Raw genomic sequence first — 55200 nt, 5'->3', positions numbered from 1 at the left:
GCGACGAGCGCCCAGATGTAGTTGTCGCTGAAGGCGGGAAGGGCCAGTAACGACATCGCGTGACCCTCCTGGGGCTTTCCCTCAGAATCGGGGGGCCCGGGCGACCCGGGCTTTCAGGAAACGCCGCGACGATGCCCGCCTTTGCCCACGGCCGTCAACCCGCCCCCGCCCTGACCTGGTTCGGCAGCGAGGCCGGGCAGGGCGTGCTTGCGGTCGAGGTCGCCGCCATGGCCCGGGTGATCGAGACGGGCCCGCCGCTGCCCTGGGCGTGGTTCGGGTTGCCGGCGGCGGCGCCGCCGGAGCCCGGTCGTCGTGGGCTGTTGTTGCGGCGCCAGGGCACTTCGTTCGAGGGCACGCTGCGCTGCCAGTTGCCACTGCCGCTGGCCAGCGAGTCACTGGGAGCGGTGCTGCTGCAGCACGTACTCGACGACGGCATCCAGGCCCAGCCCCTGCTCGACGAGTGCGAACGCGTTCTGGCTCCGGGCGGGCTGCTTTGGCTGGCCGCGCTGAACCCCTGGAGTCCCTACCGCGCGCGCTGGGCGCGTTCGGGATTGCGCGCGCATGATCCGGGGCGGTGGCAGGCCGCACTGCGCACCGCGGGCTTCGCCAGCGAAGCGGTCAGCCTGCAGTGGCTGGGGCCGCATTGGCGAGTCGCGCACGGCGAGGCCGGGGTCGGCGCGGCGGACCGGCTGCGGGCGGGCGTGGCCCTGGCGGTGTGCAAGCGTGTGCGCTCGCTGATCCCGCCGACGCCCCTGAAACAACTGCGCTGGCAGGCCGGTCGCGTCCCGCTGGCGACGTCGTCCGAACAGATGCGACGTCCTGCCGCCATAATGCGCGAATGACGAAATCCGAAATGAAAGCCGTCGACATCCACACCGACGGCGCCTGCCTGGGCAATCCCGGCCCCGGCGGCTGGGCGGCACTGCTGCGTTACAAGGGGCGCGAACGCGAACTCTCCGGCGGCGAGCCCGACACGACCAACAATCGCATGGAGCTGATGGGCGCGATCATGGCCCTGGAGACGCTCAGCGAGCCGTGCGTGATCGTCTTGCATACCGACTCTCAATACGTCCGCCAGGGGATCACCGAGTGGATCGGCAACTGGGTGCGGCGCGGCTGGAAGACGGCAGGCGGGGACCCGGTCAAGAACCGCGATCTGTGGGAACGGCTGCATGCCGCCTCCCAGCGTCACCGCATCGACTGGAAGTGGGTGAAGGGACATTCCGGCGACCCCGACAACGAGCGCGTCGACGTGCTCGCGCGCATCCAGGCCCAGCGCCTGCGTGATACCGCCACCGTTGCCCGCTGATAATCCTGCCGAGTCCTGGAACCCGATGCGTCAAATCATCCTTGATACCGAAACCACCGGCCTGAGCTGGGAGCGCGGCAACCGAGTGGTCGAAATCGGCTGCGTGGAGTACGTCGAGCGCCGTCCCAGCGGGCGCACCTTCCACGTCTACCTCAAGCCCGACTGCCAGTTCGAGCAGGGCGCGCAGGAAGTCACCGGCCTGACCCTGGAATTCCTCGCCGACAAGCCGGCCTTCGCCGACGTCGCCGAGGAGTTCATCGCCTTCATCGAAGGCGCCGAGCTGATCATTCACAACGCCGCGTTCGACGTCGGCTTCCTCGACAACGAGCTGCGCCTGCTGGGCCCGCAATACGGACGCCTGGCCGATCGCTGTACCGTCGAGGACACCTTGCTGCTGGCGCGCCAGCGTTATCCGGGACAGCGCAACTCCCTCGACGCGCTCTGCAAGCGCCTGGGCGTGGACAACTCGCACCGCCAGTTGCACGGCGCGCTGCTCGACGCCCAGTTGCTGGCGGACGTGTACATCGCGCTGACCTCGGGCCAGGAAGAAATCGGCTTCGGCGCAGAGGGGCAGGACGCCCAGGTCGAGGTCATGCAGTTCAGCAGCATCCCGTCGGCCGCGCGACCGCGCGTGCAGGTGACGATGGATGAGCTGGCAGCACACGAGGCGCGACTGGAGAAATTGCGCAAGAAGGCCGGCAAGTGCGTGTGGGACCAGTACGCTCCGGCGGAAGAGCCCGACGAGATGGCACTCGCCTGATCGACAACGAACGGGCCGTTGATCCCGTTCCCAGCAACTCAGTGGCTGCGCACCAGGATCACGGTGACGTTGTCGGAGCCGCCGCCGTCGAGCGCGGCCGCGACCAGCGTGTCCACGCATTCCTGCGCGCTGCAGTCGCTGTGCGCCAGCACGCGGGCGATGCTGCGGTCGTCGACTTCCTCGGTCAGGCCGTCGCTGCACAGCAGCAACTGCATCCCCGGCTTGAGTTCCCCGGTCATGGTTTCGACGTTGAGGTTGCGCGGGTCGGTGACGCCCAGCGCCTGGGTGACGACATTGCGGTGCGGATGGCTGCGTGCCTGCTCGTGCGTGATTGCGCCGTTGGCGATCAGCTCCTGCACGTAGCTGTGGTCCTGGGACAGCTGGGCCAGGTGGCCGTCGCGCCACAGATAGACGCGGCTGTCGCCGACCCATGCGACCTCGAAGCGGTTGCCGGGCGCGATGCGCGCGGCCACGACCGTGGTGCCCATCGGCAGGGCGTCGTTGCGCCGCTTGGAGGTGCGGATGATTTCCTCGTCGGCGATACGGATCGCCTGGGCAAGCGGCGTGCCGTCGCGGATCTCGCGCACGATTGTCTCGCGCGCCAGCGCGCTTGCGACCTCGCCGTACTCGTGGCCGCCCATGCCATCGGCGACCAGCCACAGACCCAACTCGCTGTCACCGTAATAGGTGTCTTCGTTGAGTTCGCGGCGCAGGCCGACGTGCGTCAGATGTCCGAATTCGATCATGTGTCGAGCAGGCCGGTCGCGTCGTCGGGGCTATTCATGGCGGATAACGGAATCATCGCGGCCGGGCGGCCGCCAGGCAAGGCGGTACTCGCGAGGCTGTCACAGAACGAGCGAAGCATTCCCCATCCCGATGGCCATTGGCCAGGGCGCAGGCAAGAAAAAAGGGCCCATCGGGCCCTTTTCATGTAACTGGCGGAGAGGGAGGGATTCGAACCCTCGGTACGCTATAAACGTACGCCTGATTTCGAGTCAGGTACATTCAACCACTCTGCCACCTCTCCGGGTGCAGCAAGCCGACAATGATACGGGTAGCCGGCCGTCACGACAAGGCATGGTCCGTGCCGGCTACACTGTCGCCCCCTGAACAAACGGCCGTTCCCATGTCCGAAATCCTGGTCCCGGTGTCCTTTGGCGAGCTGCTGGACAAGATCGCGATCCTGCAGATCAAGTCCGAGCGCATGAGCGATCCGGACAAGCTGGCCAATGTCCGCAACGAACTGTCCGCGCTGGAGAAAACCTGGATGGCGCACCCGGCCGCCGGCAAGGACATCGCCCGGCTGCGCGCCGAGCTCAAGGCCGTCAACGAGCGGCTGTGGGTGATCGAGGACGACATCCGCATCAAGGAGAAGGCGCAGGAGTTCGACGCCGAGTTCGTGCGCCTGGCGCGCAGCGTCTATTTCGAGAACGACGAGCGCGCCCGCATCAAGAAGGACATCAACCTCGCCCTGGGCTCGGCCTACGTCGAAGAGAAGTCCTACCAGGACTATCGGACCGGCGCCGCTCCCTGAGGCGCGACTATCGAGCGACTAACGCGCCAGTGCGTAGGCGGCGACGGCGAACGCCAGAGCCGCCATCGTGACGGCCACGGTCGACACGGCCTGCGTCCGCTGCAGCCGCTTTGCCAGCGCATCGTGCGACTGCCGCAGGCCGACGATCGTGCGCTCGGCTTCCATCGACGCCTGCTTGAGCGCTGCCAGCGTCTGTTCCAACTCGCCGGCCAGGGCTTTGATGGCCTGGTCGTTGTGATCCACGGCGTCCTGCAGTTCGCGGATCTGCTGCGGGATCTGCGAAGGCTCGCGACTGCGGGTGAACATCGGCCGCGCGGCCCGGATCAGCTCCGGCAGCAGCGGCGCCACGACGGTGAACCAGCCGGCCATCACGAACTCCTGTGTTTCGAGGGCGGGTGGTCCGCCACATAACGCTCAAACGCGGCGACGGCGTCATCGACCGTGACCAGGTCCATCACGCCTTCGTGTTCGATCTTGGTGCCCCAGCGCAGCTCGGAGGCCGGGCGTTTGAGGTACCGGCGCGAGGCATCGTCGTAACGGTCGACGCAGTAGCGCAGGTCGCTGTAGGGTCCGCTGCGTGCCGGGTTGCTCGCGGCATGCAGGCCCAGCACCTTCGTGCCCATCGCATTGGCGATGTGCATCGGCCCGGAATCCGGTGTCATCAGCAGTTGGCCGCGCTCGAGCAGGGCCGGCAGTTGCTTGAGCGTGTCCTTGCCTACCAGGTCCAGGGCCGGGCGCTGCATCGCCGCGAGGATCGCGTCGGTGGTCTGGCGCTCCAGTTCGCTGCGGCCGCCGCACAGCACGACCCGCCAGCCGCGCGACGCGGCGTGGTCGGCCACCGCGGCATAGCGGTCGGCGCGCCAGTTGCGCAGCACATGGCTGGAGCAGGGCGAGATCAGCAGGGTCGGGGTGCCGTCGTCCGGCCATTGCGCGCGGGCCCATCCACGCGCGTCGAGCGGGACCGGCAGGTTCCAGCGCACTTCGGTCTGGCGCAGTCCCAGCGGCTCGCAGAAGCTGCCGATCGCATCGAGGACGTGGATGCCGGGGCGGTCCGGGATGCGCTCGTTGACGAACAGCCCATGGCCATCCTTCGAACGGCTGCGGTCGTAACCGATCCGTCGCGTGGCCGGGATGAAGGCCGACAGCAGGTTGGCGCGCGCTGCGACCTGCATCTGCAGCAGGGCGTCGAAGCGCTGCGCCGCGCCCAGGCGTTGCCGGAGTTCGCCACGCAGTGCGCGCATGCCGGCCAGTCCGGACTTCTTGTCGTATTCGACGAAGTCCACGCCGGGCAGGCCTTCGAGCAACCGATGCTCGCCGCGACCGATGACCCAGCTCAGGCGCAGGTGCGGCCAGGCCGCCTGCAAGGTGCGCACCAGCGGGACGACATGGGTTACATCGCCCAGCGCGGACAACCGCAACAGGCAGGCGGATAGAGGTGCGTTGGGCACGTGAATTGCTAGACTCCGGGCGATGACGGGGTATGACGCCACTGAAGGACTGACGCCGTTCCGTGATGAAAGCGGATACGGCGCGATTCTGTTCGACCTTGGCCGCGTGCGGCAAGCGAGCCCGGAATGGTTCGCGCCGTCGTTCTGGGGCGAACGCGCGCGGCCGGTCGAAAGCGGCGGGCGCGGAGGCGCGTGGTTCATCGACGCCCCGTTCGGCCCGACGTTGCTGCGCCGGTACCTGCGCGGCGGCATGGTCGCACGCTTCAACCGGGACCGTTACTGGTGGCATGGTGCGGCCGAAACCCGCAGCTTCGCCGAGTTCCGCCTGACCCGCGCCGTCGCCGAGAAGGGCGTGCCGGTGCCGCGCCCAATCGCCGCCTACTACCGGCGCGACGGCATGCACTATTACGCCGCGATCCTGCTCGAACGCCTCAACGATGTGCGCTCGCTGGCCGACCGCGCCGCCGTGGCGGGCGATGGCGCGCCCTGGGAAGAGGCCGGGCGCCTGATCGCCAGGACGCACCGCGCCGGTCTCGACCACGCCGACCTCAACGCCCACAACCTGCTGTTCGACACCACCGGACGAGGCTGGGTCATCGATCTCGATAGGGGCCGGCTCCGCATTCCGGCCACCGGCTGGCGCGAGCGCAACCTCGCGCGGCTCAAGCGTTCGCTGCTGAAGCTGCGAGGTGAACGTCCTGTGGACGTCATCGAACGCGATTTCGCCAGACTGCGCGAGGCGTACGATCGCGCCTGGCAGCGAGGATTCTGAAATGGGCTGGCAACTGCGTCTGCACGGCGTCGGCAACGCGTCGGCGGTCGAGCTCGGTTCGGCGATGGCGACGATCGAGCGCGACGGCGCACCGTGGCTGACCATCGACTGCGGCGGCGAGGGCCTGACCGCGTATCTCGCCCATTACGGACAGGCCCCCCAGGCGCTATTCATCACCCATACCCACCTGGACCATGTGGCGGGTTTCGAGCGGCTGTTCGTCTCCAGTTATTTCGATGACTCGCGTCGCGGCAAGGTGCGCGTGTACGTGCCGGCGACCGTGGTGCCTCTGCTGCATCAGCGCGTGGGCGATTACCCCAACACGCTGGCCGAAGGCGGAGCGAATTTCTGGGATGCCTTCCAGGTGATTCCGGTCGGTGCCGCGTTCTGGCACGGGGGGGTGAGGCTGGAGGTGTTTCCGACACGTCATCACTGGCCGGAAACCGCTTTCGGCCTGCGCCTGCGTGGCAGCGTGGTGTGGACCGGCGATACGAGGCCGATTCCGGAAGTGCTCGGGAGGTTCGCCGACGATGGAGAGCTGGTGGCGCACGACTGCGCATTGCACGGCAATCCCTCGCACAGCGGTATCGACGATCTGGAACGCGAATACCCGCGCGAACTGCTCGACCGTTGCCTGCTCTATCACTACGCGCGACGCGAGGACGGCGAGCGGCTGGCCGCGCGCGGTTACCGGGTGGCACATCCGGGCGAGATCGTGGCGCTGAACGAACCCACCGCGCAGCGGTCGGAACAGGTATGAGCGCCGTGACCCCACTGCCGGCCCTGCCCCTCGACCTGCGCGAGCGGCCGTTGCGCGATCTGCGCCTGTCGGTGATCGAAGCGTGCAACTTCCGTTGCCCGTATTGCATGCCGGCCGATCGCGTGCCGGATGACTATGGTTTCGATGCGGCGTCGCGCCTGTCGTTCGACGAGATCGAGACGCTCGTGCGCGGATTCGTGCGCGTTGGCGTGCGCAAGCTTCGCCTGACCGGCGGCGAGCCGCTGCTGCGCAAGCATCTGCCCGATCTGGTCCGTCGCCTTGCCGCCATCGACGGTCTCGACGACATCGCCCTGACCACCAATGGTTCGCTGCTGGCCGCGCAGGCGCGCGCGCTGCGCGAAGCCGGGCTGGGGCGCATCACGGTCAGCCTGGATGCGCTGGACCCGCAGCGGTTCCGCGAGATGTCTGGCGGCCGCGGCGAGGTGGCCGATGTGCTGGCCGGCATCGAAGCGGCGCAGGCGGCCGGCTTCGAATCGATCAAGCTCAACTGCGTGGTCGAACGCGGCATCAACGAGGACCAGGTGTTGCCGCTGGTCGAGCGCTTTCGCGGTACGGGGCACATCGTGCGTTTCATCGAGTACATGGACGTGGGCACCTGCAATGGCTGGGTTCGCGAACGCGTGGTGCCTTCGCGCGAGTTGCGCGACCGCATCGCCGCGCGCTGGCCGTTGCGTCCGCTGGAGGCTCAGTACCGGGGCGAGGTTGCCTCGCGTTATGCCTTCGCCGACGGACGTGGCGAGATCGGTTTCGTCAGCTCCGTCAGCGAGCCCTTCTGCGGCGATTGCCACCGTGCGCGCGTGTCGGCCGACGGTCGGCTCTACACCTGCCTGTTCGCGGCGGCCGGCCACGACCTACGGCCGGCATTGGCGCAGGGCGAGGCGGCGCTGGGAGAGCGCGTGTCCGAGGTCTGGTCACGCCGCGGCGACCGTTACAGCGAGCTGCGAGGCCGCGCGTCGGCGCCACGCAAGCACGTCGAGATGTATCTCATTGGCGGTTGAATGAAGCGCAAGGCGAAGAAACTGACCCATCTCGATCCGGCCGGTCGACCGGCCATGGTCGACGTATCGGCCAAGGCCGTGACCGCGCGTGAAGCGGTCGCGCAGTGCCGCGTCCGCTTTCCCGCACAGGTCGCCGCGCAACTGCGCGCCAGTGGGCTCAAGAGTGCCAAGGGCGGCATCGTCGAGACGGCGATCATCGCCGCGACCATGGCGGTCAAGCGCACTCACGAACTGATTCCGTTCTGCCATCCGCTGCCGATCGATGCATGCCGGGTCGCGATCGACTGGGATGGCGACAACACATTGAATATCGAGTGCGCGGTCAAGACGACGCATCGCACCGGAGTCGAGATGGAAGCGCTGACCGGCGCCACCGTCGCGGCGCTGACCGTATACGACATGTGCAAGGCGCTGTCGCATCGGATCGTGATCGGCCCGGCGAAGCTGCTGGGCAAGCGCGGCGGGCGCCACGACTTTGGCGAACCCATTGCCAGGCCCGCATCGAGGGCACGGTGATGGGCCAGGTCACCGTGTTGTACTTCGCCAGCCTGCGCGATGCGGCAGGCGTCGCCAGCGAAACCGTCGAGGCCGGAACCGATCTGCGTGCCCTCTACGAGATGCTGCGCGCCCGCCATGGCTTTGCATTGCCGCAGGAGCGGTTGCGGGTGGCGGTCGACGGCGAGTTCGCGCGCTGGGACGCCGCCGTGCGCAGCGGCAGCGAGGTCGCCTTCATCCCGCCGGTAAGCGGAGGCTGACATGGGCGAGCCGCAGAAAAAACATTTCGTCCTGGCCGATACGCCTTTCGACACCGGCACGCTGCGCGCGGGCCTGCTCGATGACCGGGTGGGTGGTTACGCCAGCTTCGAAGGCTGGGTCCGCGACCACAACGAGGGACGCACTGTTCGCGGACTTCGCTACGAAGCTTATGTTGCGCTGGCGGAAGCCGAGGGCGAGCGCGTCCTGGGCGAAGCACTCGCAAAGTTCGACATCCTCGATGCGCACTGCGTGCACCGCATCGGCGACCTGGCGATTGGCGAACTGGCGGTGTGGGTCGGCGTCAGCGCCGCGCATCGCGACGCCGCTTTCGCTGCGTGCCGCTTCATCATCGATGAGGTCAAGCGGCGGGTGCCGATCTGGAAGCACGAGCAGTACGCCGATGGCGACGCTGGCTGGCTGCATCCAGATCGACCCGAAAATCCCTGAGTCACAAGGAGTCGATGCCATGATCCGCCCGGTCGTGTTGTTGCTGTCGCTCGCACTGATCGCGCCGCGTGCGTCGGCGGCGGAATTGCTGGTCGGCAACAAGTCGGCCGACACCGTATGGCGCCTGTCGACCGAGGACGGGCGCAAGGTCGGCGAATTCGCCACGGGCGCGGGACCTCACGAGATCGTGGTGAGCACCAATGGACATACCGCGCTGGTCAGCAACTATGGCGCCGGTTCGCCCGGGAACAGCTTGAGCGTTCTGGACCTGTCCACGGGCAAGGCCGTGCGGACGATCGATCTGGGAGTGCATGGCCGCCCGCATGGCATGCGTTTCCTGCCGGGCGACAAGCGCGCGGTGGTGACCACCGAGGGGTCGCGCAGTCTTGTGCTGGTGGATATCGAGGGCGGGCGCGTCGAGTCGGCCATCGATCTGGAGGAAGGGCGCGGACACATGGTCGCCGTGTCCGCCGATGGCCGCTTCGCCTACGTCACCAAGATCGATGCCGGCACGGTGAGCCGGATCGATCTGAAGGCGCTGCGCAAGACACACGAGGTCGCTGCCGGAGCGGGAGCCGAGGGCATTGCCGTGCGGCCGGGCCGCGACGAGGTCTGGGTCAGCAACCGCGAGGCGGGGACGATCACCGTGCACGACCCGACGACACTGGAGGTCCGCCATACGTTGCAAAGCCCGGGATTCCCGATCCGCGTGGTATTCACGGCGGACGGGCGCACCGCACTGGTGACCAACGCGCGCGCCGCGATGCTGTCGGTGATCGATGCCGAGCGCAAACGCGTCGAGCGCACGGTGCCGCTGTCCCGGAAGGGAGTCGACTATCGCGATACCTTGCTCGGCCGTGCAGCCCTGCCGATCGGAGTGATTGCCGATCCGCGCAAATCGCGCGTTTACGTAGCCATCAGCGGTGGCGACGAGATTGCGGTGATCGATACCCAGCGTTGGCGGGTCATCGAGCACTGGCCGACCGGCCGCGAGCCCGACGCACTCGCCATCGCCGAGTGAGTTGAATCGAATCGACTCTCGGTTCGCCTAAGGAACTCTGGAGGAAAGCCCCCTTCGTAAGGGGTGCCCGGAGGGCGGGGATCGGAAGCACATAGACGGGACCCGCGATCGGCGTAGCGGATCGTGGTTCGTTTTGGGCGTCGCCCAAAACGGGCGGTGGCCCCGCCGGCTGGCCTCGGCACCCGCGTCAGTCGATACCGTTGCTGCCTTCCGGCCCTGGCGGGGTTTTCGACCTAGCGTCGCGAGGGGCCGACGGGGCCACCATGGACAGTTTCAACAGAAGCCCCGCTGTCGCGGCGGGGCTTTTCGATCATTTGAAGCTGGCGGAGAGAGGGGGATTCGAACCCCCGAAGCGCGGTTTAGACGCTTACACACTTTCCAGGCGTGCTCCTTCAACCACTCGGACACCTCTCCGCACCTGGGACTTCGTTGCCCTGAACGCGGCTTCCGGCCGTTTCCAGGGCCGAAGATTCTAACCGGCGACGGCGGCCACCACAACAAAGCCCATGGGCACAGTTCCGGCGCGCTGCGGCGCGTTCGTGGTCAGGTGAGCAAATTTGATCGCGGCGCGGCAGAATGGCGGCATGTCCTACCTCGTCCTCGCCCGCAAGTGGCGTCCGAAGCGCTTCGCCGAACTGGTGGGGCAGGAGCACGTGGTCCGCGCGCTGACCAATGCGCTCGACTCCGGCCGCGTTCATCACGCTTTCCTGTTCACCGGCACGCGCGGCGTCGGAAAGACCACGATCGCGCGCATCTTCGCCAAATCGTTGAACTGCGAGCGCGGCACCTCCGCCGAGCCGTGCGGCGAGTGCGGCGCCTGCCGCGACATCGATTCGGGACGCTTCATCGACCTGCTCGAGATCGACGCCGCCAGCAACACCGGTGTCGACGATGTGCGCGAGGTCATCGACAACGCCCAGTACATGCCCAGCCGCGGTCGGGTGAAGGTCTACCTGATCGACGAAGTGCACATGCTGTCGAAGTCGGCCTTCAACGCGCTGCTCAAGACGCTGGAGGAGCCGCCGGGCCACGTGAAGTTCCTGCTGGCGACCACCGACCCGCAAAAGCTGCCGGTGACGGTGCTGTCGCGCTGCCTGCAGTTCAACCTGAAGCGGCTGGACGAGCAGCAGATCCAGGGGCAGATCACGCGCATTCTCGAAGCAGAAGGCATCGCCTCCGAGCCCGGCGCGATCCGCCAGCTCGCCAAGGCCGCCGACGGCAGCCTGCGCGATGGGCTGTCGCTGCTCGACCAGGCCATCGCCTACACCGGCGCCAACAACACCGGCGGCCAGCTCGGTGATGTCGCCGTGGCGGCCATGCTGGGCACAGTGGATCGCACCCGCGTCGGCGCTTTGCTGGCTGCCCTGGCCGACGGGGACGGCGAACGGATGCTGGCCGAAGTGGCGACGCTGGCCGAGTTCTCTCCGGACTGGGGCGGCGTCCTGGATGCCGTGGCCGACGCGTTGCATCGCATCCAGGTGCGGCAACTCGTACCGGGTGCGACGGTCGAAGCCGATGGCGTGGATATCGACTCGCTGGCCGCGCGCCTGCGCGCGGAAGTCGTGCAGCTCTGGTACCAGATGGCCTTGAATGGCCGCCGCGATCTGCCGCTGGCGCCGAGCCCCCGGGCAGGTTTCGAAATGTCGCTGCTGCGCATGCTGGCGTTCCGGCCCACCGAAGGCGAGGGCGCTCGCGTGCCGGTGGGCGAAAGCGGTGCCACCGCGCGTGATCCCGCACAACGTGCCGCGCCTGCCGTGGCGACGCCGGTTGCGCCCGCACCCGCACCGCGCGAGCGCGTGCCACCTCCGAATCCTTTTGCCCAGGAATCAGCCCGGTCCGAGGCAAGGCCCGAGTCAACCAGGCCGGAAGCGGCCAGCCCGATCTCCGAGCCGATGCCGCGCGAAGAAGCGCAAGTGCCAGCGCGCGTCGCCGAACCGGTACGCAGTCCGGATCCGCTTCCGGCACGCCATGATCCCGTAGTCGCGCCAGCCGTCGTGCAGGGTGCCGGCATCGCCGACGAGGATGCGTGGCATGCGCTGGTGGCGGCGAGCAGCCTGCGGGGCCCGGCGCGCCTGCTCGCCGAGCATGCCGGCTTCGTCGGCTTCGCCCATGGCGTGTTGAGCCTGTCGCTGTCGCCTACCGACGAACACCTGCGCGGCGATACGATGGTCAGGATGGTCGCCGACGCGCTGGCGTCCACGCTTGGCGCGACACCGCAGATCAAATTCGTGGACGCTGCCCAACCGGCGCAATCGCTGCATCAGCGCAACGAGCGCGCCCGCGACGAGCGTCAGGCCGCCGCCGAATCGCTCTTCATGAGCGACCCGGACGTGCAGCGGCTGATCTCGCACGGCGCCAAGGTCGTGCCGGATTCGATCCGGCCGTTCGACGAGAACTGATCAACCCATCCGCCGCGTCGCCCATGCGACGCGGCCATCCCCTCGGACGAGGGGCTTTTCCTTAGACGAGTAGAACGACATGCGTGGAAATATCGCCCAATTGATGCAGCAGGCGCAGAAGATGCAGGAAAACGTGCAGCGCGCCCAGGAAGAGCTGGCCAAGCTCGAAGTCACCGGCAACGCCGGCGGCGGTATGGTCAGCGTCACCATTTCCGGGCGCATGGAATGCCGCAAGGTGCGCATCGATCCGAGCGTGCTGGCCGATCCCGAGATGGCCGAAGACCTGATCGCCGCCGCCTTCAACGATGCGGTCAACAAGGTCAATGTCGAGTCGCAGGCGAAGATGTCGGCCGCGACCGCCGGCATGCCGGTTCCTCCCGGCATGAAGATGCCGTTCTGATACCAGCCGGTCGCTCCTTCCCGGCGTCATGTCCGCGGATGCGGGACTCCAGAGCCTTGCTGCAACTTGGGGCGGCAAGGTTGAAGTCGCTGGATTCCCGCTGCAGCGGGAATGATGGGTCGGAAAAACAGCCGCAATGACCTCATCACTCCTCGAACAACTGATCGAAGCCTTTCGCGTACTGCCCGGCGTCGGCCAGAAGTCGGCGCAGCGCATGGCCTACCACGTGCTCGAGCGCGATCGCGCCGGCGGGCAGCGCCTGGCGGATGCGCTGGCCGTCGCCGTCGAAAAGATCGGCCAGTGCGCGCGCTGTCGCGATTTCAGCGAGACCGAAGTCTGCGCGACCTGCGCCAGCGCCTCGCGCGATGCGCACTTGCTGTGCATTGTCGAGTCGCCGGCCGATCGCCTCGCCATCGAGCAGGCGACGGGCTATCGCGGGCTGTATTTCGTGTTGCAGGGCCGGCTGTCGCCGCTGGATGGCATCGGCCCGCGCGAACTCGGGTTGGATGTGCTGGCAGCACGTTTGGCCGAGGGCGAAGTGCAGGAGTTGATCATCGCCACCAATCCGACCGTCGAAGGCGAAGCGACCGCGCATTACCTGGCCCAGTTGGCGCGCCAGCACAAAGTGCGCCCCAGCCGCCTCGCACACGGCGTGCCATTGGGTGGAGAGCTCGAATATGTCGATCGCGGCACGCTGTCGCACGCCTTCGGCAGCCGCAGCGAGATGACGGAATAGACCCCGCGCGCCTCAGGTGTTGCGCACCTTCGTTCCCTGTTCCGATCCGCCCTTCACGCGCTTGCGGCATCATGTTGGCAACCGCCGAGGGGCCGACACATGTCCGACACCATCTTCCACAAGATCATCCGCCGCGAGATTCCGGCCGACATCGTCTACGAGGACGAGCACCTCATCGCGTTCCGCGACATTGCCCCACAGGCGCCGGTGCATGTGTTGTTCGTGCCCAAGACCGACGTCGCCACGCTCAACGACCTCAAGCCTTCGCAGGCCGACGTGATCGGACGCCTGACGCTGGCCGCCGCGGAATATGCGCGTCAGCAGGGCTTCGCCGAAGACGGCTACCGCGTGGTGATGAACTGCAACGGTCACGGTGGCCAGACCGTGTTCCAGGTCCACCTGCACCTGGTGGCCGGCGCTCCGCTCGGGCGCTTCGGCACGCCCAGGTAAGCCGGATACGACGACGCCCGGCGGGCCGGGCGTCGATCGCAACCTTCATCAGCGGGCGCTTACCACCAACCCCACCACGGCCACGGCGCCGGATAGGGGTAGATCAAATTGGCCGTTTCGTACTGTGGCCACAGGTACACAACGTCGGCCTCGACACGTGGGAAGCGGTAGTCGTATTGGCCGATGCGGCGGTTCTCGTAGCCGTCGAGACGTCCGATGAAGGTCACCTCGCGGTTCCTCTCGAACACCGCCGGGTCGTAGAAGCCGGTGCGGCAGGCGAGGAATCGGCCGCCGGTATCGTCGCTGCCCCAGTAAGGCCGGCCGGAACTGCCGAGGTGGGTGGAGACCATCTCGAAGCAGGTGCGGTTGCTCATCGGCTCGACGCTGACGATGCGCCCGCCCCAGCGCACGGTCGCGCCGGTGCTGTCAGTCGCAGCGGCGTCGCGCGGCGTGATGGGATTGAAATCGCCCTGCAACGGCTCCGGGCCCGTGGCGCAGGCGGCGAGCAACGTCATGCTGAGAGCGAGTACGGCGAAGCGGAACATCATCGGCGTTCTCCAGTGGACCGTTGCTTTGTCGCGGCCTGCGGGTCCGTGCGCGGGCGTTCGGAAGTGGGGCGGTGCGTGCGTAGTGCCCTGGTCAGACTGCGCTGTCGATCGGCATCCGCTGCGCGCCCCCCGGTCTGGCCGTCAGCGTACCGCCAATCAACGAAACGGTTGCTGAGTATTTCCAAGGCCAAGGCCAGGTCCGGACGCGCCAGGCCGACCCGGCGGATCCAGTCCGAGGCGGTCTCGTGGGGTTCGCGCCCAAGTCCCAGGCGACGGTAGCGGCGATCGAGCACGTGCCAGGCCCGGAGGACCGGGTCCGCTTCGCGCTGGCCCTGCGCGCTGAGCCACAGCATCCACAGCAGGGCAAGCGAAGCGGTCAGCGCGAACAGCAGCGACAGGTGCGACCCTTCCAGCCGGTCGATGCCCAGAGGCCTGAGCAGTTCCGCCTGGCGGCTGGCATTGAAGCCGACGACCAGGTCGTTCCAGCCGCGCCGCAGCCAGTCGCCGGTATTGAGCAACGAGGTCATGCCACCCCCGAGCAAGTCGCCGCCGGGCGCGCGGTCGGCCAGGGTGTCGTAGATGCGCTCCGGCGCCACCGCCGCGGTCGGGTCCACCCGCACCCAGCCGCGATCGGGAAGCCAGACCTCGGCCCAGGCGTGCGCATCGGAGCGGCGCACCAGCCAATAGTTGCCGATGGAGTTGCGGTAGCCGCCGGTATAGCCGGTCACCACCCGGGCGGGAATCCCCGCGCCGCGCATCAGCACCACGAAGGCCGAGCTGAAGTGCTCGCAGAAGCCGGCTTTGTAGTCGAACAGGAATTCGTCGACGGAATGACGACCCAGCAGCGGCGTTTCGAGCGTGTAGGCGAAATCGCGCTGCACCCAGGCCAATGCGCGGCGCACGATGGCCTCGTCGTCGCCGCCGGCTTCACGCCGCCATTGCCGGGCCAGCGCGAGGGTGCGCGGGTTGTAGCCGTCGGGGAGCGCCAGTGCCATGCCACGAAGCACTCGCCCGATTTTGGCCTCGTACTGCCTTGGCTCGGCCGAACGCAGCCGTATGCGAGTCAGCGAACTGACCGGCTTCGACGCATACAACCCGTGGTCCAGAGACAGCCGCATGTCTTCGGGCGCCGACATGGGAAGGTCGAGCGCGACCAGTTGCCTGCGATCGGTGGGTTCGATCTCCAGTTCGTAGTCCCAGCGAACCGGTGAAGGCTCGCTGATGGCGGGCGGAAGGCCGCGCAGCCATTGCGGCTGGGTCCAGCTGCGGCCATCGAAATTCCACAGCACCGGCCCGCGCCAATACATCTGCGATGTATCCGGCGCGGGGCCAAAGAAACGCACGCGCAGTGCCGGCGTGTCGTCGGTCATCACGTCGACCCACTCACCCGGCGTCATCCGGTCGGACAACCCCGGGCGCGCAAGCGAGCGTTCGGGCACGCCCCACAACGGCGTGCCCAGTCGTGGGAACAGCCAGAAGACCGACAGCGCCAACGGCAGGCCGATGGCGAGCAGGCGGCCGATGCCGAGCAGGCGCCGCCCTGTCGTGCGTACCAGGCGGTCGCCGACCTCCAGGTCGGCCAGTGTCTGAAGGGCGGTCAGGGCCAGCACCGTCGCAACCAGGCCCATGAGCAGGGACAGCGGTCCCTGGTCGAGCAGGAAGGTCGCGAACGGCGCAAACAAGGCGAACCCGATCATGCTGCGGGCATCACGCAGGCCTGCGGTTTCGGATGGCTTTACCGCGAGCATGGCGGCGAGCAGGGCGCAGCCGGTGTCTCGGCCGAACGAGAATCCGCCGACGCCGAGCACGGTTCCCACCAACGCAAGCGTCAGCACCAGGCGCAGCCATCCCGGCAGCGGCTGGCGCCAGGCCAGCAGGCCGACGACAACTGCGGTCACCCCGATCAGGCCGCCGAGTTGAGCCGGCAACTGCAACAGCAGCGGCAGCAGGCAGGCGGCCGAGGCGATCAGCGTCCAGTGCCGGCAACTACTGTCCAGTGGCATCGATGGCTTAGACATGCGGCATCAGCGCAAGCGCACGCAGGCAGGCGTGGCGATGGAGCGTGCCGCGGGCCGGACCGATCTCAGGCTGTCCCGGGAGCAGCAAACGATAACGGCGGCCGTCTCGTTCGGCTTCGTCGACCCAGCGCGCGAGCCGCGCGATCCGCGCTTCGTAGGTGATGCCCGGCATCTGGCGCCAGTCCAGCACCACGTCCGCACCGACGGGGCGCTCGTACTCGCGCACGATCAGCATGTCGCGACGCGCCGAGGGCTTCCATGCGATGGCCCGCTTCGAATCGCCGGGGCGATACGCGCGCAGGTGGTGGACGTCATCGCCGCTGGCATGCAGGCGACGCTGCACCTGTTCGCCGATACCTGCCGGCAGCGGCGGCCCGTGGGTTTCCGGGGCCGGATACACCAGCAACGGCGTCTCCGACCAGACATAGGCCCATGCCCGCGCCAGACCCAGGGGGCGCGTCGTCGACAGGCGCAGGCGCGGCAGGTCGAACCAGCCGCGTTGTTCGGTGGCAAACACGACGTCGACTTCGCCTCGGCCCTGGTCCAGGTCGAGCACGCCCGCCCTGACGTCCAGTGCACCGTCGTCGTCGACGCGCAGTCCGCGTCGCAGGCGTTTGGGCGGGGCGCTGACATGCACGCGGACCGTCATCGGTGCGCCGGCGGCCACCGGTTCCGCATCGATGGCGTTGACCTCCATGCCGGTGAGTTGCAGTTGTGCCGCGACCAGGCTCGCCAGCCCCGCGCCCGCCAGCAGCAGGGCCAGAAGCAGCGCGGGATTGTTGTTGTAGTTCAACGAGCCGGCCGTCATGGTGAACAGCAACGTCGAATAGAACAGGCCGAAACGCGTGGGCAGCACGTAGACGCGCCGGCGATTAATGCGGGCGGGCAGGGATTCGGGATCGCGCGGACGTGTCAGACCCGTGCGCAGCGCGGTCCGAAGGCGCGACCAACGCTTCATGCTCAGTCCACCGGCACCGCGTGCAGGATCGACTTGGCCAACGTGGCGTCGTCGCCGGCATTGGCGTCGGCCACGAGCCGATGTGCCGCCACGGGCGCGAACAGCGCCTGCACGTCCTCGGGCAGCACATGCGTGCGCCCCAGCAGCAATGCGTACGCGCGAGCGGCATGCAGCAGCGACAGGCCGGCGCGCGGAGACAGGCCCACGCGAACGCCGGGATGGCGACGGCTGCGCGCGAGCAGGGATTGGACGTATGCGATCAGCGCGTCGCTGGCATGCACCGCGTTCACGGCCCGGCGCGCCGCGATCACGTCGTCGCTGCCCAGCAAGGGCAGTGTCTGGGCGATGAGGTCGCGACGGTCGCCGCCGGCCAGGAGGTCGCGCTCGGCGGCATCACCCGGGTAGCCCAGGGTGAGCCGAAGCTGGAAACGGTCCAGTTGCGAATCCGGCAGTGGGTAGGTCCCGGACAGGTCCACAGGATTCTGCGTGGCGATCACGAAGAACGGCTCGGGCAGGGCGTGCGTGGTGCCGTCGACGGTGACCTGGTGCTCGGCCATCGATTCCAGCAGCGCGCTCTGCGTCCGCGGCGGGGCGCGATTGATCTCATCTGCCAGCAGCACCTGCGTGAACACCGGTCCGGGATGGAACTCGAAGCGCCGCGTCTGCGGGTCGAACACCGACACGCCGACGACATCGGCCGGCAGCAGGTCGGACGTGAACTGCACGCGCTGGAACTCCAGTCCGAGCGTGGCGGCCAATGCGTGCGCGAGGGTAGTCTTGCCCAGGCCGGGCAGGTCCTCGATCAGCAGATGCCCGCCCGACAGCAGCGCGACGAAGGCCAGGCGCACTTCGTGCGCTTTTCCCAGCACCAGGGAGTTGACCTGCTTCTGTGCCCGGTCGAGGGCAGCGCGCAGGTCATCGGTTAGCATGGCCGGCGCAGACGGGGATGCTGCCATCGAGTCTCTCCTGTGATGACCAGAGTGTAGCGAGGAAGCGAACGGATGCGTGGTGAAGATCGGGTGCGACGCGGGTTCTGGACGCTTTGGGGCGCCGTGTTGCTGCTCAAGCTCGCCATCGCCTGGCGGCTGCCTCTTTTTGTCGACGAGGCCTTCTATTGGCTCGAAGGACAGCACCTCGCTGCCGCGTATTCCGACCTGCCTGGCCTCACCGCCTGGTTGACACGACTGGGTACGTGGCTGGGGGGAAGCGATAGCACGCTGGCATTGCGTTCCCCGTTCCTGCTGATCGGCGCGCTGGTGCCGCTGCTGACGGTGCGCATCACCGCACGCGAATTCGGCGCGTTGGCCGGCTGGCAGGCCGGTTGCTTCGCGCTGTTGTTGCCGCTGTCCGGCACGCTGGGGCTGATGGCATTGCCCGACGCCGCGATGGCGCTGGCGACCCTGCTGTGCATCGATGCCGGCGCGCGCCTGCTGCGCGAAGTGCGCGCGTCCTCGTCGCTGGAGCTCGCCGCCGGCCTCGCACTCGGTGCGCTGAGCCACTACCGCTTCATCGCCGTGATCGGTGTCGGATTCCTCGCGCTGCTCGCCATGCCCGAAGGCAGGCGCATGCTGCGCGACGTGCGGGTCTGGATCGCGATCGCCATCGGCGCCTCGGCGTGGGTGCCGCTGGTCGCGTGGAACTTCGACAACGCCGATGCCGGCCTGCGTTTCCAGCTCGTCGATCGGCATCCCTGGGCATTCCACGTCGACGGCCTGTGGTTCGTCGTGATCCAGGCCTTGCTGGTGACGCCACCGTTGTTCGTGGCGCTGATGGTCGCCGGATGGCGCGATCGCGATGGTGTCATTCCCGCCGCACGCTATTTCGCGATGCTGGGTGGCGGAGTGGTGCTGGGATTCTTCGCGCTCGGCTTCTTCGCCGATACCGAGCGGGTCAGCTTCCATTGGCCGATGCCAGGTTATCTGGCCCTGCTGCCCCTGCTGCCGGCGATGCTGGCCACGTGGCCTCGCACCCTGCGTCGCGTGACGTGGTGGACGGCGGCAGCGGGATTGGTCGTGTTCCTTGGCTACTACGTTGCGGTGTCCCGGCCGGACGTGCGAGCACGCAGTGCGGCGCAAAAGTGGTATCCGGCCAACTTTGCCGGTTGGAACCCGTTGGCCGACGCGGTGCGCAAGCAGCTTGCGTCGATGCCGACGGGAACCCGCGTGGTGGCCGACAATTTCAAGATCGCCGCCGAACTCGGTTTCGCGCTGGGCGATGCCAACATTCCGGTGCTCGACCATCCGCTCAACCACAAGCACGGGCGCGCCCCGCAGTTGAAGTTGTGGGGCTTGCAGACACGCGGCCGCGAAGACTGGGCTGCAGCGCCGGTATTGCTGGTCGTCGGCGCCAGCGAAGTGGAGTACAAGAACCTGCTTGCGCGCTACCACGCCTTATGCGCGATGGTCGGTCCGCTGCCGCCGCCGAATGTGCTCAACATCGACCATGGGCGGCAGCGGTTCCTGCTGTTCGCGCTGGACCAGTCGCGTTCGACGACATCGGGTGATTGCACGGCGCCGGCAATGGCGTGGATCGACACGCCGATCAGCGGCGAGAAGGTGGCGCGCCGCTTCGAGCTGAGCGGCTGGGCCTTCAAGGATGGCATCGGCCTGGATCGCGTGGAGGTGATGCTCGACGGCAAAGTGCTCGCGCCTGTCGCCTATGGGCGCGAATCTCCCGGCGTGCAGGCTTACTGGAAGATCAGCAACGATCCGCAGCATCCGCGCGTCGGATTCGCAGGGCAGGTCGAGTTGCCCGAGCGGGTTTCTGGACGTCATTGGCTGGGCCTGCGCCTGCACTCACGCGATGGCAGCGTCGAGGACTGGTCCGAGCAACCCATAGACGTCGTGGACCGATGAGGTCACTGACCTGGAAGGTCCCGGCTAGGGAAGGATGAAGCCCGCTTCGCGCAGCAGTCGCGCTGTCGCGATCAGTGGCAGGCCGATCAGGGCCGTCGGGTCCTGCGAATCGATCGCCTCGAACAGCGTGATGCCAAGGCCCTCCGACTTGAAGCTGCCGGCGCAGTCGAAAGGTTGTTCGGCATCGACATAACGGGCGATTTCGTCCGCGGTCAGCGCGCGGAAGCGTACGGTCGTCGTATCCAGGGCCTGCAGCGGTGTCCTTCCGGCGCGCGCCAGGCAAACGCCGGTGCTGAATCGCACGCTGCGCCCGGCCATCGCACGCAGTTGTGCGATGGCAGCCTCGCGGCCGCCAGGTTTGCCCAGCGTGCCTCCGTCGAATTCGGCCACCTGGTCCGAGCCGATGACCCAGGCCTGCGGATTCAGCAAGGCGACCGCTTCGGCCTTGGCCGACGACAGCCGTGCGGCCAGGGATTGAGGCGTTTCGCCCGACAACGGGGTCTCATCGGTGTCCGGACGCGCCGTGTCGAAAGGCAGGCCGAGCCGGTTCAGCAACTCGCGGCGATAGCGCGAGGTCGAGGCCAGGATCAGAAGCGACATGAATGAGCGGTCAGGCCATCGGAGCGCGGGCGCGCTCGATACGGATGAGCTGCTGCTCGATCCTGCCGCGGGCGGCGTCGATCGAGGTTCGCACCTCGGCCAGTTGCGCCAGCGAGGCATCGCGGCCGTGATCGCGCAGCCACAGGCGCTGGCGCAGCATCTCGCGCATGGCCTCTCCGACCGGATCCTCGCCCCGATCGCCGGCAATGGCCTCGATTTCGGCCCTGGCGGTGCGCAGCCGCGCCTCCAGGGCGTCCGCCGCGTCCAGTACCTCGCGGACGGCGCGCTCATGCGGGTTCGGCCGCCGCCGCCGCAGGGCCAGGGCGGCGGCCACAGCCGCGATGGCGAGAAGCAGGAGGAGCAGGGAGTCAGGCACGGCGCATCGGTACAGGGCAGGAAAGGCTCCAGTCTGAACGCTTCCGGTAGCCACCGCCAAATCCCCACGCAGACAGAGGCTTAGGTTTGACAGCGCCGGCCACGGCCCGTAGCATTCTCCGGCTTATGTCAGCGAACCTGCCCGAGATGCTCGATGCTTGGCGCATGGTCACGGCCCGGCGCGGCGTGGAAGGCCGTTTGCCGTTGTCCGCGCTGACGCGGCTGCGGGACAGTCTGCTCGATACTGAAGGTGAGGTGCGCTTCGCGCTCGATTTCGATCGCGATGAACTGCAAGTCCCCTACGTCGAGTTGCGCATCGAAGCCGGACTGCCGCTGGTGTGCCAGCGCAGCCTGGAACGGTTCCTGTTGCCGGTGAACATCGTGCAGCGGCTCGGTCTCATACGCGATGAAGCGGACGAGGCTGCGCTGCCGCCGGGTTACGAACCGCTGCTGGTGCCGGAAGACGGCATGCTGCGGCCTTCCGAGCTGGTCGAGGACGAACTGATCCTCGCCATCCCGGTCGTGCCGATGGCGCCTGGCACGGATGCGATGGAGCGCGATTGGCCGGCTGAAGAGGCCGAGCAGGAGCGCGCCAACCCGTTCGCCGCCCTGGCGGCGCTGAAGCACAAAAAATAGTTGTCGCGGTTTAATTTTCGCGCTTTCACGAATTCGTTTTCAGTTTTCCTTGGAGCAAGACCATGGCTGTTCAGAAGTCCCGCGTTTCCCCGTCCAAGCGCGGCATGCGCCGTTCGCACGATGCGCTGAGCGCCAAGCAGCTGGCGACCGACCCGACCACGGGCGAGACCCATCTGCGTCACCACGTCACCGCCGACGGTTACTACCGTGGCAAGAAGGTGATCGACACCCAGTCCAAGGTCGTCGACGAAGAGTAATCTTCGCGTCCTGCCGCGCCGCGCGCTGCCTTCGTGCGGTGCGCGGGCTGCCGCCGATCTGACAATCCGGATCCACGGCCGCTGTGCGGCGAGGTATCCCGTCCACTTCACGAGGCGGGCCTTGGCAACGGTTTCGCAGCGGAGTGGAGATGACTGAGCAGGCAGCTTCAAAGCAGGCGGTTTCGCAGATTTATGCCCGTATCGCGGGCACTGGCAGCTACCTGCCGGAAAAAGTGCTGACCAACGATGATCTGGCCAAGATCGTCGATACCAATGACGAATGGATCGCGGCCCGTACCGGCATTCGCGAGCGTCACATTGCCGCCGAAGGCGAAACCACCAGCGACCTCGCATTCCATGCGGCGACGCGCGCGCTGGAAGCGGCCGGCGTCACGGCCCAAGAGATCGACCTGATCGTGGTCGGTACCACCACGCCGGACCTCATCTTCCCCTCGACCGCCTGCCTGTTGCAGCACCGCCTCGGTGCCGCTGGCTGCCCGGCGTTCGACGTCAATGCCGCCTGTTCGGGCTTCGTCTACGCGCTGACGGTCGCCGACAAGTTCATCCGTTCGGGCGCTGCCAAGACGGTGCTCGTAGTCGGCGCCGAGACGCTGACCCGCATGCTCGACTGGAGCGATCGCGCGACCTGCGTGCTGTTTGGCGATGGCGCCGGCGCGGTCGTGCTGAAGGCCGATACCGAGACCGGCATCCTCAGCACGCACATGCACGCCGATGGCGCCAAGAAGGAACTGCTGTGGAACCCCGTTGGCGTCTCGGTCGGGTTCAAGCCGGAAGAACACAACGCCGGTGTACGCGTGCTGATGACCGGCAACGAAGTGTTCAAGCATGCGGTCAAGGCGCTCGACTCGGTCGTCGAGGAAGCGCTGGAAGCCAACGGCCTGGATCGCCACGAGATCGATTGGCTGATCCCGCACCAGGCCAACCTGCGCATCATCGAAGCCACGGCCAAGCGCCTGGACATGCCGATGGATCGCGTCGTGGTCACCGTCGACAGGCACGGCAACACCTCCTCCGGTTCGGTGCCGCTGGCGCTCGACGAAGCGGTGCGCTCGGGCAAGGTCCAGCGCGGCCAGTTGCTGCTGCTGGAGGCTTTCGGTGGCGGCTTTACCTGGGGTTCGGCGCTGCTGCGCTACTGAGTTGCGCGAGTCAAACCATGCGACGCCTCCGCCTGCAACGGCGGGGGCGTTTCATTTTTGCGACACCGGACCGGCCACAGTACGTGCCGGTACAGACGACCTAGAGCAAACACTCGTATCATGCGCACTCTTTTCGCAGGGATTCACGCGTGACCGATTCATCCTCCGCGCAGCTGGCATTCGTTTTTCCCGGCCAGGGCTCGCAGTCGCTGGGCATGCTGGCCGAACTGGGCGAGCTGCATCCGCAAGTGCGCGAGACCTTCGCTGAAGCCAGCGACGGCGCCGGTGCCGACCTGTGGGCACTGAGCCAGGGTGGTCCCGAGGAAATGCTCAACCGCACCGAATACACCCAGCCGGCATTGCTTGCCGCGGGCGTGGCGGTGTGGCGCCTGTGGCAGCAACGCGGCGGTGCGCAGCCGTCGGTGCTGGCCGGGCACAGCCTGGGCGAATACACCGCGCTGGTCGCGGCCGGTTCGTTGTCGCTGAAAGATGGAGCGCATCTGGTGCGCCTGCGCGGCCAGCTGATGCAGGACGCTGCGCCCACCGGCACGGGTGCGATGGCGGCCGTGCTTGGCGCCGAGGACGCGCTGGTGCAGGAAGTCTGCACAGCCGTTTCCGACAGCGAGGTCGTGGTGCCCGCCAACTACAACTCGCCGGGCCAGATCGTGATCGGCGGCCATGCCGCCGCGGTCGACAAGGCGCTGGCGATGCTCGCCGAGCGCGGCGTGCGCAAGACGGTCAAGCTGGCGGTAAGCGTGCCCTCGCACACGCCGCTGATGCGTGAAGCCGCCAATCGACTGGCCGAGGCGATGGCCGGGCTGGCTTGGCACGTGCCGAAACTGCCGGTCGTGCAGAACGTCGATGCACGCATCCATGACAACACCGACACGATCCGCGATGCGCTGGTGCGCCAGCTCTACCTGCCGGTGCAGTGGACCGGTTGCGTGCAGGCGCTGGCGTCACGCGGCGTCACGCGCATTGCCGAATGCGGCCCGGGCAAGGTCCTGGCCGGCCTGGTCAAGCGCATCGACAAGTCGCTCGACGCGCGTGCGCTTGGCACGCCGGGCGAGTTCGAAACCGCTATCGAAGAATGGAAGAACGCATGAGCCACCATGACGTATTGAAGGGTGAGGTCGCGCTGGTCACCGGCGCCAGCCGCGGCATCGGCGCCGCCATCGCCGACGAACTGGCAGCGCAGGGCGCCACCGTCATCGGCACGGCCACCTCCGAGGCCGGTGCCAAGGCGATTGGCGAGCGACTGGCCGCCCATGGCGGCCACGGCCGCGTGCTCGACGTCGGCGACGGCGCTTCGATCGAGGCGTTGATCGACGGCGTCGGCAAGGAGATCGGCCCGATCTCGATCCTGGTCAACAATGCCGGCATCACGCGCGACAACCTGCTGATGCGCATGAAGGACGAGGACTGGCAGGCGATCCTCGACACCAACCTCACCAGCGTCTACCGCAGCAGCAAGGCGGTGATGCGCTCGATGATGAAGGCGCGCAAGGGCCGCATCATCAACATCGCCTCGGTGATCGGCGTGACCGGCAACGCCGGCCAGGCCAACTACGCGGCAGCCAAGGCCGGCATCATCGCCTTCAGCAAGTCGCTGGCGAAGGAAATCGGCAGCCGCGGCGTCACCGTCAACGTGGTCGCGCCGGGCTTCATCGACACCGACATGACCAAGTCGCTGCCGGAAGACGCCAAGAACGCGATGCTCGGGCAGATCGCGCTCGGCCGTTTCGGCCAGCCGGCCGATATCGCCCGAGCGGTGGCCTTCCTGGCCGGCCCGTCGGCGGCCTACATCACCGGCGAGACCCTGCACGTCAACGGCGGCATGTACATGCCCTGAGGCGGCCCGGGGCCGGCGGTAAGCGGCCCTAACCACTTGAACCCAAAGGGGTTTGGCGTATGCTCGCCAAGTCCGTTGTTTCCATTAGACTATTTCGTCGAATATCCCGTCCCGGGAGGAGTGAGAACCCATGAGCAGCATCGAAGAGCGCGTCAAGAAGATCGTGGTCGAACAGCTTGGCGTTAAAGAAGAAGAAGTCACCAACAACGCTTCGTTCGTCGACGACCTCGGCGCTGACTCGCTCGACACCGTCGAGCTGGTGATGGCGCTCGAAGAAGAGTTCGAGTGCGAGATTCCGGACGAGGAAGCCGAGAAGATCACCTCGGTGCAGCAGGCGATCGACTACGTCAAGTCGCACGTCAAGTCGTAAGCGCCTGACGGGAGCGGGTCTTAACGGCCGACGTGCTTCCAGAAAGTCAAACCGGGGCCGCTATTGCGGCCCCGCGTTTTATCGGCCGGCCAGTACGCCGGCGTAGTGTTCGTAGATGGAGTGTTCCATGTCCAATAGCAGGCGTGTAGTCGTCACCGGCCTCGGCATCGTCTCGCCTCTCGGCAACGACCTGGCCAGCAGCTGGGACGGCATCGTCAACGGCCGCTCCGGCATCGGCCCGATCACCCATTTCGACGCCTCCTCCTTCACCACGCGCATTGCCGGTGAAGTACGCAACTTCGACATCACCCAGTGGGTGAACCCGAAGGATGCAAAGAAGATGGAGGAGTTCATCCATTACGGCGTCGCCGCTTCGATGATGGCGATGCAGGATGCGGGCCTCACCGTCGACGAGTCCAACGCCGAGCGCATCGGTGCGCTGATCGGCTCGGGCATCGGCGGCCTGCTCGGCATCGAAGAGCAGACGGTGAAGTACCACGAGGGCGGCCCGCGCAAGGTGTCGCCGTTCTACGTGCCCAGCACCATCATCAACATGCTGCCCGGCCAGGTCTCGCTGCTGACCGGCATCAAGGGCCCCAATTTCTCGGCCGTTTCGGCCTGCGCCACCGCCAACCATTCCATCGGCATGGCGATGCGCATGATCCAGTACGGCGATGCCGACGTCATGGTCGCTGGTGGCGCCGAGCGCGGTTCCTCGCCGACCTCGGTCGCCGGCTTCTGCTCGATGAAGGCGATGTCCACGCGCAACGACGACCCGACCCGCGCTTCGCGTCCGTGGGACAAGGATCGCGACGGCTTCGTGCTCGGCGACGGCGCCGGCATCCTGATCCTGGAAGAGTACGAGCACGCCAAGGCGCGCGGCGCCCGCATTTACTGCGAGCTGGCCGGCTTCGGCGCCAGTTCCGATGCCTTCCACATGACCGCCCCGAGCGAGAACGGCGAAGGTCCGGCGCGCTGCATGGTCGCTGCGATGAAGGACGCCGGCGTCAACGCGCAGGACGTGGGCTACCTCAATGCGCACGGCACGTCGACGCCGCTGGGCGACCTCGCCGAGACGCTGGCGATCAAGCGCGCGTTGGGCGATTACGCGTACAAGACCATGGTCAGCTCGACCAAGTCGATGACCGGCCACCTGCTCGGCGCGGCCGGCGGCGTGGAAGCCATCTTCTCGGTGCTGGCGCTGCATCACGGCATCATTCCTCCGACCATCAACCTGGACCAGCCAGGCGAAGGCTGCGACCTGGACTACGTGCCCAACGTGGCGCGCGAGGCCAAGGTCGACATCGCCGTCTCCAACGGTTTCGGCTTCGGCGGCACCAACGGTACGCTGGTGTTCAAGCGGCTCTGACGGCCGTACAAAGCGATCCCGACGATCCCCGCTGCGGCGGGGATCGTCGTTTGCGGGAACCGCGATTACTTCCAGCCCCGACGATCGCCCGAAACGCGGTCTAATACGCCATGCTCCTGACCCGATCCCTGCCGCTCCCGGTCGACCTGCTGTCATTGCAGCGCCTGTCGCCGCAGCGCTATCCGCTGTTGCTGGAATCCACCGCGCATGGCACCGCACAGGGACGCTGGGACCTGCTGCTGGTCGGCAGCGGACAGTCGCTTCGCCTGGATGCGGATGGCGTCACGCGCGATGCGCAGGGAGTCTCGCTCGACGCGGATTTCTTCACCGCACTGGACCTGGCCTGGCAAGCGCAGCGCGTCGCGCGCGACGAGCCGCGCTGGCCGTTCCGTGGCGGCTGGGCGCTGCTGCTGGGATACGAGGCCGCGGCCCAGGTCGAGCCGGTGTTGAAATTGCCGCACGCGGCCGGTGGCCTGCCGGTGGCACTGGCACTGCGTTGTCCGGCGGCCGTGCTGCGCGATCACACCACCGGCGATTGCGTGGTGGTGGCCGAGCCGCAGCATGAGGCCCTGCAGCGACAGGTGCTGGCCGATGCGGAGGCGGCCGCGCAACTGTCGTCGTTGCCACAATGGCAGCCACCAGTCGCGATCGAGGAAGACCAGCCGCAGCGTTACATCGACGGCGTGCAGCGCGTGCTGGATTACCTGGCCGCGGGCGACGTCTTCCAGGTCAATCTGTCGCGCGGCTGGCGCGCGCGTTTCGATGCGCCGCTGGAGCCGGCGGCATTGTTCCAGCGCCTGCGCGAGAACAACCCGGCACCGTTCGCCGGTGTATTCGCCGGCGAAGACTGGGCGGTCGTCAGCGCCTCGCCCGAACGCCTGGTATCGGTGCGCGGCGACGTGGTCGAAACCCGGCCGATCGCCGGCACGCGGGCGCGTTTCGCTGGCGACGACGATGCCGCGCGCATCCAGGAACTGGTCGGGCATCCGAAAGAGCGTGCCGAACACGTGATGCTGATCGACCTGGAACGCAACGACCTCGGCCGCGTCTGCATGCCGGGAACCGTCGAGGTCGACGAGCTGATGACGGTGGAGAGTTATGCGCATGTGCACCACATCGTCAGCAACGTGCGCGGTCGCCTGCGCTCCGATGCGACGCCGGGGCAGGTGATCCGCGCCGTGTTCCCCGGCGGCACGATCACCGGCTGTCCGAAGGTGCGGTGCATGCAGATCATCGCCGAGCTCGAAGGCGTCGGCCGCGGCGCCTACACCGGCGCGATGGGCTGGCTCAATCGCGACGGCGACCTCGACCTCAACATCCTGATCCGCAGCGCGGAGCTGGAAAGGGATACGGACGAAGGCGACGTGCTGCGTTTCCGCACCGGCGCCGGCATCGTGTTCGACTCGGTGCCCGAGCGCGAGCTCGACGAAACCCGCGCCAAGGCGCGCGGCATGCTGCGCGCGCTGGGAGTGGCCGGGTGACATCGTCGAGCCGCTACTTCGCGGGCAATCGCCGGGTCGACGCGTTGCCCGACCACGATCGCGGGCTGTCTTACGGCGACGGCCTGTTCGAAACCATGCGTGCCTCCCGCGGCGACGTGCCGTGGTGGCCGGCCCATTGGCAGCGGCTTCAGCGCGGTGCGCAGGTATTGGGACTGCTGTTGCCAGACGAGAACCTCGTCCGCGCCGAAGGCAAACGCCTGCTCGAAAGCGGCGACGGCGTACTCAAGCTGATCGTCACCCGGGGCGCTGGGGGACGCGGTTATGCCGCGCCAACCGATGCCGAGCCCCATTGGATCCTGTCGAAGCATCCGTTGCCGCCGCCGGCGCCGGCATCGGGGCTGGCGCTTCGCTGGTGCGACACGCGGCTGGCGCTGCAGCCGGCATTGGCCGGCATCAAGCACTGCAACCGGCTCGAGCAGGTCCTGGCGCGTAGCGAATGGGACGATCCGACTGTGCATGAAGGCTTGCTGCGCAGCACCGATGGCGACGTGGTCAGCGCCACCGCCGCCAACGTGTTCGTCCTGCACAAAGGCGCCTGGAAGACACCGCTGCTCGATCGCTGTGGAATAGCCGGAGTCTGCCGTGAGTGGGCCGTGGCGGCGCTGGATGCCTCGCAGGCGCGCCTGGCTGTGACCGAGGTCGAAGCCGCAGACGCGGTTTTCCTGTGCAATGCCGTGCGGGGTATCCTGCCGGTGGCGCGACTGGACGCGCGCTCATGGCGGCCGCATCCGCAGGTAATGGAACTGCAACGCCTATTGGCCGCCGAGCATCCCGCATTCGGCACGGAGGTTTCGTGAGTCGAAAAACTGGCCGCCGCCTTGGCGGTTTCTTCCTGCTGATCCTGTTGGCCGCGGCCATCGGGGCAGGGCTGCTGTGGCAGCGCTACACCCGCTTTGCCGATGCGCCGATGGCGGGGCTGGAGGAGGGCGACAGCGTGGTGGTGGAGTCCGGCGATTCGCTGCCGATCGTGGTGCGCAAACTCCGCGAGGCCGGCGTAAGCGCGGGCGATCCGGTCGAGTGGCGCGCATTGGCCAGGCAGCTCGGTGCCGCCGGCAAGTTGCAGGTGGGCGAGTACGCACTGCAACCCGGCACCTCGCCGCGCGAACTGCTGATCGCGATGCGCGACGGCAAGGTGATCAGCCATCGCTTCACCATCGTCGAAGGGTGGAACATCCGCGAGCTGCGCGCGGCGCTGGCCAAGGCTGAGTTGCTCGAACACGAAACCGGCGAGCTGGCCGATGCCGCGCTGATGAAAGCGCTGGGGCAACCGGGCCAGCATCCCGAAGGGCGTTTCCTGCCGGAAACCTACCTGTATACCCGCGGCGACAGCGACCTGGACGTGCTCAGGCGCGCGCATGCGGCGATGGACAAGGCGCTGGACGAGGCCTGGCAGCAACGCCGGCCGGACAGCGTGCTGAAGACGCCGGAAGAACTGCTCATCCTGGCCTCGATCGTCGAGAAGGAAACCGGCATCGCCGAGGAGAGGCCGCGCATCGCCGGCTTGTTCGAGCGGCGGCTGCGGATCGGCATGCGTCTGCAGACCGATCCGACCGTGATCTACGGCTTGGGCGTCGGCTACGACGGCAACATCCGCAAGCGCGACCTGCAGACCGACACGCCGTACAACACCTACACGCGCGCGGGCCTGCCGCCGACACCGATCGCGATGCCGGGCCGGGATGCGCTGCAGGCCACGGCGCAACCGGCTCCAGGCGAGGACCTGTTCTTCGTGGCTGTTGGCGATGGCAGCGGCCGTCACCTGTTTGCCCGGACGCTGGCCGAGCATGAAGCCAACGTGCGCAGCTACCTGCAGCGATACCGGCAGGGACAGCAGGTGCGCGCGGCTTCACAGCGCGATGCATCGCAGCGCGAAGCATCGCAAGGCGACTCCTCGCAGGGAACGCAATGACGCTGCGCACGTATCCGCGCTTCATCACGCTCGAAGGTGGCGAGGGCGCCGGCAAGTCGACCGTGCTGTCCGCGCTGCGCGAAGTGCTGCACGAGACCGGCCGTGAAGTGGTCAGCACGCGCGAACCCGGCGGCACGCCGCTGGCCGAACAGATCCGTGGCCTGCTCCTGGACACGCACCACGAGACGCCGACCATCGACACGGAGCTGCTGCTGATGTTCGCGGCACGTGCCCAGCACGTGCGCGAGACGATCCTGCCGGCGCTGGAACGCGGCGCATGGGTGATCAGCGACCGCTTCACCGATGCCAGTTACGCCTATCAGGGAGCGGCACGCGCGGGCGATCCCGTGTTCATCGCCGAACTGGAGCGCCGCGTGGTCGGCATCGCACCGGCGCTGACACTGCTGCTCGATGTGCCCGTGGATATCGGTTTGCAACGGGCGCGTGGACGCGGCGCCGCCGATCGCATCGAGGGCGAGCGCGACGACTTCTTCGAGCGCGTGCGCGAAGGCTACCTGGCGCGCGCCGCAAGCGAGCCTGCGCGCTTCCGCGTGGTCGATGCCACGCAATCGCCGCAGTCGGTCGCCGCCGATGCGGTGGCGCACGTGCGCCGGCTGATCGGGGAGAGTTCATGAGCATGCCGGCCGCCGATTTCGCGCCCTGGCAGCGCCGCGTCTACGACCAGGCGACGGCGGCGCTCGACTCCGGCCGGTTGGGGCACGGCCTGTTGTTCTGCGGCCCGCAGCAACTGGGCAAGCGCGCCGTCGCCGAGCGGCTGGCGCAGCGCCTGCTGTGCCAGCAGCGCGGCGCCACCGGCGAGCCCTGCGGCACGTGCCGGAGCTGCCACCTGCTGGCGGCTGGCACGCATCCGGATTTCCAGGTCATCTCGTTCGTCCTCAACAAGGAGGGCACGCGCCTTCGCACCGAGATCGTCATCGAGCAGATCCGCCGACTGTCCGAACAGATGGCGCTGACGCCGCAATACGGCGGTGCGCAGATCGCGATCATCGAACCAGCCGACGCGATCAACCACGCCGCCTGCAATGCGCTGTTGAAGACGCTCGAGGAGCCGGTACCGGGCCGCTACCTGTGGCTGGTGAGCGCGCATCCGGCGCGCCTGCCGGCTACGATCCGCAGCCGCTGCCAGCGTCTGGAGTTCCGCCTGCCGCCGCAAGCCGAGGCGATGGCCTGGCTGAATGCGCAGGGCCACAGCGCGGCGGCCGTGCGCGAGGCGCTGGATGCGGCACGCGGACACCCTGGCCTGGCACACGAATGGCTGCAGGGCGATGGGCTGAAACTGCGTCGCGAGGTGGCCGCCGACCTGGCCAAGCTCGGCCGCGGCGAGGCTTCAGCGGGCGAGGTCGCGCAGCGCTGGGTCGGCGACGAGGATGCCGCCCTGCGCCTGCGCCATGCTGCGGACCTGGCGGTAGCCGAAGTTGCCGGCTTGACCGACCCGGTGCGAGCGCGCAGTCTGGCCGCATGGTTCGATCAGGCGAACCGGACCCGCGATCTGTTGCGGACCACGGTCCGCGCCGATCTGGCGGTAATCGAATTGTTGTTGGCCTGGCGCGGCGTCGAAGCCGGGCGGATGCACGGGGGGAGCAGGAAATGAATGGCATGGCGACAGCGGGCGGTGGCGGTGGCGCACGGCAGGGCATCCTGTCGCTCGCGATCAAGGACAAGGCGGCGCTGTACAGCGCCTACATGCCATTCGTGCGTCACGGCGGCATCTTCGTCGCCACGCCCAAGCGTTATTTCATCGGCGATGAAGTGTTCCTGCTGCTGACGCTGCCGGAATCGACCGAGCGCCTGCCAGTAGCGGGCAAGGTCGCTTGGGTGACGCCGGTCGGTGCACAGGGCAATCGTCCTGCCGGCATCGGCGTGCAGTTCGCCGACAGCGCCGAAGGCGAGGCAGTGAAAAGCAAGATCGAGACGTTGCTGGCGGGGACGCTGAACGCGGAGCGGGCCACCAGCACCATGTAAACCGGACGTCGAGTTCGGTTAGCCCGTTCTTCGGCTTGCTGATTGTTCCCAAGTCAACGCAACGAAGCCGCCCCATGGGCGGCTTCGTTCATTGGGGGCGCGGCTTGCCTGGAGTTCAGGGCCGAAGTGCGGCCGAATCCCAGCCGGGTCGCGGCGCGAACCGGTCGCCATATCGCGCGTGCAGCAGCTTCAGTCGTGTCAGCAGCGCATCGGCGCCCGCTTCGCGGATGTACTGGATCGGACCGCCGCGGAACGGGGCGAAGCCGGTGCCGAAGATCACGCCGGCATCGAGCAGGTCGGCGTCAGCGACCACCCCGTCGTGCAGGCATGCGACAGCCTCGTTGAGCAGCGGCAGGACCAGGCGGTCTTCCAGGTCGGAAGGCATCTGGTAGTCCTTCGGCAGCTCCGGCTTCACGGCCTTGCCGTTCTCCCACTTGTACAAGCCCTGGCTATCCTTCTTGCCCCGCTTGCCTGGCTCCGGCGGGGTCGACAACGAGGCCGGAATCGGCAGTCCGAGGAAGGGTGCTAGCTCCGCGCCGACGCCAGCGGCGACATCCAGGCCCACCGTATCGATCAGTTCGATCGGCCCCATCGGCATGCCGAACTTCACCGCGGCCTTGTCGATCGCCGGTCCCGGGATGCCTTCGGCGAACGCCGTCGCCGCTTCCAGCATGTACGGGAACAGCACGCGATTGACGAGGAAACCAGGTGTGCCCGCGACCGGCACCGGCAATTTGTCGATGGCCTTGCAGAACGCCGCCAGACGCTGTTCGGTCTGCGGCGCCACGGCGTCGTGACGGATGATTTCCACCAGTGGCATCAGCGCGACCGGGTTGAAGTAGTGCAGCCCGGCGAACTGCGCGGGACGCGCGATGTGCTCGCGCAACTCGGTCAGCGGAATCGAGGAGGTGTTGGTGGTCAACAGGGCATCGGGTTTCATGCGCGGTTCGACCGCCGTGTACAGCTCGCGCTTGGCTTCGGCCTTCTCGATGATCGCCTCGATCACGAGATCGGCCTGCGCCACGCCGTCGCCCGCCAGATCGCTCTTCAAGCGCGCCGCGACTCCGGCACGCTTGGACTCGTCCTTCACCTTTTTGCCGAACAGATCCTGCGCGCGGGTCATCGCGCCATCGATAAAGCGCTGCTCACGGTCCTGCAGGGTGACGTTGAAGCCCTTGTAGGCCGACCAGGCGGCGATGTCGCCGCCCATCACGCCGGCGCCGACCACGTGCACGTTCGCGATGCCGTGATCCTTGCCGCCCATGCCCTTCAGGCGCTCCTGCAGGAAAAACACGCGGATCAGGTTGCGTGCGGTGGGCGTGGAAGCGAGCTTGACCACCGACTTGCGCTCGGCCGACAGTCGCGACTGGATGCCGCCGCCGCTACGGGCCCAGGTATTGATCAGCGCATACGGCGCCGGGTAGTGCTCCTTGCGCGCCTTGCGTGCGACCTGCTTGGTCAGCATCGGCGCGAGCAGCTGGCGTGCGGGCCACACGTTGCTGGCCCAGCCGAGGAAGCGCTGCTTGAAGGGGCGCTTGGCGCCCTTCAATGCGATGGCGCAGGCGGCATCGATCAGGTTCGAGGCATCGACCACCTTGTCCACCAGGCCGTTGGCGCGCGCGGCCGAGGCCGACAGCGTGCGGCCGGTCAGCATCATGTCGAACGCGGCGGGGGCGCCGACCAGAAGCGGCAGGCGCACGCTGCCGCCCCAGCCCGGATAAATGCCCAGCTTCACTTCCGGCAGGCCGATGCGCGTGGACGGATCGTTGCTGGCCACGCGATAACGGCAGGCCAGTGCGATCTCGGTACCGCCGCCCATGCAGAAGCCGTGGATCGCAGCGACGGACGGGCAGGGCAGTTCAGCCAGTCGCTGGAACACCTGCTGGCCGCGGCGGATGGCGTCGCCGACCGTCCCCTTGGCGTCGAAGCTCTGGAATTCCTTGATGTCGGCGCCGGCGATGAAGCCCGTTGCCTTGGCCGAACGCAGCACCAGGCCCTTGGGCGGGTCCAGCGCCAGGCGCTCGAGCAGGGCGTCCAGTTCGATCAGGACGTCCTGGGAGAAAGTGTTGACCGGCGTACCGGCGCGGTCGAAGGACAGCACCAGGATGCCGTCGGGGCGCTGCTCGGTCTGCCAGTGCTGGAAGCGAAGACCGTCGAGGCCTGCGATCATTGCGGGACCATCCGTTCGGGTATGGAATGATCGCTATCATCCCGATGTTGTTTCGGTGCCGTCAAATCCGGGGCTTCAAACCGGGGCGTCAGACCCGCTTTGCACCGATCGCATGACCCCTGGCCGTTGCGCACTCGCAGGTGCGCCCCCATTAATCCACGTGATTGAACTTTCCCCCGACAGGGTTGTCCCATTGTTCGGCCAAGGCCGAGCTGACAGGAGTGCCGGCACGGCATGGCCGAAACGATGTTGCCCAAAGATGTTGAGTTGGACCAGGAACTGGTCAGGCGTGTCCAGCGTGGCGACAGTGCGGCCTTCGATGCCCTGGTGCGCAAGTACCAGCATCGGATCACCGCCCTGATCGGGCGCTACATACCCGACTGGAGCGAATGCCAGGACGTGGCCCAGGAAACCTTCATACGCGCCTACCGGGCGCTGCCGAATTTCCGTGGCGACGCACAGTTCTATACGTGGTTGCACCGTATCGCAGTGAATACCGCAAAAAATTACCTCGTTGCGCAGAACCGCAGGCCGCCCACCGACGATGTCGATGCGGGCGATGCCGAGCAGTTCGATACCGGTACCCGCCTGCGCGACACCGACACGCCCGAGCATGAACTGCTGCGGCAGGAGATCGAACACACCGTGATGCGCGTGGTCGAAACCCTGCCGGAGGAATTGCGGGCCGCGATCACCCTGCGCGAGGTGGACGGCCTGAGCTACGACGAGATCGCGCAGAAAATGGGTTGTCCGATCGGCACCGTGCGTTCGCGGATTTTCCGCGCGCGCGAAGCGATCGATGCAGAACTTCGGCCCTTGCTGGACCACGACGAACGGGAGCGCCCGCACCGATGACGGCGAATACCTACGATAACGATCGCGAGACTCTCAGCGCGCTGTTCGATGGCGAACTGAGCGGCGATGCCTCGCGCTTCGCGCTGAAGAGGCTCAGCCACGACGAGCAGTGGCGCGATGCCTTTGGCCGCTGGCAGCTGTGCGGCGATGTGCTGCGCGGTCAGGCTGCGGCGGTGGCGAGCGGCGATTTCGCCCAGCGCGTGGCGTCGGCCATCGCTCGCGAGCACGCGCCCGCAATGAGCCAGCCTGTGCCCAAGGCGGCGCTGCTCAGCGGACGACGGGGCTGGATCGGCGGGGCGTTGGCGGCGTCGGTCGCGGTAGCCGCCCTGTTCGTGGCGCGCCCGCTCACTAACGGGTCCACCCCCGTGGATGCGACGCAGGCCCAGGTGGCCGAGGCATCGTCCGTGCGATTGAATGCAGCCCCCGAGGTCCCGGCCTCGAAGACGCCTTCGGCGCCCGATCCTTCAGCGCCCAATCCGGCCGTGGACCTGGGTACCGCTGCCGTGGCTGCCGCCGAGGTACCGCGTCGAGCCATCGAGCGGCGCAGCTCGCGCAGCCAGAGCCAGCGCGCGGCATTGCGCGCGAGCGCACGCCGGGAGCCGGCTGCGGTCGCTGTCGCTGCGTCAGCGGCGCCTGCAACAACTACGGGCACAGCGCTCGCCGCAGACGTCCATGCGACGACGGCCAGCGTCGCTGCCAGTGCCAATCCGTTCCAACCGCGGCCCAGTGAAGCCGTCGCGCGACCGTGGCCGCGTGCCGTGCTGCCGCAGTACTCCAGCCAGGGCGGGATCAATGCCAGTTACAGCGGTGCTGATTCACCTTCGTTCTATCCGTTCGAACCGAGCATGCCGCAGGAAGCCACGCAGGCCACCGTCGAACGAAATCCACCGCCGCACTGACGCGGCTGTTGCCCGAACTGCGTGTCGCGTTACGACGCGATGCACCCAACGTTCCCAACAATTGCTTCGAGGCCGATTCCCATGAACCGTCCACTCCGTTCCCTTGCCCTGGTCGGCGCCATTGCCGTGGCGCTTCCGACGGCGTGCACCGCTCAGCAACCCACCGCGCCGATCGCGCCGCCGCCGTCCGCCACGCCGGCGGCTCCGCTCGTCAGCGGACTGCCTGATTTCACTTCGCTGGTGCAGCGCGTTGGACCGGCCGTGGTCAACATCCGCGCCGAGATCGCGCCGCGCAGCGCCGCGCGCGGAACGATGCCGGACGATGAGGAGATTCCCGAGATATTCCGCCGCTTCTTCGGCGACCAGGTGCCGTTCCCCGGCGGCCCGCAGGGCCCACAGGGGCCGCGCGGTCCGCGTGGCGGCGGCACGTCGCTCGGCACCGGGTTCCTGATCTCCGAAGACGGCTACGTACTGACCAATCACCACGTCGTCGAAGGCGCCGACACGGTCAAGGTCATGTTGTCCGATCGCCGCGAGCTTGCCGCCAAGGTGATCGGCAGCGACGAGCAGTCGGATGTCGCCCTGCTCAAGGTCGATGCCAAGGGTCTGCCGTTCCTGCGCATGGCCAAGGCCGAGTCGACCAAGCCCGGACAGTGGGTGATCGCCATCGGCTCGCCGTTCGGCCTGGACCACTCGGTTACCGCCGGCATCGTCAGCGCGGTCGGTCGCGCCAATCCCTATGCCGACCAGCGCTACGTGCCCTTCATCCAGACCGACGTGGCGATCAACCAGGGCAATTCCGGCGGTCCCCTGCTCAACACCGGCGGCGAAGTGGTCGGCATCAATTCGCAGATCTTCAGCAACTCCGGCGGGTACATGGGCGTGAGCTTCGCCATTCCCATCGACGTGGCGATGAATGCGGCCGAGCAGTTGCGCGCAACCGGCAAGGTCAGCCGCGGCCAGTTGGGTGTGGTCGTGCAGCAGCTGAACTCGGACAATGCGCGCGGCTTCGGCGTGCCGGACAGCAACGGCGCGCTGGTCAGCCAGGTGTTGCCGGGCAGCCCGGCCGACAAGGCCGGGATCGAACCCGGTGACGTGATCCGTTCGGTCAATGGCCGGCCGATCGTCCAGTCCAGCGACCTGCCGCCGATGATCGGCGCGATGGCCCCGGGCACCAAGGCCAAGGTCACCGTGTTCCGCGACGGCAAGAACATCGAACGTACGGTGGTGGTCAACGAACTCGACACCGGCTTGACCGCCGGCAACGAGGACGCCCGGCCCGTTCCGGGTGGCATGCCCCAGCGGCCGTCCGCGGGCAACACCCTGGGCATGGTCGCGCAGGACCTCTCGCCCGGCGACCGTCAGCGACTCGGCCTGACCGGGAATGAGGGCGTGCTGATCCGCAATCCGGGTGATGCCGCCGCTGAGGTGGGGTTGCGCCCAGGAGACGTCGTGCTGGCCGTGGGCCGCAATGCCGTCGGCTCGGCCTCGGCGCTGGATCGCGAGCTGGCCGGCGTCAAGCCAGGGCAGACCGTGATGCTGCTGGTGCGTCGCCAGGGCAACACCCAATACGTTGCCGTGACCGCCGAAAGCAAAACCGGCTGACCATACCGGCTGATTCAGTCGCCGGATCCCGGGTGCCTGCCGTTTCGCAGGCGCCCTCCGGTCCGGTTCATGCCGTATGCGATAATCCCACGTTGAATTTCATGGAATCGGCGGACCCGCACCGCCCCGCATGCAGCAGATCAGAAATTTTTCCATCATCGCCCACGTCGACCACGGCAAGTCGACCCTGGCTGACCGCATCATCCAGCTTTGTGGCGGCCTCGAAGCCCGCGAAATGGAAGCGCAGGTGCTCGACTCCAACCCGATCGAGCGCGAGCGCGGCATCACCATCAAGGCCCAGTCCGTGTCGCTGCCGTACAAGGCGCGCGACGGCAAGACCTATTTCCTGAACTTCATCGATACCCCGGGCCATGTCGACTTCAGCTACGAGGTCAGCCGCTCGCTGGCGGCCTGCGAAGGCGCACTGCTGGTGGTTGACGCCGCCCAGGGTGTGGAAGCCCAGTCTGTCGCCAACTGCTACACCGCAGTGGAGCAGGGCCTGGAAGTGGTGCCGATCCTGAACAAGATCGACCTGCCCACGGCCGATATCGAGCGCGCCAAGGCCGAGATCGAGGCAGTGATCGGCATCGATGCCGAGGACGCCGTGGCGATCAGCGCCAAGACGGGCCTCAATATCGAAGAGGTGCTGGAGGCGATCGTCCACCGCATCCCGCCGCCGAAGCCGCGCGATACCGACAAGCTGCAGGCGCTGATCATCGACTCCTGGTTCGACAACTACCTGGGTGTGGTCTCGCTGGTGCGCGTGATGCAGGGCGAGATCAAGCCCGGCGACAAGCTGCTGGTGATGTCCACCGGCCGTACCCACCAGGTCGACAAGGTCGGCGTGTTCACCCCCAAGCGCAAGGACCTGCCCAAGCTCGGCGCGGGCGAAGTGGGCTGGGTCCACGCCTCGATCAAGGACGTGCACGGCGCCCCGGTCGGCGACACGCTGACGCTGGCCGGCGATCCGGCCCCCAAGCCGCTGCCCGGTTTCCAGGAAATGCAGCCGCGCGTGTTCGCCGGCCTGTTCCCGGTCGACGCCGAGGACTACCCGGACCTGCGCGAAGCGCTGGAGAAGCTCCGCCTCAACGACGCCGCGCTGCGCTTCGAGCCGGAAAGCTCCGAGGCGATGGGCTTCGGCTTCCGCTGCGGGTTCCTCGGCATGCTGCACATGGAGATCGTGCAGGAGCGCCTGGAGCGCGAGTACAACCTCAACCTGATCAGCACCGCGCCCACGGTCATCTACGAAGTACTCAAGACCGACGGCACGATCATTCCGATGGACAACCCGGCCAAGTTGCCGCCGGTAAACATGATCGAAGAGGTCCGCGAACCGATCATCCGCGCCAACGTCCTCACGCCACCGGACTACGTCGGCAACGTGATCACGCTGTGCGAGGAGAAGCGCGGCGTGCAGATCGGCATCACCTACATGGGCGGCCAGGTGCAGATCAGCTACGAGCTGCCGATGGCCGAGGTGGTTCTGGATTTCTTCGACAAGCTCAAGTCGGTCAGTCGCGGCTACGCGTCGCTGGACTACCACTTCCTGCGCTTCCAGGCCGGCCCGTTCGTGCGCGTGGACACGCTGATCAACGGCGACAAGGTCGACGCGCTGAGCATCATCACCCACCGCAGCCACGCCGACCGGCGCGGCCGCGACCTGTGCGAGAAGATGAAGGAACTGATCCCGCGGCAGATGTTCGATGTCGCGATCCAGGCCGCCGTCGGCTCGCAGATCATCGCCCGCAGCACGGTCAAGGCGATGCGCAAGAATGTGCTGGCCAAGTGCTACGGCGGCGACATCTCCCGCAAGAAGAAGCTCCTCGAGAAGCAGAAAGAGGGCAAGAAGCGGATGAAGCAGGTCGGGCGCGTGGAAATTCCGCAGGAGGCCTTCCTGGCCGTCCTGCAGACGGGCGACAAGTAACCGTCGGGATGGGGAATCGGGATCAGCAAGGTCTGGCGTCCCCATGCCGGGACCCGCTGTCCATGACGGGCAGCGGATCCCTCGCTATGCTCGCAGCCGCGGGTTGCCGGGAAGCGGCCTGCGCGGACCCGCTTTCCATCCGATCCCGATTCCCGATTCCCTTTTTCTGGCTCTCTTGAGGGGCATGCATGCGTTGGTTTGAGATCGGACTGGTACTGCTGACCGCCTTCACCGGCCTGGTCTGGCTGCTCGACAAGCTGGTGCTGGCCAAGCGCCGCGCCGCGCGCCAGGGGCTGCTCGACGAGGGCAAGGAGCCGATCGTCGTCGATTACTCCAAGGCGTTCTTCCCGGTGCTGGCGATCGTGCTGATCCTGCGCAGCTTCATTGCCGAGCCGTTCCGGATTCCGTCCAACTCGATGATGCCGACGCTGCTGACCGGCGATTTCATCCTGGTCAACAAGTTCCATTACGGCTTGCGCCTGCCGATCACCAACCAGAAGGTCGTGTCCATCGGCGAGCCCCAGCGTGGCGATGTGGTGGTGTTCAAGCCGCCGCACCATCCGGACCAGGACTGGATCAAGCGCGTGGTCGGGCTGCCGGGCGACCGCGTCGCCTACCACGACAACCAGGTATTCCTGAATGGCCAGCCGCTCGCCTACCAGACGCTCGGCGCCTACCAGGGCAAGGGCAATGGCGCGGAGATGACGGGCGCCGAGGAACTGGCCGAGAACCTGCACGGTCGCCGACACAAAGTCCTGGAACGCACCGATCTGCCGTTTATCGATCAGGGAGAAGGCGAATGGGTGGTGCCGCCGGGTCACTATTTCGTGATGGGCGACAATCGCGATAATAGCGAGGACAGTCGATACTGGGGCTTCCTGCCGGAGCAGAACCTGCGCGGCAAGGCGTTCCTGATCTGGATGAACTTCGATGGGGGCATCGACAGTTCGCGGATAGGCAATAGCATTCCGTAATACAGCGCGGTCCGTCATCAATTTGGGGAAGCAGGGGAGCGGTCTTATGAAGCGTTCGCAGAGCGGTATGACCCTGGTCGGGTTCATCATCGTGCTCGCCGTCATCGGTGTCTTCGTCTACATGGGCATGAAGACGATCCCGATGTACTCGGAGTACTACGCGGTGAAGCAGGCACTTAGTGGCCTGGCTTCCGAGCCCGGCATCGTCGAGAAGGATCCGGCCAAGATCAAGGATCTGTTCTTCCGTCGGCTGTACATCAGCTATGCCGACAACATCAAGCCGGAAAACATGAAGGTCCAGCGCAAGGACGCCGGCTACGTGATCACCGTCGACTACGAGGTCCGCAAGCCGCTGATCGCCAACCTCGACGTGGTCGGCAAGTTCAATGCGGTGAAGGAACTGCGTCGCGGCGGCGGCGTTGACTGATCGCATCACCCATCGCTTTGCCCGGGCGGACCTGCTCGCGCAGGCGCTGACCCACAGAAGTGCCGGGGCGCCACACAATGAGCGCCTCGAGTTCCTCGGTGACGCGCTGGTCAACCTGATCGTCGCCGAAACGCTGTACATGCACTGGCCCCAGGCTGACGAGGGCGCGCTGACCCGCGCCCGCGCCGAGCTGGTGCGCGAGTCCGCGCTGGCTCCCATCGCGCGCGCGCTGGAGCTCGGCTCACGGCTTACGCTCGGTCCCGGCGAAATGAAGTCCGGCGGTCATCGCCGCGATTCGATCCTGGCCGATGCACTGGAGGCCGTGGTCGCGGCGATCTACCTGGATGCCGGTTTCGAGGCGTGTCGCGCCGTGGTGCTGCCGTGGTTCGAGGAGGCCATCGCCGCGTTGCCGCCGCCGCACAAGGTCGGCAAGGACGCCAAGACCCGCCTGCAGGAATGGTTGCAGGCCAGGCAAAAGCCACTTCCGGTATACGCCTTGCTGACCGAGAGCGGCGAGGATCATGCCAAGACCTTCCAGGTCACCTGCACGCTGTCGCAGCCACCGCTGGTGACCGACGGCACTGCCGGGTCACGCCGGGCGGCCGAGCAGATCGCCGCCGAGGCTGCGCTGGAGCAGCTCAAGGCGCAGGATTGAAGCCGGGCTCACGGCCGAGGGTTTGACCTGCTGCCTCGCAGGGAGAATTGCACCGAGGCTCCCTTGATTCCCTTCTCGCGCTCGCGGGAGAGGGGTTCCCTGAGCTTGTCGAGAGTGCCTGGAGGGCGCTTCGGCCTTTCACCGTTTGCCCTCGACCCCGCGCACGCGGACAATCCCCGCATGAATACCCCCGCACATCGCGCCGGCCACGTCGCCGTCATCGGCCGTCCCAACGTCGGCAAGTCCACCCTGGTCAACGCCCTGGTAGGCGCAAAGGTCAGCATCGTCTCGCCACGGCCCCAGACCACCCGTCATCGCCTGCTCGGCATCGCCACCTTCCCGGAAGGGCAACTGGTGCTCGTCGATACCCCGGGACTGCATCGCGACCAGGGCAAGTCGACGGCCACCGCCATGCATCGCTGGATGAACCGTGCCGCTCGCGGCGCGCTGGAAGGAGTCGACGTGGCCCTGCTGGTGGTGCGCGCAGGGCAATGGGACGAGGCCGATACGTTCGCCTACCAGGCACTGCATGGTGCCGGGCTGCCGGTGGTGCTGGTGGTCAACCAGATCGATCGCCTCAAGGACAAGACCGCTCTGCTGCCGTACCTGGCCAAGATCAGCGAAGGCCGCGATTTTGCCGGCGTGCATCCGATCTCGGCGCTCAAGCGCAAGGGCCTGGAGGCGCTGGTGAAGACCGTGTTGCCGCGCCTGCCCGAGCAGGACGCGCTTTACGGCGAGGACGAGATCACCGACAAGAGCCAGCGTTTCCTGGCCGGCGAGATGGTGCGCGAACAACTGATGCGCCAACTCGGCGAGGAACTGCCATACGCCACCACGGTGGAGATCGAGAAGTTCGAGGTCGATGGCGCGTTGCTGCGCATCGGTGCGGTCATCTGGGTCGAGCGCGACGGGCAGAAAGCCATCGTGATCGGCAAGGGCGGCGAGCGCCTGCGCGAGATCGGCGCCAAGGCGCGAATCCAGATGGAACGGCTGTTCGGCAGCAAGGTATTTCTGGAAACCTGGGTGCGCGTGCGCGAAGGCTGGTCGGACGACGAAGCGGCGTTGCGCGCGTTCGGGTATCACGACTAAGCACTAGCGGGAATGAAAAGCCGCTCTTTGCTCCCGCTTCTTCGCTGAAGTGCGCTACGTCGCCCAGCCCGCCTTCGTCCTGCACGCGCGCCCATGGCGCGAGACCAGCCTGCTGGTGGAAGTATTGAGCGCGGAACATGGTCGCCTGGGCCTGGTGGCCCGCGGCGTCCAGGGTCCAAAGCGGCAGGTCCTGCGTGCGGCGCTGCAACCGTTGCAGTGGATCCGTTTCGATGCCGTGCAGACAGGTGAGATGGCGCGATTGATCGCCGCCGAGGCGCAGGACGCCGCGCCACGACTGGGCGGGGAAGCGATGCTGGCCGGCTTCTATCTCAACGAACTGACCCTGCGCATGGCCCCGCGGCAGGATCCGGCGCCCGAGTTGTACGAAGCCTACGCGCAGGCGCGTTCACGCCTCGGCGTCGGCGAGCCATTGGGCTGGACGCTGCGCCGTTACGAACGCGATCTGCTGGAAGCGCTCGGCTTCGGCTTCGACTGGGCCCACGATGGCGATGGCGCGGCGATCGATCCGGCGGCGCGTTACCGCCTGGATCCCGAGCACGGCCCACGCCGTGTGTTGAGCGATCGCGGCCATGGCGACCGCAGCAGCGCCGCGACCGGTCGCGCGCTGCTGTCGCTGGCAACCGACCGGCAGCCCGAAGCCAACGACCTGCCCGGACTGCGGCGCGCCATGCGCAGTGTGCTGTCCTACCACCTGGGGCCGCGCGGACTGAAGTCCTGGGAGATGCTGGCGGAACTGGGACGCGTCGCACCGCGCACGCGGCCGGATCAGTCCGATGGCGGCAATTGAGTCGCTGACGGTTGCGACAGCGTGTCCTGCGCCGCTTCTTCGAAGGCGGATAACAGCAATGGCGATGCCGGAGCCTGTTGCAATGCCTGCACGGCCGCGCCCAGTCGGGCCGCGCCGACGAAGCCGCAACTGGCGCGAAGGCGATGCAGCTCAGCACCTATCGACGACGTGTCGCCCTGCGACGCCGCGGTCGTGACGGCCTGCAGGCACTTGGGCAGTTCCTGTGCGAACAGCTCGCGCAGCGTATCGACGTGGACTCGGTTGCCGTTGAGCGCACGGATTGCCGATTCGTCATCCCATACCGGCAGTTTGCCGCCGTAAACGGCTGATCCAACGGCTTCTCTGCGGGCCTCCATTCCAAGCGCGCGTCGCGCCGCTCCCTGCACCGTTGCGGCGGGCAGGGGTTTGACCAGCGCCTCGGCGAATCCTGCGGCCAGCAGTTCGTCGAGCACGGACGATTCGTTCGCTGCGGTATGCGCAAGCGCCGGTGTGTGCGGCCAGCGTGCGCGCAGGCGCGCGAGCAGATCGGCGCCGCTGCCGTCGGGCAGGCGGGCGTCGATCATCCACAGGGCGTAGTCCTGAGTCGAAGCCAGTGCGGTCGCCGCGGCCAGGCAGTCGGCGGCATCGACCTCGGCCGGCAGCGCACGTAAAGCCGAGGTCAAAAACCAGCGACTGGTCGGGTCGTCCTCGACCAGCAGGATGCGCGGCAGTTCGTCAGGCGTCATCGGTACGCGGTGCTCAATCGTGAAACGTCATGGACGTTATGCTGCCTCAATGCCGCATCCGTTGTTACCCCTGCCGCCTTCGGGCCTATCGATCCCAGGCGCACCCACCGTGCGCTGGCTGATCGCATGCGTGCTGGCCGCATCCTGGCTGCTTGGCGGCGAGGCGGCGGCGCGCACGGCGCAAGCTCGGATGGCCAGGGTGTCCACGGCCGTGTTTGTGCTGGAAGACGTGCGCGTGCAACTCGATTGGCCCGCGCAGACCTCGCAAGGCCTGCTGCGTGTACAGGCGGCCCGTGTCGATGCTCCAGAACTCGGCTACCGGTTCCGCGACCTGGCCTGGCAATGTCCGTTGGTGCGCCAGGGCGCGAGATGGAGATGCGAGGGCGAGGTGCATGCAGGCCGTTCGGCGCCGCTTCGGCTGGCGATCGATCTGGATGACACCCGCATCGACGCGCGCATCGGGCGAGGCGACAGCGCACTGGCCCTGCATCGCGATGTGGCCACGCCGGACCTTACTCGTATCGATCTGACCCGCGTTCCCCTGGTGTGGGCGCAGGCGTTGTTGGCCCAGGCATGGGAACAAGGGCGAATGAAGAGCGGCACGATCGATGGCCGGCTCACCGTGGACGCACCATCCCGGGCGCCGATGCACGTTGTGGGGCCGGTCCACCTGCGAGGGGTCGCGTTCGAAACGCCCGACGGAACTATTGCAGGCGAGAACGTGGCGGCAGGGGCACAAGTGGACGCCGTGATCGGCGACACCATGCGCGTCCAGGTCGACGGTCATCTGCTGGGCGGCGACATGCTGTTCGGCAATGCCTACCTCGCCCTGCAGCAGCGGTCCGTCGCGGTGACCATTGACGCCGTGCAGCGAGCGGATGGCGGCTGGCAATTCCCGCGATTGCGCTGGCAGGACGATGGCATCCTTGCGGTCGAAGGCAGCGCCGCCCTGACGCCTGATGCATCGCTACAGGCACTCGATCTGCGGGCTCGCAGCCAGGACCTGGCGCCGTTGCGCGACGGTTATTTGACCGGCTTCCTGGGCCTGGCAGGGTTGGCCGACCTGCAACTGCGCGGCGCCGCGGATGTGCGCGTGCGCTTCGAGAACAGCGTGCTGCACGAAGCCGACTTCGTTGCGCACGCGGTAGCCATCGACGATGCGCAGGGACGCTTCCGCTTCGAGGGCCTCGAAGGCGATGTGCGCTTTTCCTCCGGCGTCTCCTCGCGCGCCATCGACAGCGAGCTGCGCTGGCGGGGCGGCGCGCTGCATGGGTTGTCCTTCGGCCAGGCGCGCCTCCCGTTCCGCAGTAGTGACGGCGTCCTGAACCTGCGCGAGGCCGCCACCGTGCCGATGCTTGGCGGACAAGCCGCCATCGATCATCTGCAACTGCGCCCGCCCTCGGATGGGCAGGGACTGGATATCCGCTTCGGTCTGGAACTCGAACGGCTCGACATGGCCGCGCTTTCCGCGGCGCTGGACTGGCCGGCTTTCACGGGCGAGCTCACCGGGCATATCCCCGAAGCCCGCTATGCCGACGATCGGCTGGAATTCCAGGGTGGGCTGTCGGTCGAATTGTTCGGCGGAACGGTGCAGGTGTCGTCGCTGGCGATGGAGCGGCCGTTCGGGGTGGCGCCGACACTGTCATCCGACATCGCCTTCAACGACATCGACCTGGATTCGCTGACCGGCGTGCTCGGTTTCGGTGCCATCAGCGGCAAGCTCGACGGTTCGATCCAGCACCTGCGCCTGCTGGACTGGCAGCCGGTCGCATTCGATGCCGAACTGCACACCGATCGCGCCGCTGCCAGGGCACACGGCGTGCACCAGCGCATCAGCCAGCGCGCCGTGCAGGACCTGTCCAGCGTCAGCGACGCATCGTTCATGACCAGCCTGCAGTCGCAGTTGCTCGGCTTGTTCGACGACTTCGGCTATCGCCGCATCGGCATCCGCTGCCGCTTGAATGATGAGATCTGCGAAATGGACGGGTTGGGTTCCGCCGGCCCGGGTTTCATTATCGTCGAAGGTTCGGGGGTGCCCAGGCTGTCGGTGGTCGGCTTCAACCGGCGCGTCGATTGGCCGACGCTGCTGGAGCGCCTGGAGGCGGCCGGCAAGGGTGACGTGAAGCCGGTATTCGAATGAGTGTTCGTGCGACAGTTCGGGTAAGTTAGCCACGCTATCAATACACGCCTGCGCGGGCCGTCGTCTGCGTTGGCAGGATCCAGGAGAAAGGACATGCGTCGTTGGATGGGGGTTCCGGTCGCGTTGATGCTGACCGCATGCGTGACGATCAACGTGTACTTCCCGGCCGCCGAAGCCAAGGAAGCCGCGAAGGAATTCGTCGAGAAGGTCATCGGCGACGAGGCGCAGCCCAAGGAGCCGGCGAAGGAGAACAAGCCCGGTGGCCAGAGCGCATCGGTGGGGCCCCAGTTCGACTGGCTGTCGCTGGTCGGCATCGGCAGCGCTTACGCGCAGGAGCAGCCGGACATCACGATCAAGACGCCGGCGATCCAGGCGATCCAGTCACGCATGGCCTCGCGTTTCGACAGCCAGCTGCGTGAGCATTTCGATTCCGGCGCGCTCGGCTTCGCCAACGATGGCACGATCAGCGTGCGCGATGCCAACAAGATCCCGCTGCCGCAGCGCGTGGCCGTCAACCAGGCCGTGGCCGACCAGGGGCGTGACGCCAAGGCGGTCTATCGCGAGATCGCGGTGGCCAACAACCATCCGGAATGGGAACAGCAGATTCGCGCGGTGTTCGCGCGGCAGTGGATCGACAGCGCTCGTCCGGGGTGGTGGGTGCAGGACGCTGGCGGTGGCTGGCGGCAGAAGTAAGCCTTGCCCGGGAACGCTCGACGGCCCGCTTCGGCGGGCCGTTGCCGTTTTCGAGCAAGCGCGGTCTCATCCGCCCTTTGGGCACCCTTCGACAAAGCTCAGGGCATCCCCTCTCCCGCCGGCAGGAGAGGGGGGGATGAGGACAGGCAGCGTCGGGCATCTGCGACAATAGCCGCCCCCCGTTTCACGCCCCCGCTTGTGGCCCGCATCGACCAGACCCCCTTTGAAGTTGAAATCACCGACCTGACCCACGATGGCCGCGGCGTCGCCCGCCGCCCGGACGGCAAGGCGGTCTTCGTCGCCGGTGCCTTGCCGGGCGAGCGCGTCATGGCCTCCCAGACCGGCCGCCACCGCAGTTTCGACGAGGCCAAGACTGTTGAAGTGCTGCAGGCCGCCCCCGAGCGCGTCACGCCGCGCTGCCCGCACTTCGGCACCTGCAGCGGCTGCGCCCTGCAGCATTACGCAGAGGACAAGCAGATCCTGGCCAAGCAGCGCGTGCTGATGGAGAACTTCGAGCGCATTGGCCATGTGACGCCGGAGCGCGTGCTCGCGCCGCTGACCGATGCCTCGTGGGGCTATCGCCGCAAGGGGCGCTTCTCGGTGCGCCGCGTGGAGAAGAAGGACAAGACCCTGGTCGGCTTCCGCGAGACCGATCCGCGCTTCGTCGCCGACCTGCGCGAGTGCCACACGGTGATCCCGCAGATCGGCGAGAAGATTGGCGCGCTCGCGCAACTGGTCGACGGACTGCAGGCGCGCCGCGAGATCCCTCAGATCGAGTTCATCGCCGGCGATCCGATGCCCGAGTATTCCGGCATCGCCTTGACGATCCGCCACCTCGTGCCGCTGTCCGATGCCGACAAGGACGCCATCGTCGCCTTCGGCAAGGAACACCGCTTCGCCATCTTCCTGCAACCCGGTGGCGTGGACAGCGTGCATCCGTTGTGGCCGGAAGCACCGAAGCTGGCGTTCTCGCTGCCGCAGTGGAACCTCGAATTCCTGTTCCGCCCGCTCGACTTCATCCAGGTCAATGCAGGCCTCAACGGCAAGATGATCGAGCACGCCCTCACGCTGCTCGATGCGCAGCCCGATGAACGCGTGCTCGACCTGTTCGCCGGCCTGGGCAACTTCACCCTGCCGCTGGCGCGTCGCGTGCGCGAGGTGGTGGGCGTGGAAGGCGAGGCGGGTCTGGTGCGGCGCGCCCGCGACAATGCCGCCCACAACGGCATCGCCAACGCCGACTTCCATGCCGCCGACCTGGCCAAGGATCTCAGCGGCGAGTGGTGGATGAAGGAGGGTTTCGACAAGTTGCTGCTCGACCCGCCGCGTTCCGGCGCCGATGTCGTGCTCGCGCAGCTGCCGCTGAAACAGTTCAAGCGCATCGTCTATGTCAGCTGCCATCCGGCGTCGCTGGCACGCGATGCAGGCTTTCTGGTCAACGAGCGCGGGTGGAAGTTGCGGGCGGCAGGCGTGATGGACATGTTCCCGCACACCGCGCACGTGGAATCGATCGCGATGTTCGAGCAGTAGTGGTCCCGTCATCCCCGCGAAGGCGGGGATCCAGCGACTTGGCCGCGCGTATCGCGCCGAACAGGGAAAGACACCGTTGTTCCCGCCTTGGCGGGAACGACGATGGAAGAAGGTAAAAACCCATGGGCATCGAAATCGAACGCAAGTTCCTGGTCACCGGCGATGGCTGGCGCGCGGCCGCGCGCGAGGTCGTGCCGATGGCGCAGGGGTACATCAACGACATGGCGGCCATGGACAGTGGCGCGATGAAGGCATCGGTGCGCGTGCGCATCGCCGGCGACGAGGCCTTCCTCAACCTGAAGTCGCGAGAGCTCGGCCACACCCGCCAGGAGTTCGATTACCCGATCCCGGTCGAGGATGCGCGTGGCCTGCTGGCGCTATGCGTCGGCGGGCTGGTCGACAAGCGCCGGCACTACGTCGAGTTCGAAGGCCACCTGTGGGAGGTCGACGAATTCCTCGGCGAGAACGCGGGGTTGGTGGTCGCGGAAATCGAGCTCGCCTCGGCCGATGCGGCCTTCGCCAAGCCCGAGTGGATCGGCGCCGAGGTCACCGATGCCGCGCGCTACTACAACCTCGCCCTGGCCACGCGTCCGTATTCGCAGTGGAGCGAGGCGGAAAGGGCCGGCGAGGTTGCATCGGCACATTGACGTCCCCATCTCGGGGCCATGAACAGCAAACCCCTGCGCATCGATATCTGGTCCGACGTGGTCTGTCCGTGGTGCTGGATTGGCAAGCACCGCCTGCAGCAGGCGTTGGAGCAGCTTGGTGAGAAAGGCCGGGACGTCGATATCCGCTGGCACGCGTTCCAGCTCGACCCCGATTCGGACGAGACTCCCGTGCCGCTGCGTGAAGCCTACGAGCGCAAATTCGGCAGTCGCGAGCGCACCGAGCAGATCCTCGCGCAGACCCAGGCCACCGGTCGCGGCGAGGGTCTGCCGTTCGACTTCGATCGCGGCCAGGTCCGCGTCAACACGCTCAAGGCGCATCGCCTGATCTGGTTGGCCGGACGCGAGGGCGACGCCGAGGCGGTCGGCGAGGCGCTGTTCCGCGCGCATTTCGAGCAGGGCCGCAACCTGGCCGACACACGCACGCTGGTCGAGGCGGGCGCCGCCGGCGGCCTGCCCGAAGCGCGGGTGCGGGCGATGCTCGACTCCGACGAAGGCATCGCCGAGGTCAGGGCGCAACTGGGGCAGGCGCAGGCGCTGGGCATCCGGGCGGTGCCGACTTTCCTGCTCGATGGTCAATTGGCCGTGCAGGGTGCGCAATCGCCGGACGTATTCCGCGAAGCGTTCGCCCGGCTCGGAATGGCGACCGCGCCGGCGGGCGATGCCGGTGCCGGCTGCGGTCCGGAAGGCTGCGCCCTCTGAGCGCCGCGCAGGCGATCTGAACAGCCGCATCGTGCGGGTTATGTCCGTGCCCCCAACTGCGAGACAATGCGGGGCCGCGCCCTGGGCGCCGACACCCCCGTCTGGAGTTTCCGCATGCTCGTGATCGGCGTCGCCGGTACCGAACTCACCGCGCAGGAGCGCGACTGGTTGCAGCACGACGCCTGCGCCGGCGTGATCCTGTTCACCCGCAACTTCGCCTCCAAGGCCCAGGTCGCCGAGCTGTCGGCGGCGATCCGCGCCGCCGCGCCGCGTCCGCAGCTGATCTGCGTCGACCAGGAAGGCGGCCGCGTGCAGCGCTTCCGTGAAGGCTACAGCGCACTTCCGGCGCTCGAAGGCTTCGGCAAGCTGTACGCGAGCGATCGCGATGCCGCATTGAAGCTCGCCGAGGAACACGCGTGGCTGATGGCCAACGAAGTGCAGGCCAGCGGCGTGGACCTGAGCTTCGCGCCGGTCGTCGATCTGGGCCGCGGCAACCTCGCCATCGGCAACCGCGCCTTCTCCGACGATCCGACGATCGTCGCCGAGTTCACACGCGCCTACGTGCGCGGCATGCACGGCGCCGGCATGGCGGCCACGCTCAAGCATTTCCCGGGGCACGGCTCGGTGCTGGCCGACACTCATTTCGACGATGCCGTCGACCCGCGTACGCTCGAGCAGATGCGCGCCACCGACCTGATTCCGTTCGTCGCCGGCATCGAGGCCAAGGCCGATGCGGTGATGATGGCGCACGTGAAGTATCCGGCCATTGCGCCGGAACCGGCCGGATATTCGAGCTACTGGATCGAAGAAGTGTTGCGCAAGGACCGTGCTTCCGGAGGGCTCGGTTTCCGCGGCGTGGTCTTCAGCGACGACATCGGCATGAAGGCCGCGTTTTCGGTCGGCGGCATCAAGCAACGTATCGACGCGCACCTGGATGCTGGCTGCGACGTGGTGCTGGTCTGCCATCCCGAGCTGGCCGAGGAATCGCTGAAGGCCGTCGAGGGTCGCAAGCTCAACACCATGGCGCTGACAGGCCTTATCGGTCGCGGCGCGATGGGCTGGGACGGCCTGCTCGCCGATGCGCGCTACGGCGCCACCCGCGGCCGCCTGGAGGGCCTGGCCTGATGACCGCGCCCACCTCGAACGCGCACGACCTGGCCGAAGCGCTGGCCAACTCCGAACTTCTGTTCGATCGCGACACGCTGGAACAGGCGATCGCGCACATGGCGCCGCTGATCCGGCATGACTACGCCGGTGAAGTGCCGGTGTTCCTGACCGTCATGCACGGCGGCTTGCCTTTCGCCGGCCGCCTGGCGATGGAAGTCGGCGCACTGGGCCTGGACCTGGAGTTCGACTACCTGCACGCCACCCGCTACCGCGGCGCGACGTCCGGTGGCGAGCTGGTGTGGAAGCACCGCCCCGCGACCAGCCTGCAGGGCCGTCGCGTGCTGCTGGCCGACGACATCCTGGACGAAGGCCATACCCTGGCCGCGATCCGCGCCTGGTGCCTGGAGCAGGGCGCCGGCGACGTGCGCATTGCCGCACTGGCGGTGAAGCTGCACGACCGCTGCGTGCCGGGGCTGGTGGCGGATTACGTCGGCGTCGAAGTGCCCGACCGGTATGTCTTCGGCTACGGCATGGACTACCACGAGCAGGGTCGCAACCTGCCCGCCATCTACGCGCTCAAGGACTGACCGATGAGCGACCGCGACATCGCGCTGGCCGTCATCGGCGGCACCGGCCTGTACAAGCTGGCCGATCTGCAGGATGTGGAAACCCACCAGCCCGTCACCCAGTACGGCGCGGCCTCCGGGCCGATCCGCATCGGCACGCTGGCGGGACATCGCGTTGCCTTCCTGGCCCGCCACGGCGAGGGGCATTCGCTGCCGCCGCACAAGATCAACTACCGCGCCAACCTGGCCGCGTTGCAGGCGCTGGGCGCGCGGCGCGTGCTCGCGCTCAACACGGTCGGCGGCATCACCGAGCGCTTCGGCCCGCGCGTGCTGGCGTGCCCGGACCAGCTGATCGACTACACCTGGGGCCGCATCTCCACGATCTGCGAGGAGCCGGGCACCGAGGTGCTGCATGTCGACTTCGGCGAGCCCTACACCCGCGCGCTGCGCGAGGCGGTGCTCGCGGCCGCACGCGGTGCCGGTGTCGACCTGGTCGACGGTGGCTGCTACGGCGCCACCCAGGGGCCGCGTCTGGAGACACGCGCCGAGATCGCCCGCCTGCGCCGCGACGGATGCGACCTGGTCGGCATGACCGGCATGCCCGAGGCCGGCCTGGCGCGCGAGATGGGGCTGGACTACGCCTGCCTGGGCATCGTCGCCAACTGGGCGGCCGGTGCCGGTCCGGACCCGGACGAGGTCATCACCCTGCAGGACGTGCTCGACAACGTGGCCGCGGCCTCGTCCGGCCTGCCGGACCTGCTGCGGGCCCTGCTGGCCGGCTAGCGCCGGGTCGCGCCGGACGGGGGTGGATTGTCAAGGCGTGATTCAGTTTGCATACTCGGCCTGCGCCCTGGCCGCCCGGCGAGCGCGCGCGACAACGCATCCAGCATGAGGTCATCAAGGATATGCAGTACGGCACCGTGAAATGGTTCAACGACGCCAAGGGCTTCGGGTTCATTTCGCCCGAGGACGGCAGCGCGGATGTATTCGTGCACTTCTCTGCGATCAACTCCAAGGGCTTTCGCAGTCTCCAGGAAGGTCAGCGTGTGAGCTACGAGCTCACGCAGGGGCCGAAGGGCGCACAAGCATCGGGTGTGACGCCGGCGGCGTGATTGCCACCGCCACGGCATTGCCCGTGTTTTGCTTGAAAGGCCTCGCTTCGGCGAGGCCTTTTTTATTGGCGCTCACACCTTGGAGTGTATGACCGCATCACGTGTGCTTCGGTTGCAGCGCTTTCTGCTTCGCTTGTCGCGTTTCTCGCGCCAAGTCGCCTCGGGACTAGAATCGGTGCATTGCCACGCCGGAGTTGCGCATGGAACCGCTGCCGCCGTTCGCCACGCATCAGGTCGACAACCAGCCGCCGGAGTTCGCGCCGCGCAATCTCTGGCGCGATGACCATGCCCTGCGCGAAGCGGTCGCGCGCGAGGGAGGCGGCGATTTCGTCGACGTGCTCGCGGGCTACGGATCGCTGGCCGGCGACGAGCTGTATCGCCTCAGCTTCGACGCCCACCGCGATCGCCCGCGCCTGCGCACGCACGATCGCTTCGGCCATCGCATCGATCTCGTCGAGTTCCATCCCAATTACCACCGCATCATGCAGGCCGCCATCGAGCACGGCGTCGCCGGATTGTCGTGGTCGCAACCGCGCACGGGCGGGCATGTGGCGCGCGCCGCGCTGAGCTACCTGCATCACCAGGTCGAGCCCGCCAGCAGTTGCCCGCTGACGATGACCCACGCGGCGATCCCGGCGCTGCGCCACGCACCGGCCCTGGCCGAATGGGCCACCAAGGCGGCGGCTGCGCATTACGACCCGCGCGATATCGGCATCGAGCACAAGCGCGGCGTCACCATCGGCATGGGCATGACCGAGAAGCAGGGCGGCAGCGACGTGCGCGCCAACAGGACCGTCGCCAAGCCGCTGGCGGGCGAGAGCGAGTACCGGTTGGTCGGCCATAAGTGGTTCTTCTCGGCGCCGATGTCCGACGGCTTCCTGGTGCTGGCGCAGGCGCCGGGCGGGCTGACCTGTTTCCTGCTGCCGCGCTGGCGGCCGGACGGGCAGCGAAATGCGCTGCGCATCATGCGGCTCAAGGACAAGCTGGGCGACTGGGCCAATGCATCGTCCGAGGTCGAGTTCGCCGATGCCTGGGCCTACCGCATCGGGGCGGAGGGGCGGGGAGTGCCCACGATCCTCGAGATGGTGATGCTGACCCGGCTCGACTGCATGCTCGGCTCCGCCGCCGAGATGCGTATGGCGCTGGCGCAGGCCATCCATCACGCGCGGCATCGCCATACCTTCGGCAAGCGCCTGGTCGATCACCCGCTGATGCGCAACGTGCTCGCCGACCTGGCCATCGAGGCCGAGGCCGCGATCACGCTGGCCATGCGCGTGGCCCGTGCCGTGGACCGGGCACGCCACGATCCACACGAAGCGGCGCTCGCGCGCATCGCGACTGCTATCGGCAAGTACTGGGTCTGCAAGCGCGCGCCGGCGTTCGTCAACGAGGCCCAGGAATGCCTGGGCGGCGCCGGATATGTCGAGGAGTCCATGCTGCCACGCCTGTACCGGCAGGCGCCGCTCAATTCGATCTGGGAGGGCAGTGGCAACATCCAGTGCCTGGACGTCCTGCGCGCGCTGTCACGCGAGCCGGAAGCCGGCGCCCGCCTGCTGGCCGAACTGGAACTCGCCAGTGGCTTGCATCACGACTACGACTCACAACTGGCGAGCCTGCGCCCCGTGCTGGGCGGCGATACCGATGTGGAGGAATCGCAGGCCCGTCGATGGGTGGAGGCCATGGCCCTGACCCTGCAGGCCGGCCTGCTGCTCCGACATGGCAGCCCCATCGCCGAGGGTTTCTGCCGGACACGACTCGGCGGCGATCACGGCAACGTCTACGGGACCTTGCCCGCAGGCGTGGATCTGATGGCGTTGATCGATCGCGCGCTGCCCGCATGAACCTGGCGTTGTTCGACTTCGACGGGACGATCACGACGCGGGAGATGCTCCCCGACTTCATTCGACAGGCCATCCCGCCGCGTCGCCTTGCGGTGGGCAAGGTGTTGCTTGCCCCGTTGGTCATTGGTTACCGGCTGGGCGTCGTCTCGGGCACTGTCGTTCGCGCTGCGATAGTCCGGTTCGGGTTTACCGGGATGCCGCTGGCCATGCTGGAAGCACAGGGCGTCAGTTTCGCCGCATCGGCTCTACCGCCGGTCATGCGAGCCGAGGCGCTGGCGCGAATCGACTGGCACAAGCGCCAAGGCGACACCGTCGTGGTGGTGTCCGGGGCGTTCGACGTCTACCTGCGTCACTGGTGCCGCGAACATCGGCTGGCGCTGATCTGCTCGACGCTGGAGCACCGCAACGGAGTGATGACCGGACGCTATCTGGGAAGGCAATGCGTCCTGGAAGAGAAGGCCCAGCGTGTGCGCGCCGCCTATGACCTCTCGCGCTACGGCCGCATCTACGCCTACG

General features: G+C 67.3%; 61 protein-coding genes, 2 tRNA genes and 1 other RNA gene (2 of these 64 only partly in view). 49 read left to right on the top strand and 15 right to left on the bottom strand.

The annotated features are described in order from the left end of the window. Positions 1-56, bottom strand: the 5' portion of a protein-coding gene (gloB, locus tag J2X06_RS17505) for a hydroxyacylglutathione hydrolase (protein WP_310064666.1). The gene continues 721 nt to the left of window position 1, outside the view; 56 of the gene's 777 nt are visible here — the first part of the coding sequence; it begins with the start codon at positions 54-56; the stop codon falls past the left edge of the window. Positions 57-131: 75 nt separating this feature from the next. Here gloB and J2X06_RS17500 point away from each other — a divergent pair, with 75 nt between their 5' ends. The 3 genes from J2X06_RS17500 to dnaQ are packed head-to-tail and all read left to right on the top strand — an operon-like array spanning position 132 to position 2069. Next, on the top strand, positions 132-842 hold the full coding sequence (locus tag J2X06_RS17500) for a methyltransferase domain-containing protein (protein ID WP_310064665.1): 711 nt from the start codon (positions 132-134) through the stop codon (positions 840-842). 11 nt (positions 843-853) lie between these two features. After that, positions 854-1309, top strand: coding sequence for a ribonuclease HI (rnhA, locus tag J2X06_RS17495; RefSeq protein ID WP_310064664.1), 456 nt, complete (start codon positions 854-856; stop codon positions 1307-1309). Positions 1310-1334: 25 nt separating this feature from the next. Continuing rightward, entirely contained in the window at positions 1335-2069 is a 735-nt protein-coding gene (gene dnaQ, locus J2X06_RS17490; protein WP_310064663.1) for a DNA polymerase III subunit epsilon, read from the top strand. A 38-nt stretch (positions 2070-2107) separates the two neighbouring features. On the opposite strand, the gene J2X06_RS17485 is transcribed toward dnaQ, so the two are convergent. Together J2X06_RS17485 and J2X06_RS17480 are read right to left on the bottom strand one after the other, a co-directional pair. After that, complete coding sequence (locus J2X06_RS17485) at positions 2108-2815, bottom strand: PP2C family protein-serine/threonine phosphatase (RefSeq protein WP_310064662.1); 708 nt, start codon at positions 2813-2815, stop codon at positions 2108-2110. A gap of 190 nt (positions 2816-3005) precedes the next feature. Continuing rightward, positions 3006-3096: transfer RNA gene (locus J2X06_RS17480), tRNA-Ser, on the bottom strand. A 99-nt stretch (positions 3097-3195) separates the two neighbouring features. On the opposite strand from J2X06_RS17480, the gene J2X06_RS17475 reads away from it, so the two are divergent. Next, positions 3196-3603: a DUF6165 family protein gene (locus J2X06_RS17475; RefSeq protein WP_310064661.1), complete on the top strand. Its 408-nt coding sequence runs from the start codon at positions 3196-3198 to the stop codon at positions 3601-3603. A gap of 18 nt (positions 3604-3621) precedes the next feature. On the opposite strand, the gene J2X06_RS17470 is transcribed toward J2X06_RS17475, so the two are convergent. After that, positions 3622-3972, bottom strand: a complete 351-nt coding sequence (locus J2X06_RS17470; protein WP_310064660.1) for a hypothetical protein — start codon at positions 3970-3972, stop codon at positions 3622-3624. Continuing rightward, entirely contained in the window at positions 3972-5051 is a 1080-nt protein-coding gene (locus tag J2X06_RS17465; protein WP_310064659.1) for a glycosyltransferase family 9 protein, read from the bottom strand. Before J2X06_RS17465 ends, J2X06_RS17470 begins: the two co-directional genes overlap by 1 nt. Before the next feature lie 22 nt (positions 5052-5073). On the opposite strand from J2X06_RS17465, the gene J2X06_RS17460 reads away from it, so the two are divergent. From J2X06_RS17460 to J2X06_RS17430, 7 genes are read left to right on the top strand one after another with little or no spacing between them, the layout of a single operon-like run. Then, positions 5074-5823 carry a 3-deoxy-D-manno-octulosonic acid kinase gene (locus J2X06_RS17460; protein WP_310064658.1) on the top strand — a complete coding sequence of 250 codons (750 nt, stop codon included), beginning with the start codon at positions 5074-5076 and terminating at the stop codon, positions 5821-5823. A gap of 1 nt (position 5824) precedes the next feature. Next, positions 5825-6583 (top strand): MBL fold metallo-hydrolase, encoded by a 759-nt coding sequence (locus J2X06_RS17455; RefSeq protein ID WP_310064657.1) that lies wholly within the window; start codon positions 5825-5827, stop codon positions 6581-6583. Next, a complete protein-coding gene (gene moaA, locus J2X06_RS17450) occupies positions 6580-7602 on the top strand; it encodes a GTP 3',8-cyclase MoaA (RefSeq protein ID WP_310064656.1) in 1023 nt (340 codons plus the stop codon). Before J2X06_RS17455 ends, moaA begins: the two co-directional genes overlap by 4 nt. Next, positions 7603-8118, top strand: a complete 516-nt coding sequence (moaC, locus tag J2X06_RS17445) for a cyclic pyranopterin monophosphate synthase MoaC (RefSeq protein WP_310064655.1) — start codon at positions 7603-7605, stop codon at positions 8116-8118. After that, the gene (gene moaD, locus J2X06_RS17440) at positions 8118-8357 is read left to right on the top strand and encodes a molybdopterin converting factor subunit 1 (RefSeq protein WP_430539621.1); all 240 of its coding nucleotides are present in this window, start codon (positions 8118-8120) and stop codon (positions 8355-8357) included. The genes moaC and moaD overlap by 1 nt, the downstream gene beginning before the upstream one ends. A gap of 1 nt (position 8358) precedes the next feature. Next, positions 8359-8805: a molybdenum cofactor biosynthesis protein MoaE gene (locus J2X06_RS17435; protein ID WP_310064652.1), complete on the top strand. Its 447-nt coding sequence runs from the start codon at positions 8359-8361 to the stop codon at positions 8803-8805. Positions 8806-8824: 19 nt separating this feature from the next. Next, positions 8825-9826 carry a YncE family protein gene (locus tag J2X06_RS17430; protein WP_310064650.1) on the top strand — a complete coding sequence of 334 codons (1002 nt, stop codon included), beginning with the start codon at positions 8825-8827 and terminating at the stop codon, positions 9824-9826. A gap of 159 nt (positions 9827-9985) precedes the next feature. Here the strand turns inward: J2X06_RS17430 and ffs are convergent. Beyond that, positions 9986-10082: signal recognition particle sRNA small type (gene ffs / locus J2X06_RS17425), an RNA gene on the bottom strand. Between the two features lie 65 nt (positions 10083-10147). After that, a tRNA-Ser gene (locus J2X06_RS17420) sits at positions 10148-10240 on the bottom strand. Positions 10241-10410: 170 nt separating this feature from the next. On the opposite strand from J2X06_RS17420, the gene dnaX reads away from it, so the two are divergent. From dnaX to J2X06_RS17400, 4 genes are all read left to right on the top strand, one after another. Beyond that, positions 10411-12225 carry a DNA polymerase III subunit gamma/tau gene (gene dnaX, locus J2X06_RS17415; protein ID WP_310064648.1) on the top strand — a complete coding sequence of 605 codons (1815 nt, stop codon included), beginning with the start codon at positions 10411-10413 and terminating at the stop codon, positions 12223-12225. Between the two features lie 79 nt (positions 12226-12304). After that, a complete protein-coding gene (locus J2X06_RS17410) occupies positions 12305-12625 on the top strand; it encodes a YbaB/EbfC family nucleoid-associated protein (RefSeq protein WP_310064646.1) in 321 nt (106 codons plus the stop codon). Between the two features lie 136 nt (positions 12626-12761). Continuing rightward, positions 12762-13361, top strand: coding sequence for a recombination mediator RecR (gene recR / locus J2X06_RS17405; protein ID WP_310064644.1), 600 nt, complete (start codon positions 12762-12764; stop codon positions 13359-13361). 99 nt (positions 13362-13460) lie between these two features. Then, positions 13461-13811, top strand: coding sequence for a histidine triad nucleotide-binding protein (locus tag J2X06_RS17400; RefSeq protein ID WP_310064642.1), 351 nt, complete (start codon positions 13461-13463; stop codon positions 13809-13811). 59 nt (positions 13812-13870) lie between these two features. On the opposite strand, the gene J2X06_RS17395 is transcribed toward J2X06_RS17400, so the two are convergent. The 4 genes from J2X06_RS17395 to J2X06_RS17380 are packed head-to-tail and all read right to left on the bottom strand — an operon-like array spanning position 13871 to position 18291. Continuing rightward, positions 13871-14359 (bottom strand): Slp family lipoprotein, encoded by a 489-nt coding sequence (locus J2X06_RS17395; RefSeq protein ID WP_310064640.1) that lies wholly within the window; start codon positions 14357-14359, stop codon positions 13871-13873. Beyond that, the gene (locus J2X06_RS17390) at positions 14356-16377 is read right to left on the bottom strand and encodes a transglutaminase TgpA family protein (RefSeq protein WP_310064638.1); all 2022 of its coding nucleotides are present in this window, start codon (positions 16375-16377) and stop codon (positions 14356-14358) included. Before J2X06_RS17390 ends, J2X06_RS17395 begins: the two co-directional genes overlap by 4 nt. Further along, a complete protein-coding gene (locus J2X06_RS17385; protein ID WP_310064636.1) occupies positions 16370-17335 on the bottom strand; it encodes a DUF58 domain-containing protein in 966 nt (321 codons plus the stop codon). The genes J2X06_RS17390 and J2X06_RS17385 overlap by 8 nt, the downstream gene beginning before the upstream one ends. 2 nt (positions 17336-17337) lie before the next feature. After that, positions 17338-18291: an AAA family ATPase gene (locus tag J2X06_RS17380; RefSeq protein WP_310064635.1), complete on the bottom strand. Its 954-nt coding sequence runs from the start codon at positions 18289-18291 to the stop codon at positions 17338-17340. A gap of 45 nt (positions 18292-18336) precedes the next feature. Between J2X06_RS17380 and J2X06_RS17375 the strand changes: the two genes are divergently transcribed. Continuing rightward, positions 18337-20190, top strand: coding sequence for an ArnT family glycosyltransferase (locus J2X06_RS17375; RefSeq protein WP_310064633.1), 1854 nt, complete (start codon positions 18337-18339; stop codon positions 20188-20190). Between the two features lie 24 nt (positions 20191-20214). Here the strand turns inward: J2X06_RS17375 and J2X06_RS17370 are convergent, their stop codons facing one another. Together J2X06_RS17370 and J2X06_RS17365 are read right to left on the bottom strand one after the other, a co-directional pair. Then, positions 20215-20790 (bottom strand): Maf family protein, encoded by a 576-nt coding sequence (locus J2X06_RS17370; RefSeq protein ID WP_310064631.1) that lies wholly within the window; start codon positions 20788-20790, stop codon positions 20215-20217. Positions 20791-20800: 10 nt separating this feature from the next. Continuing rightward, positions 20801-21166 (bottom strand): hypothetical protein, encoded by a 366-nt coding sequence (locus J2X06_RS17365; RefSeq protein ID WP_310064629.1) that lies wholly within the window; start codon positions 21164-21166, stop codon positions 20801-20803. Positions 21167-21291: 125 nt separating this feature from the next. Here J2X06_RS17365 and J2X06_RS17360 point away from each other — a divergent pair, with 125 nt between their 5' ends. The 13 genes from J2X06_RS17360 (at position 21292) to J2X06_RS17300 (ending at position 32200) form a co-directional block, all read left to right on the top strand. Then, a complete protein-coding gene (locus J2X06_RS17360; RefSeq protein WP_310064774.1) occupies positions 21292-21801 on the top strand; it encodes a YceD family protein in 510 nt (169 codons plus the stop codon). A 62-nt stretch (positions 21802-21863) separates the two neighbouring features. Further along, positions 21864-22058: a 50S ribosomal protein L32 gene (gene rpmF, locus J2X06_RS17355; protein ID WP_310064628.1), complete on the top strand. Its 195-nt coding sequence runs from the start codon at positions 21864-21866 to the stop codon at positions 22056-22058. Positions 22059-22207: 149 nt separating this feature from the next. Further along, on the top strand, positions 22208-23215 hold the full coding sequence (locus J2X06_RS17350) for a beta-ketoacyl-ACP synthase III (protein WP_310064626.1): 1008 nt from the start codon (positions 22208-22210) through the stop codon (positions 23213-23215). Between the two features lie 149 nt (positions 23216-23364). Then, positions 23365-24321 (top strand): ACP S-malonyltransferase, encoded by a 957-nt coding sequence (fabD, locus tag J2X06_RS17345; protein ID WP_310064624.1) that lies wholly within the window; start codon positions 23365-23367, stop codon positions 24319-24321. After that, positions 24318-25067 (top strand): 3-oxoacyl-ACP reductase FabG, encoded by a 750-nt coding sequence (fabG, locus tag J2X06_RS17340; RefSeq protein WP_310064622.1) that lies wholly within the window; start codon positions 24318-24320, stop codon positions 25065-25067. The genes fabD and fabG overlap by 4 nt, the downstream gene beginning before the upstream one ends. Positions 25068-25197: 130 nt before the next feature. Further along, positions 25198-25437 (top strand): acyl carrier protein, encoded by a 240-nt coding sequence (gene acpP, locus J2X06_RS17335; RefSeq protein ID WP_194930188.1) that lies wholly within the window; start codon positions 25198-25200, stop codon positions 25435-25437. 127 nt (positions 25438-25564) lie between these two features. Then, positions 25565-26806: a beta-ketoacyl-ACP synthase II gene (gene fabF, locus J2X06_RS17330; protein WP_310064620.1), complete on the top strand. Its 1242-nt coding sequence runs from the start codon at positions 25565-25567 to the stop codon at positions 26804-26806. A gap of 110 nt (positions 26807-26916) precedes the next feature. Continuing rightward, the gene (locus J2X06_RS17325; RefSeq protein ID WP_310064618.1) at positions 26917-28287 is read left to right on the top strand and encodes an aminodeoxychorismate synthase component I; all 1371 of its coding nucleotides are present in this window, start codon (positions 26917-26919) and stop codon (positions 28285-28287) included. Further along, entirely contained in the window at positions 28284-29105 is an 822-nt protein-coding gene (pabC, locus tag J2X06_RS17320; protein WP_310064616.1) for an aminodeoxychorismate lyase, read from the top strand. The genes J2X06_RS17325 and pabC overlap by 4 nt, the downstream gene beginning before the upstream one ends. Further along, the gene (gene mltG / locus J2X06_RS17315) at positions 29102-30217 is read left to right on the top strand and encodes an endolytic transglycosylase MltG (RefSeq protein ID WP_310064614.1); all 1116 of its coding nucleotides are present in this window, start codon (positions 29102-29104) and stop codon (positions 30215-30217) included. The genes pabC and mltG overlap by 4 nt, the downstream gene beginning before the upstream one ends. Then, complete coding sequence (gene tmk / locus J2X06_RS17310; protein ID WP_310064612.1) at positions 30214-30852, top strand: dTMP kinase; 639 nt, start codon at positions 30214-30216, stop codon at positions 30850-30852. Before mltG ends, tmk begins: the two co-directional genes overlap by 4 nt. A 2-nt stretch (positions 30853-30854) precedes the next feature. Further along, a complete protein-coding gene (locus J2X06_RS17305) occupies positions 30855-31829 on the top strand; it encodes a DNA polymerase III subunit delta' (protein WP_310064772.1) in 975 nt (324 codons plus the stop codon). Positions 31830-31834: 5 nt separating this feature from the next. Next, positions 31835-32200, top strand: a complete 366-nt coding sequence (locus J2X06_RS17300) for a PilZ domain-containing protein (protein ID WP_310064610.1) — start codon at positions 31835-31837, stop codon at positions 32198-32200. 115 nt (positions 32201-32315) lie between these two features. Here J2X06_RS17300 and J2X06_RS17295 read toward each other — a convergent pair whose 3' ends face one another. Further along, positions 32316-34370 carry a 3-hydroxyacyl-CoA dehydrogenase NAD-binding domain-containing protein gene (locus J2X06_RS17295; protein ID WP_310064607.1) on the bottom strand — a complete coding sequence of 685 codons (2055 nt, stop codon included), beginning with the start codon at positions 34368-34370 and terminating at the stop codon, positions 32316-32318. 234 nt (positions 34371-34604) lie between these two features. Here J2X06_RS17295 and rpoE point away from each other — a divergent pair, with 234 nt between their 5' ends. The 9 genes from rpoE to recO all read left to right on the top strand — a co-directional run bounded on the left by rpoE (position 34605) and on the right by recO (position 43606). After that, positions 34605-35225, top strand: coding sequence for an RNA polymerase sigma factor RpoE (rpoE, locus tag J2X06_RS17290; RefSeq protein ID WP_310064605.1), 621 nt, complete (start codon positions 34605-34607; stop codon positions 35223-35225). Then, positions 35222-36124, top strand: coding sequence for a sigma-E factor negative regulatory protein (locus J2X06_RS17285; protein ID WP_310064604.1), 903 nt, complete (start codon positions 35222-35224; stop codon positions 36122-36124). Before rpoE ends, J2X06_RS17285 begins: the two co-directional genes overlap by 4 nt. Before the next feature lie 81 nt (positions 36125-36205). Continuing rightward, a complete protein-coding gene (locus J2X06_RS17280; RefSeq protein ID WP_310064602.1) occupies positions 36206-37729 on the top strand; it encodes a DegQ family serine endoprotease in 1524 nt (507 codons plus the stop codon). Positions 37730-37859: 130 nt separating this feature from the next. Next, positions 37860-39653 (top strand): translation elongation factor 4, encoded by a 1794-nt coding sequence (gene lepA / locus J2X06_RS17275; protein ID WP_310064600.1) that lies wholly within the window; start codon positions 37860-37862, stop codon positions 39651-39653. 188 nt (positions 39654-39841) lie between these two features. After that, the gene (gene lepB / locus J2X06_RS17270; RefSeq protein ID WP_310064599.1) at positions 39842-40627 is read left to right on the top strand and encodes a signal peptidase I; all 786 of its coding nucleotides are present in this window, start codon (positions 39842-39844) and stop codon (positions 40625-40627) included. Positions 40628-40673: 46 nt separating this feature from the next. Next, positions 40674-41054 carry a DUF4845 domain-containing protein gene (locus tag J2X06_RS17265; RefSeq protein ID WP_310064598.1) on the top strand — a complete coding sequence of 127 codons (381 nt, stop codon included), beginning with the start codon at positions 40674-40676 and terminating at the stop codon, positions 41052-41054. Then, on the top strand, positions 41047-41709 hold the full coding sequence (gene rnc, locus J2X06_RS17260) for a ribonuclease III (RefSeq protein WP_310064596.1): 663 nt from the start codon (positions 41047-41049) through the stop codon (positions 41707-41709). The genes J2X06_RS17265 and rnc overlap by 8 nt, the downstream gene beginning before the upstream one ends. Positions 41710-41889: 180 nt before the next feature. Then, a complete protein-coding gene (gene era, locus J2X06_RS17255; RefSeq protein WP_310064595.1) occupies positions 41890-42798 on the top strand; it encodes a GTPase Era in 909 nt (302 codons plus the stop codon). A 49-nt stretch (positions 42799-42847) separates the two neighbouring features. Next, positions 42848-43606: a DNA repair protein RecO gene (gene recO / locus J2X06_RS17250; protein WP_310064593.1), complete on the top strand. Its 759-nt coding sequence runs from the start codon at positions 42848-42850 to the stop codon at positions 43604-43606. Here the strand turns inward: recO and J2X06_RS17245 are convergent. Then, the gene (locus tag J2X06_RS17245; protein ID WP_310064591.1) at positions 43585-44331 is read right to left on the bottom strand and encodes a response regulator; all 747 of its coding nucleotides are present in this window, start codon (positions 44329-44331) and stop codon (positions 43585-43587) included. The genes recO and J2X06_RS17245 overlap by 22 nt on opposite strands. Before the next feature lie 109 nt (positions 44332-44440). Here J2X06_RS17245 and J2X06_RS17240 point away from each other — a divergent pair, with 109 nt between their 5' ends. The 11 genes from J2X06_RS17240 to J2X06_RS17190 all read left to right on the top strand — a co-directional run. After that, the gene (locus J2X06_RS17240) at positions 44441-46471 is read left to right on the top strand and encodes a hypothetical protein (RefSeq protein WP_310064588.1); all 2031 of its coding nucleotides are present in this window, start codon (positions 44441-44443) and stop codon (positions 46469-46471) included. A 93-nt stretch (positions 46472-46564) separates the two neighbouring features. After that, positions 46565-47164 (top strand): YdbL family protein, encoded by a 600-nt coding sequence (locus J2X06_RS17235; protein ID WP_310064586.1) that lies wholly within the window; start codon positions 46565-46567, stop codon positions 47162-47164. Positions 47165-47362: 198 nt separating this feature from the next. Next, the gene (gene rlmD / locus J2X06_RS17230) at positions 47363-48691 is read left to right on the top strand and encodes a 23S rRNA (uracil(1939)-C(5))-methyltransferase RlmD (protein ID WP_310064583.1); all 1329 of its coding nucleotides are present in this window, start codon (positions 47363-47365) and stop codon (positions 48689-48691) included. Between the two features lie 122 nt (positions 48692-48813). Continuing rightward, positions 48814-49338, top strand: coding sequence for a CYTH domain-containing protein (locus J2X06_RS17225; protein ID WP_310064582.1), 525 nt, complete (start codon positions 48814-48816; stop codon positions 49336-49338). 33 nt (positions 49339-49371) lie between these two features. Further along, positions 49372-50058 (top strand): DsbA family oxidoreductase, encoded by a 687-nt coding sequence (locus J2X06_RS17220; protein ID WP_430539627.1) that lies wholly within the window; start codon positions 49372-49374, stop codon positions 50056-50058. Positions 50059-50172: 114 nt separating this feature from the next. Continuing rightward, on the top strand, positions 50173-51183 hold the full coding sequence (nagZ, locus tag J2X06_RS17215; RefSeq protein ID WP_310064577.1) for a beta-N-acetylhexosaminidase: 1011 nt from the start codon (positions 50173-50175) through the stop codon (positions 51181-51183). Beyond that, complete coding sequence (locus J2X06_RS17210; protein ID WP_310064576.1) at positions 51183-51752, top strand: hypoxanthine-guanine phosphoribosyltransferase; 570 nt, start codon at positions 51183-51185, stop codon at positions 51750-51752. Before nagZ ends, J2X06_RS17210 begins: the two co-directional genes overlap by 1 nt. A 3-nt stretch (positions 51753-51755) precedes the next feature. Continuing rightward, on the top strand, positions 51756-52514 hold the full coding sequence (locus tag J2X06_RS17205) for an S-methyl-5'-thioinosine phosphorylase (RefSeq protein WP_310064574.1): 759 nt from the start codon (positions 51756-51758) through the stop codon (positions 52512-52514). A 122-nt stretch (positions 52515-52636) separates the two neighbouring features. Then, positions 52637-52843 carry a cold-shock protein gene (locus tag J2X06_RS17200; protein WP_310064572.1) on the top strand — a complete coding sequence of 69 codons (207 nt, stop codon included), beginning with the start codon at positions 52637-52639 and terminating at the stop codon, positions 52841-52843. A gap of 200 nt (positions 52844-53043) precedes the next feature. After that, the gene (locus J2X06_RS17195) at positions 53044-54684 is read left to right on the top strand and encodes an acyl-CoA dehydrogenase family protein (protein ID WP_310064570.1); all 1641 of its coding nucleotides are present in this window, start codon (positions 53044-53046) and stop codon (positions 54682-54684) included. Then, on the top strand, positions 54681-55200 hold the 5' portion of the coding sequence (locus J2X06_RS17190) for an HAD family hydrolase (protein ID WP_310064568.1). 80 nt of this gene lie beyond the right edge of the window; 520 of the gene's 600 nt are visible here — the first part of the coding sequence; it begins with the start codon at positions 54681-54683; its stop codon lies off the right edge, out of view. Before J2X06_RS17195 ends, J2X06_RS17190 begins: the two co-directional genes overlap by 4 nt.

It is taken from the genome of Lysobacter niastensis (assembly GCF_031457115.1).
Taxonomy (GTDB): Bacteria; Pseudomonadota; Gammaproteobacteria; order Xanthomonadales; family Xanthomonadaceae; genus Lysobacter_J; species Lysobacter_J niastensis_A.
Note: the sequence above shows the minus strand (reverse complement) of the source record. Positions and strands in the feature narration are given on the sequence as shown.

Coding starts and splice junctions, on each gene's coding strand:
- rpoE (WP_310064605.1), top strand. CDS start 34,605: ATGGCCGAAACGATGTTGCCCAAAGATGTTGAGTTGGACCAGGAACTG.
- J2X06_RS17430 (WP_310064650.1), top strand. CDS start 8,825: ATGATCCGCCCGGTCGTGTTGTTGCTGTCGCTCGCACTGATCGCGCCG.
- fabG (WP_310064622.1), top strand. CDS start 24,318: ATGAGCCACCATGACGTATTGAAGGGTGAGGTCGCGCTGGTCACCGGC.
- J2X06_RS17470 (WP_310064660.1), bottom strand. CDS start 3,972: ATGGCCGGCTGGTTCACCGTCGTGGCGCCGCTGCTGCCGGAGCTGATC.
- J2X06_RS17360 (WP_310064774.1), top strand. CDS start 21,292: ATGTCAGCGAACCTGCCCGAGATGCTCGATGCTTGGCGCATGGTCACG.
- moaC (WP_310064655.1), top strand. CDS start 7,603: ATGAAGCGCAAGGCGAAGAAACTGACCCATCTCGATCCGGCCGGTCGA.
- era (WP_310064595.1), top strand. CDS start 41,890: ATGAATACCCCCGCACATCGCGCCGGCCACGTCGCCGTCATCGGCCGT.
- dnaQ (WP_310064663.1), top strand. CDS start 1,335: ATGCGTCAAATCATCCTTGATACCGAAACCACCGGCCTGAGCTGGGAG.
- J2X06_RS17500 (WP_310064665.1), top strand. CDS start 132: ATGCCCGCCTTTGCCCACGGCCGTCAACCCGCCCCCGCCCTGACCTGG.
- lepA (WP_310064600.1), top strand. CDS start 37,860: ATGCAGCAGATCAGAAATTTTTCCATCATCGCCCACGTCGACCACGGC.
- J2X06_RS17195 (WP_310064570.1), top strand. CDS start 53,044: ATGGAACCGCTGCCGCCGTTCGCCACGCATCAGGTCGACAACCAGCCG.
- J2X06_RS17210 (WP_310064576.1), top strand. CDS start 51,183: ATGACCGCGCCCACCTCGAACGCGCACGACCTGGCCGAAGCGCTGGCC.
- J2X06_RS17305 (WP_310064772.1), top strand. CDS start 30,855: ATGCCGGCCGCCGATTTCGCGCCCTGGCAGCGCCGCGTCTACGACCAG.
- fabF (WP_310064620.1), top strand. CDS start 25,565: ATGTCCAATAGCAGGCGTGTAGTCGTCACCGGCCTCGGCATCGTCTCG.
- acpP (WP_194930188.1), top strand. CDS start 25,198: ATGAGCAGCATCGAAGAGCGCGTCAAGAAGATCGTGGTCGAACAGCTT.
- rnhA (WP_310064664.1), top strand. CDS start 854: ATGAAAGCCGTCGACATCCACACCGACGGCGCCTGCCTGGGCAATCCC.
- J2X06_RS17460 (WP_310064658.1), top strand. CDS start 5,074: ATGACGGGGTATGACGCCACTGAAGGACTGACGCCGTTCCGTGATGAA.
- J2X06_RS17435 (WP_310064652.1), top strand. CDS start 8,359: ATGGGCGAGCCGCAGAAAAAACATTTCGTCCTGGCCGATACGCCTTTC.
- J2X06_RS17325 (WP_310064618.1), top strand. CDS start 26,917: ATGCTCCTGACCCGATCCCTGCCGCTCCCGGTCGACCTGCTGTCATTG.
- rpmF (WP_310064628.1), top strand. CDS start 21,864: ATGGCTGTTCAGAAGTCCCGCGTTTCCCCGTCCAAGCGCGGCATGCGC.
- J2X06_RS17235 (WP_310064586.1), top strand. CDS start 46,565: ATGCGTCGTTGGATGGGGGTTCCGGTCGCGTTGATGCTGACCGCATGC.
- J2X06_RS17475 (WP_310064661.1), top strand. CDS start 3,196: ATGTCCGAAATCCTGGTCCCGGTGTCCTTTGGCGAGCTGCTGGACAAG.
- J2X06_RS17295 (WP_310064607.1), bottom strand. CDS start 34,370: ATGATCGCAGGCCTCGACGGTCTTCGCTTCCAGCACTGGCAGACCGAG.
- J2X06_RS17380 (WP_310064635.1), bottom strand. CDS start 18,291: ATGGCAGCATCCCCGTCTGCGCCGGCCATGCTAACCGATGACCTGCGC.
- nagZ (WP_310064577.1), top strand. CDS start 50,173: ATGCTCGTGATCGGCGTCGCCGGTACCGAACTCACCGCGCAGGAGCGC.
- J2X06_RS17485 (WP_310064662.1), bottom strand. CDS start 2,815: ATGATCGAATTCGGACATCTGACGCACGTCGGCCTGCGCCGCGAACTC.
- J2X06_RS17285 (WP_310064604.1), top strand. CDS start 35,222: ATGACGGCGAATACCTACGATAACGATCGCGAGACTCTCAGCGCGCTG.
- lepB (WP_310064599.1), top strand. CDS start 39,842: ATGCGTTGGTTTGAGATCGGACTGGTACTGCTGACCGCCTTCACCGGC.
- J2X06_RS17300 (WP_310064610.1), top strand. CDS start 31,835: ATGGCGACAGCGGGCGGTGGCGGTGGCGCACGGCAGGGCATCCTGTCG.
- J2X06_RS17375 (WP_310064633.1), top strand. CDS start 18,337: ATGCGTGGTGAAGATCGGGTGCGACGCGGGTTCTGGACGCTTTGGGGC.
- J2X06_RS17205 (WP_310064574.1), top strand. CDS start 51,756: ATGAGCGACCGCGACATCGCGCTGGCCGTCATCGGCGGCACCGGCCTG.
- J2X06_RS17280 (WP_310064602.1), top strand. CDS start 36,206: ATGAACCGTCCACTCCGTTCCCTTGCCCTGGTCGGCGCCATTGCCGTG.
- J2X06_RS17395 (WP_310064640.1), bottom strand. CDS start 14,359: ATGATGTTCCGCTTCGCCGTACTCGCTCTCAGCATGACGTTGCTCGCC.
- tmk (WP_310064612.1), top strand. CDS start 30,214: ATGACGCTGCGCACGTATCCGCGCTTCATCACGCTCGAAGGTGGCGAG.
- J2X06_RS17455 (WP_310064657.1), top strand. CDS start 5,825: ATGGGCTGGCAACTGCGTCTGCACGGCGTCGGCAACGCGTCGGCGGTC.
- J2X06_RS17200 (WP_310064572.1), top strand. CDS start 52,637: ATGCAGTACGGCACCGTGAAATGGTTCAACGACGCCAAGGGCTTCGGG.
- dnaX (WP_310064648.1), top strand. CDS start 10,411: ATGTCCTACCTCGTCCTCGCCCGCAAGTGGCGTCCGAAGCGCTTCGCC.
- J2X06_RS17245 (WP_310064591.1), bottom strand. CDS start 44,331: ATGACGCCTGACGAACTGCCGCGCATCCTGCTGGTCGAGGACGACCCG.
- J2X06_RS17370 (WP_310064631.1), bottom strand. CDS start 20,790: ATGTCGCTTCTGATCCTGGCCTCGACCTCGCGCTATCGCCGCGAGTTG.
- J2X06_RS17400 (WP_310064642.1), top strand. CDS start 13,461: ATGTCCGACACCATCTTCCACAAGATCATCCGCCGCGAGATTCCGGCC.
- J2X06_RS17410 (WP_310064646.1), top strand. CDS start 12,305: ATGCGTGGAAATATCGCCCAATTGATGCAGCAGGCGCAGAAGATGCAG.
- J2X06_RS17390 (WP_310064638.1), bottom strand. CDS start 16,377: ATGTCTAAGCCATCGATGCCACTGGACAGTAGTTGCCGGCACTGGACG.
- recR (WP_310064644.1), top strand. CDS start 12,762: ATGACCTCATCACTCCTCGAACAACTGATCGAAGCCTTTCGCGTACTG.
- moaD (WP_430539621.1), top strand. CDS start 8,118: ATGGGCCAGGTCACCGTGTTGTACTTCGCCAGCCTGCGCGATGCGGCA.
- J2X06_RS17225 (WP_310064582.1), top strand. CDS start 48,814: ATGGGCATCGAAATCGAACGCAAGTTCCTGGTCACCGGCGATGGCTGG.
- J2X06_RS17265 (WP_310064598.1), top strand. CDS start 40,674: ATGAAGCGTTCGCAGAGCGGTATGACCCTGGTCGGGTTCATCATCGTG.
- moaA (WP_310064656.1), top strand. CDS start 6,580: ATGAGCGCCGTGACCCCACTGCCGGCCCTGCCCCTCGACCTGCGCGAG.
- J2X06_RS17350 (WP_310064626.1), top strand. CDS start 22,208: ATGACTGAGCAGGCAGCTTCAAAGCAGGCGGTTTCGCAGATTTATGCC.
- J2X06_RS17385 (WP_310064636.1), bottom strand. CDS start 17,335: ATGAAGCGTTGGTCGCGCCTTCGGACCGCGCTGCGCACGGGTCTGACA.